Source organism: Falsiroseomonas sp., assembly GCF_051859025.1.
GTDB lineage: Bacteria > Pseudomonadota > Alphaproteobacteria > Acetobacterales > Acetobacteraceae > Falsiroseomonas.
Genome location: NZ_JBHYGL010000001.1, coordinates 600,630 through 654,341, shown reverse-complemented (window position 1 = coordinate 654,341; position 53,712 = coordinate 600,630). Strand labels below are relative to the sequence as shown.

At 69.5% G+C, this 53,712-nt stretch carries 56 protein-coding genes (1 of these 56 cut by a window edge); 29 read left to right on the top strand and 27 right to left on the bottom strand.

Features of this window, described 5'->3' with window-relative positions; genetic code table 11:
- Nucleotides 1-429, bottom strand: partial view of a cupin domain-containing protein gene (locus tag ACTIE5_RS03245; protein ID WP_439548256.1) — the 5' portion only. Its footprint begins 3 nt before the window's first position; the window shows 429 of its 432 coding nt (coding positions 1-429); the start codon lies at nt 427-429; the stop codon falls past the left edge of the window.
- Between the two features lie 97 nt (nt 430-526).
- Here ACTIE5_RS03245 and ACTIE5_RS03240 point away from each other — a divergent pair, with 97 nt between their 5' ends.
- Nucleotides 527-1,108, top strand: coding sequence for an NAD(P)H-dependent oxidoreductase (locus ACTIE5_RS03240; RefSeq protein ID WP_439548255.1), 582 nt, complete (start codon nt 527-529; stop codon nt 1,106-1,108).
- Nucleotide 1,109: 1 nt separating this feature from the next.
- Here the strand turns inward: ACTIE5_RS03240 and ACTIE5_RS03235 are convergent, their stop codons facing one another.
- The 4 genes from ACTIE5_RS03235 to ACTIE5_RS03220 are packed head-to-tail and all read right to left on the bottom strand — an operon-like array spanning nt 1,110 to nt 5,083.
- Nucleotides 1,110-2,438, bottom strand: a complete 1,329-nt coding sequence (locus ACTIE5_RS03235) for a cytosine deaminase (RefSeq protein ID WP_439548254.1) — start codon at nt 2,436-2,438, stop codon at nt 1,110-1,112.
- A complete protein-coding gene (locus ACTIE5_RS03230; RefSeq protein WP_439548253.1) occupies nt 2,438-3,298 on the bottom strand; it encodes an ABC transporter permease in 861 nt (286 codons plus the stop codon). Before ACTIE5_RS03230 ends, ACTIE5_RS03235 begins: the two co-directional genes overlap by 1 nt.
- Nucleotides 3,295-4,050 carry an ABC transporter ATP-binding protein gene (locus ACTIE5_RS03225; RefSeq protein ID WP_439548252.1) on the bottom strand — a complete coding sequence of 252 codons (756 nt, stop codon included), beginning with the start codon at nt 4,048-4,050 and terminating at the stop codon, nt 3,295-3,297. The genes ACTIE5_RS03230 and ACTIE5_RS03225 overlap by 4 nt, the downstream gene beginning before the upstream one ends.
- A gap of 13 nt (nt 4,051-4,063) precedes the next feature.
- Nucleotides 4,064-5,083: an ABC transporter substrate-binding protein gene (locus ACTIE5_RS03220; RefSeq protein WP_439548251.1), complete on the bottom strand. Its 1,020-nt coding sequence runs from the start codon at nt 5,081-5,083 to the stop codon at nt 4,064-4,066.
- Between the two features lie 262 nt (nt 5,084-5,345).
- Here ACTIE5_RS03220 and ACTIE5_RS03215 point away from each other — a divergent pair, with 262 nt between their 5' ends.
- The 10 genes from ACTIE5_RS03215 (at nt 5,346) to ACTIE5_RS03170 (ending at nt 17,134) form a co-directional block, all read left to right on the top strand.
- On the top strand, nt 5,346-6,449 hold the full coding sequence (locus ACTIE5_RS03215; protein ID WP_439548250.1) for an ABC transporter ATP-binding protein: 1,104 nt from the start codon (nt 5,346-5,348) through the stop codon (nt 6,447-6,449).
- Complete coding sequence (locus tag ACTIE5_RS03210; protein ID WP_439548249.1) at nt 6,446-7,501, top strand: extracellular solute-binding protein; 1,056 nt, start codon at nt 6,446-6,448, stop codon at nt 7,499-7,501. The genes ACTIE5_RS03215 and ACTIE5_RS03210 overlap by 4 nt, the downstream gene beginning before the upstream one ends.
- Before the next feature lie 35 nt (nt 7,502-7,536).
- On the top strand, nt 7,537-9,240 hold the full coding sequence (locus ACTIE5_RS03205; RefSeq protein ID WP_439548248.1) for an ABC transporter permease subunit: 1,704 nt from the start codon (nt 7,537-7,539) through the stop codon (nt 9,238-9,240).
- Between the two features lie 168 nt (nt 9,241-9,408).
- Nucleotides 9,409-11,529, top strand: coding sequence for a hydantoinase/oxoprolinase family protein (locus ACTIE5_RS03200; RefSeq protein WP_439548247.1), 2,121 nt, complete (start codon nt 9,409-9,411; stop codon nt 11,527-11,529).
- Nucleotides 11,526-13,085: a hydantoinase B/oxoprolinase family protein gene (locus ACTIE5_RS03195; protein WP_439548246.1), complete on the top strand. Its 1,560-nt coding sequence runs from the start codon at nt 11,526-11,528 to the stop codon at nt 13,083-13,085. The genes ACTIE5_RS03200 and ACTIE5_RS03195 overlap by 4 nt, the downstream gene beginning before the upstream one ends.
- Nucleotides 13,086-13,122: 37 nt before the next feature.
- Nucleotides 13,123-14,088, top strand: a complete 966-nt coding sequence (locus ACTIE5_RS03190; protein WP_439548245.1) for a Bug family tripartite tricarboxylate transporter substrate binding protein — start codon at nt 13,123-13,125, stop codon at nt 14,086-14,088.
- The gene (locus tag ACTIE5_RS03185; RefSeq protein WP_439548244.1) at nt 14,085-14,804 is read left to right on the top strand and encodes a class II aldolase/adducin family protein; all 720 of its coding nucleotides are present in this window, start codon (nt 14,085-14,087) and stop codon (nt 14,802-14,804) included. The genes ACTIE5_RS03190 and ACTIE5_RS03185 overlap by 4 nt, the downstream gene beginning before the upstream one ends.
- Nucleotides 14,801-15,757: a Bug family tripartite tricarboxylate transporter substrate binding protein gene (locus ACTIE5_RS03180; RefSeq protein WP_439548243.1), complete on the top strand. Its 957-nt coding sequence runs from the start codon at nt 14,801-14,803 to the stop codon at nt 15,755-15,757. The genes ACTIE5_RS03185 and ACTIE5_RS03180 overlap by 4 nt, the downstream gene beginning before the upstream one ends.
- A complete protein-coding gene (locus tag ACTIE5_RS03175) occupies nt 15,757-16,089 on the top strand; it encodes a cupin domain-containing protein (RefSeq protein WP_439548242.1) in 333 nt (110 codons plus the stop codon). The genes ACTIE5_RS03180 and ACTIE5_RS03175 overlap by 1 nt, the downstream gene beginning before the upstream one ends.
- The gene (locus ACTIE5_RS03170; RefSeq protein WP_439548241.1) at nt 16,082-17,134 is read left to right on the top strand and encodes a dihydroorotate dehydrogenase; all 1,053 of its coding nucleotides are present in this window, start codon (nt 16,082-16,084) and stop codon (nt 17,132-17,134) included. The genes ACTIE5_RS03175 and ACTIE5_RS03170 overlap by 8 nt, the downstream gene beginning before the upstream one ends.
- Here ACTIE5_RS03170 and ACTIE5_RS03165 read toward each other — a convergent pair.
- Both ACTIE5_RS03165 and ACTIE5_RS03160 read right to left on the bottom strand, forming a co-directional pair.
- The gene (locus ACTIE5_RS03165; RefSeq protein WP_439548240.1) at nt 17,098-17,907 is read right to left on the bottom strand and encodes an IclR family transcriptional regulator; all 810 of its coding nucleotides are present in this window, start codon (nt 17,905-17,907) and stop codon (nt 17,098-17,100) included. The two genes, ACTIE5_RS03170 and ACTIE5_RS03165, sit on opposite strands and share 37 nt — an antisense overlap.
- Nucleotides 17,908-17,950: 43 nt before the next feature.
- On the bottom strand, nt 17,951-19,099 hold the full coding sequence (locus ACTIE5_RS03160) for an aminotransferase class V-fold PLP-dependent enzyme (protein WP_439548239.1): 1,149 nt from the start codon (nt 19,097-19,099) through the stop codon (nt 17,951-17,953).
- 61 nt (nt 19,100-19,160) lie between these two features.
- Between ACTIE5_RS03160 and kynA the strand changes: the two genes are divergently transcribed.
- The 4 genes from kynA to ACTIE5_RS03140 all read left to right on the top strand — a co-directional run bounded on the left by kynA (nt 19,161) and on the right by ACTIE5_RS03140 (nt 24,255).
- The gene (gene kynA, locus ACTIE5_RS03155; RefSeq protein ID WP_439548238.1) at nt 19,161-19,985 is read left to right on the top strand and encodes a tryptophan 2,3-dioxygenase; all 825 of its coding nucleotides are present in this window, start codon (nt 19,161-19,163) and stop codon (nt 19,983-19,985) included.
- A 208-nt stretch (nt 19,986-20,193) separates the two neighbouring features.
- Nucleotides 20,194-21,075 (top strand): agmatinase, encoded by an 882-nt coding sequence (gene speB, locus ACTIE5_RS03150; RefSeq protein WP_439548237.1) that lies wholly within the window; start codon nt 20,194-20,196, stop codon nt 21,073-21,075.
- Between the two features lie 499 nt (nt 21,076-21,574).
- On the top strand, nt 21,575-22,810 hold the full coding sequence (locus ACTIE5_RS03145) for a type III PLP-dependent enzyme (protein WP_439548236.1): 1,236 nt from the start codon (nt 21,575-21,577) through the stop codon (nt 22,808-22,810).
- Between the two features lie 29 nt (nt 22,811-22,839).
- Nucleotides 22,840-24,255, top strand: coding sequence for a homospermidine synthase (locus ACTIE5_RS03140; protein WP_439548235.1), 1,416 nt, complete (start codon nt 22,840-22,842; stop codon nt 24,253-24,255).
- A 22-nt stretch (nt 24,256-24,277) separates the two neighbouring features.
- On the opposite strand, the gene ACTIE5_RS03135 is transcribed toward ACTIE5_RS03140, so the two are convergent.
- Nucleotides 24,278-25,387: an SAM-dependent methyltransferase gene (locus ACTIE5_RS03135; protein ID WP_439548234.1), complete on the bottom strand. Its 1,110-nt coding sequence runs from the start codon at nt 25,385-25,387 to the stop codon at nt 24,278-24,280.
- A gap of 160 nt (nt 25,388-25,547) precedes the next feature.
- Here ACTIE5_RS03135 and ACTIE5_RS03130 point away from each other — a divergent pair, with 160 nt between their 5' ends.
- From ACTIE5_RS03130 to ACTIE5_RS03120, 3 genes are all read left to right on the top strand, one after another.
- Nucleotides 25,548-27,158, top strand: a complete 1,611-nt coding sequence (locus tag ACTIE5_RS03130) for an ABC transporter substrate-binding protein (protein WP_439548233.1) — start codon at nt 25,548-25,550, stop codon at nt 27,156-27,158.
- The gene (locus ACTIE5_RS03125) at nt 27,155-28,063 is read left to right on the top strand and encodes an alpha/beta hydrolase (protein WP_439548232.1); all 909 of its coding nucleotides are present in this window, start codon (nt 27,155-27,157) and stop codon (nt 28,061-28,063) included. The genes ACTIE5_RS03130 and ACTIE5_RS03125 overlap by 4 nt, the downstream gene beginning before the upstream one ends.
- A 92-nt stretch (nt 28,064-28,155) precedes the next feature.
- Nucleotides 28,156-28,905, top strand: coding sequence for a FadR/GntR family transcriptional regulator (locus tag ACTIE5_RS03120; RefSeq protein ID WP_439548231.1), 750 nt, complete (start codon nt 28,156-28,158; stop codon nt 28,903-28,905).
- Nucleotides 28,906-28,927: 22 nt separating this feature from the next.
- Here the strand turns inward: ACTIE5_RS03120 and ACTIE5_RS03115 are convergent, their stop codons facing one another.
- Nucleotides 28,928-29,695: an SDR family oxidoreductase gene (locus tag ACTIE5_RS03115; RefSeq protein WP_439548230.1), complete on the bottom strand. Its 768-nt coding sequence runs from the start codon at nt 29,693-29,695 to the stop codon at nt 28,928-28,930.
- A gap of 46 nt (nt 29,696-29,741) precedes the next feature.
- Here ACTIE5_RS03115 and ACTIE5_RS03110 point away from each other — a divergent pair, with 46 nt between their 5' ends.
- Complete coding sequence (locus ACTIE5_RS03110) at nt 29,742-30,689, top strand: 2-hydroxyacid dehydrogenase (RefSeq protein WP_439548229.1); 948 nt, start codon at nt 29,742-29,744, stop codon at nt 30,687-30,689.
- An 18-nt stretch (nt 30,690-30,707) separates the two neighbouring features.
- Here the strand turns inward: ACTIE5_RS03110 and ACTIE5_RS03105 are convergent, their stop codons facing one another.
- Complete coding sequence (locus tag ACTIE5_RS03105) at nt 30,708-31,145, bottom strand: OsmC family protein (RefSeq protein ID WP_439548228.1); 438 nt, start codon at nt 31,143-31,145, stop codon at nt 30,708-30,710.
- Between the two features lie 139 nt (nt 31,146-31,284).
- Here ACTIE5_RS03105 and ACTIE5_RS03100 point away from each other — a divergent pair, with 139 nt between their 5' ends.
- Nucleotides 31,285-31,959, top strand: coding sequence for an RraA family protein (locus ACTIE5_RS03100; RefSeq protein ID WP_439548227.1), 675 nt, complete (start codon nt 31,285-31,287; stop codon nt 31,957-31,959).
- 55 nt (nt 31,960-32,014) lie between these two features.
- Nucleotides 32,015-33,220 (top strand): Coenzyme F420 hydrogenase/dehydrogenase, beta subunit C-terminal domain, encoded by a 1,206-nt coding sequence (locus tag ACTIE5_RS03095; protein WP_439548226.1) that lies wholly within the window; start codon nt 32,015-32,017, stop codon nt 33,218-33,220.
- On the opposite strand, the gene ACTIE5_RS03090 is transcribed toward ACTIE5_RS03095, so the two are convergent.
- From ACTIE5_RS03090 to ACTIE5_RS03080, 3 genes are read right to left on the bottom strand one after another with little or no spacing between them, the layout of a single operon-like run.
- Entirely contained in the window at nt 33,192-33,575 is a 384-nt protein-coding gene (locus tag ACTIE5_RS03090) for a hypothetical protein (RefSeq protein WP_439548225.1), read from the bottom strand. The genes ACTIE5_RS03095 and ACTIE5_RS03090 overlap by 29 nt on opposite strands.
- A gap of 30 nt (nt 33,576-33,605) precedes the next feature.
- Entirely contained in the window at nt 33,606-33,896 is a 291-nt protein-coding gene (locus ACTIE5_RS03085; RefSeq protein WP_439548224.1) for a hypothetical protein, read from the bottom strand.
- A 2-nt stretch (nt 33,897-33,898) separates the two neighbouring features.
- Nucleotides 33,899-34,213 carry a plasmid stabilization protein gene (locus ACTIE5_RS03080; RefSeq protein WP_439548223.1) on the bottom strand — a complete coding sequence of 105 codons (315 nt, stop codon included), beginning with the start codon at nt 34,211-34,213 and terminating at the stop codon, nt 33,899-33,901.
- A 170-nt stretch (nt 34,214-34,383) separates the two neighbouring features.
- Here ACTIE5_RS03080 and ACTIE5_RS03075 point away from each other — a divergent pair, with 170 nt between their 5' ends.
- Entirely contained in the window at nt 34,384-35,157 is a 774-nt protein-coding gene (locus tag ACTIE5_RS03075; protein ID WP_439548222.1) for an SDR family oxidoreductase, read from the top strand.
- A gap of 268 nt (nt 35,158-35,425) precedes the next feature.
- Here the strand turns inward: ACTIE5_RS03075 and ACTIE5_RS03070 are convergent, their stop codons facing one another.
- The 3 genes from ACTIE5_RS03070 to ACTIE5_RS03060 all read right to left on the bottom strand — a co-directional run bounded on the left by ACTIE5_RS03070 (nt 35,426) and on the right by ACTIE5_RS03060 (nt 38,512).
- Complete coding sequence (locus ACTIE5_RS03070; protein ID WP_439548221.1) at nt 35,426-36,880, bottom strand: aldo/keto reductase; 1,455 nt, start codon at nt 36,878-36,880, stop codon at nt 35,426-35,428.
- Nucleotides 36,881-36,920: 40 nt separating this feature from the next.
- The gene (locus ACTIE5_RS03065; protein WP_439548220.1) at nt 36,921-37,118 is read right to left on the bottom strand and encodes a hypothetical protein; all 198 of its coding nucleotides are present in this window, start codon (nt 37,116-37,118) and stop codon (nt 36,921-36,923) included.
- A gap of 104 nt (nt 37,119-37,222) precedes the next feature.
- Nucleotides 37,223-38,512: an ABC transporter substrate-binding protein gene (locus tag ACTIE5_RS03060; protein WP_439548219.1), complete on the bottom strand. Its 1,290-nt coding sequence runs from the start codon at nt 38,510-38,512 to the stop codon at nt 37,223-37,225.
- Nucleotides 38,513-38,644: 132 nt separating this feature from the next.
- Here ACTIE5_RS03060 and ACTIE5_RS03055 point away from each other — a divergent pair, with 132 nt between their 5' ends.
- Nucleotides 38,645-38,902: a hypothetical protein gene (locus tag ACTIE5_RS03055; protein ID WP_439548218.1), complete on the top strand. Its 258-nt coding sequence runs from the start codon at nt 38,645-38,647 to the stop codon at nt 38,900-38,902.
- On the opposite strand, the gene ACTIE5_RS03050 is transcribed toward ACTIE5_RS03055, so the two are convergent.
- The 3 genes from ACTIE5_RS03050 to ACTIE5_RS03040 are packed head-to-tail and all read right to left on the bottom strand — an operon-like array spanning nt 38,886 to nt 40,652.
- Nucleotides 38,886-39,290, bottom strand: a complete 405-nt coding sequence (locus ACTIE5_RS03050; protein ID WP_439548217.1) for a DUF4440 domain-containing protein — start codon at nt 39,288-39,290, stop codon at nt 38,886-38,888. The genes ACTIE5_RS03055 and ACTIE5_RS03050 overlap by 17 nt on opposite strands.
- Nucleotides 39,271-40,308, bottom strand: a complete 1,038-nt coding sequence (locus tag ACTIE5_RS03045; protein WP_439548216.1) for an aldo/keto reductase — start codon at nt 40,306-40,308, stop codon at nt 39,271-39,273. The genes ACTIE5_RS03050 and ACTIE5_RS03045 overlap by 20 nt, the downstream gene beginning before the upstream one ends.
- Nucleotides 40,305-40,652, bottom strand: a complete 348-nt coding sequence (locus tag ACTIE5_RS03040) for a TIGR04076 family protein (RefSeq protein ID WP_439548215.1) — start codon at nt 40,650-40,652, stop codon at nt 40,305-40,307. The genes ACTIE5_RS03045 and ACTIE5_RS03040 overlap by 4 nt, the downstream gene beginning before the upstream one ends.
- Before the next feature lie 122 nt (nt 40,653-40,774).
- Here ACTIE5_RS03040 and ACTIE5_RS03035 point away from each other — a divergent pair, with 122 nt between their 5' ends.
- The 4 genes from ACTIE5_RS03035 to ACTIE5_RS03020 all read left to right on the top strand — a co-directional run bounded on the left by ACTIE5_RS03035 (nt 40,775) and on the right by ACTIE5_RS03020 (nt 44,241).
- Entirely contained in the window at nt 40,775-41,533 is a 759-nt protein-coding gene (locus tag ACTIE5_RS03035) for an ABC transporter ATP-binding protein (RefSeq protein WP_439548214.1), read from the top strand.
- Nucleotides 41,534-41,625: 92 nt separating this feature from the next.
- On the top strand, nt 41,626-42,345 hold the full coding sequence (locus tag ACTIE5_RS03030; RefSeq protein WP_439548213.1) for an ABC transporter ATP-binding protein: 720 nt from the start codon (nt 41,626-41,628) through the stop codon (nt 42,343-42,345).
- A gap of 1 nt (nt 42,346) precedes the next feature.
- A complete protein-coding gene (locus ACTIE5_RS03025) occupies nt 42,347-43,270 on the top strand; it encodes a branched-chain amino acid ABC transporter permease (protein WP_439548212.1) in 924 nt (307 codons plus the stop codon).
- Nucleotides 43,270-44,241 (top strand): branched-chain amino acid ABC transporter permease, encoded by a 972-nt coding sequence (locus ACTIE5_RS03020; protein ID WP_439548211.1) that lies wholly within the window; start codon nt 43,270-43,272, stop codon nt 44,239-44,241. Before ACTIE5_RS03025 ends, ACTIE5_RS03020 begins: the two co-directional genes overlap by 1 nt.
- On the opposite strand, the gene ACTIE5_RS03015 is transcribed toward ACTIE5_RS03020, so the two are convergent.
- Together ACTIE5_RS03015 and ACTIE5_RS03010 are read right to left on the bottom strand one after the other, a co-directional pair.
- A complete protein-coding gene (locus ACTIE5_RS03015; protein WP_439548210.1) occupies nt 44,222-44,668 on the bottom strand; it encodes a hypothetical protein in 447 nt (148 codons plus the stop codon). The two genes, ACTIE5_RS03020 and ACTIE5_RS03015, sit on opposite strands and share 20 nt — an antisense overlap.
- A 2-nt stretch (nt 44,669-44,670) precedes the next feature.
- A complete protein-coding gene (locus ACTIE5_RS03010; RefSeq protein WP_439548209.1) occupies nt 44,671-45,357 on the bottom strand; it encodes an L-threonylcarbamoyladenylate synthase in 687 nt (228 codons plus the stop codon).
- 168 nt (nt 45,358-45,525) lie between these two features.
- On the opposite strand from ACTIE5_RS03010, the gene ACTIE5_RS03005 reads away from it, so the two are divergent.
- Nucleotides 45,526-46,560 (top strand): D-2-hydroxyacid dehydrogenase, encoded by a 1,035-nt coding sequence (locus ACTIE5_RS03005; protein ID WP_439548208.1) that lies wholly within the window; start codon nt 45,526-45,528, stop codon nt 46,558-46,560.
- A gap of 4 nt (nt 46,561-46,564) precedes the next feature.
- Here ACTIE5_RS03005 and ACTIE5_RS03000 read toward each other — a convergent pair whose 3' ends face one another.
- From ACTIE5_RS03000 to ACTIE5_RS02980, 5 genes are all read right to left on the bottom strand, one after another.
- Complete coding sequence (locus tag ACTIE5_RS03000) at nt 46,565-47,407, bottom strand: TauD/TfdA dioxygenase family protein (protein ID WP_439548207.1); 843 nt, start codon at nt 47,405-47,407, stop codon at nt 46,565-46,567.
- Nucleotides 47,408-47,580: 173 nt separating this feature from the next.
- Nucleotides 47,581-48,390, bottom strand: a complete 810-nt coding sequence (locus tag ACTIE5_RS02995; protein ID WP_439548206.1) for a hypothetical protein — start codon at nt 48,388-48,390, stop codon at nt 47,581-47,583.
- Nucleotides 48,391-48,462: 72 nt separating this feature from the next.
- A complete protein-coding gene (locus ACTIE5_RS02990; protein WP_439548205.1) occupies nt 48,463-49,017 on the bottom strand; it encodes a hypothetical protein in 555 nt (184 codons plus the stop codon).
- A 496-nt stretch (nt 49,018-49,513) separates the two neighbouring features.
- Nucleotides 49,514-50,626 (bottom strand): MFS transporter, encoded by a 1,113-nt coding sequence (locus ACTIE5_RS02985; RefSeq protein WP_439548204.1) that lies wholly within the window; start codon nt 50,624-50,626, stop codon nt 49,514-49,516.
- Between the two features lie 62 nt (nt 50,627-50,688).
- Complete coding sequence (locus ACTIE5_RS02980; protein ID WP_439548203.1) at nt 50,689-51,729, bottom strand: alpha/beta fold hydrolase; 1,041 nt, start codon at nt 51,727-51,729, stop codon at nt 50,689-50,691.
- A 127-nt stretch (nt 51,730-51,856) separates the two neighbouring features.
- Here ACTIE5_RS02980 and ACTIE5_RS02975 point away from each other — a divergent pair, with 127 nt between their 5' ends.
- Complete coding sequence (locus ACTIE5_RS02975; RefSeq protein WP_439548202.1) at nt 51,857-52,822, top strand: tripartite tricarboxylate transporter substrate binding protein; 966 nt, start codon at nt 51,857-51,859, stop codon at nt 52,820-52,822.
- Between the two features lie 9 nt (nt 52,823-52,831).
- Here ACTIE5_RS02975 and ACTIE5_RS02970 read toward each other — a convergent pair.
- Nucleotides 52,832-53,712: calcium-binding protein (locus ACTIE5_RS02970; RefSeq protein ID WP_439548201.1), on the bottom strand; the 881-nt coding region annotated here is incomplete at its 5' end.

The following is a 53,712-nucleotide window of genomic DNA, read 5'->3' as shown; positions in this document are numbered from 1 at the left end:
GCGGCGCCCCGCGATGATGGCGATGTCGTCCGCGCCGAGTTCCACCGGCGTGCCGTTGCGGATCAACTCCGCGAAGCCTTCGTTCGGCGTCATCATCGTCAGGCAATAGAGCTTTTCCTGCGTGTCGTTCACCACGACATGTTCCGTCCCCGGACGCAGCACGAAGCAATCACCGGGGCCGACAGGCATCTCGACACCGTCCGCATAGGCCTTGCCGGAGCCCGCGAGGACGAAAAAGCATTCCTCCGCCGCGCTGTGGGTGTTGGGGGGCGTGCGGCCACCGGGTTCGAAGATCTCCACGACCAGGGTGAAGGTCACGCCATCCGCCACGGGATCGAAGAGACATGCGAAGTAGTTGCTGTCACCGGGCGCGATGCGGAAGCCGCGGAGGTCCGCGGCGCGGCGGGACAGGACGGGGGCGGCCATCATGCAACGTCGTTCCTTGAAAAGCCTACGACTGGGAAAAGCTTGCGACGGGGGCACTGATTGTTGCACATCCCGCGCCGAAAGAACCGGGACAATCACGATGCGCATCCTGCTGGTGCACAGCCACCCACGGGCGGACAGCCTGAACACCGCGCTGCGCGACGCCGCGCGCGAATCGCTGGAAGCGGCCGGGCATGTGGTGGAGGTGCGGGACCTCTATGCGGAGGGGTTCGACCCCGTCCTCAGCGCGGAGGAGCGCGGCGTCTATCACGACGTCCCGGACAATTGCGCCGCGGTCGCGGACCATGTGGAGAGCCTGAGGGCCGCGGATGCGCTGGTGCTGGTGTATCCGACCTGGTGGTACGGCATGCCCGCGATGATCAAGGGCTGGTTCGACCGCGTCTGGGCGCCGGGCGTGGCCTTCAAGATTGGCGAAGGCGCGATCGAGCCGCTGCTGACCAACATCAAGCGGATCGCGGTGGTGACCACCTACGGGTCTCCCACCTGGCTGCTCTGGTACATCGGCCGCATCGACCGGAAGCTGATGGGCCGCGGCATCCGGCGGCTCTGCGCGAAGGACTGCAAGGTGGAGTGGATTACGCTGACCCGGATGGACCAGCGAACGCGCGCGGAATGCGAAAGCTTCGTCGCCCGCACCCGCGCGCATTTCCGGCGCTGGTAGGTCAGAGACCCACGATCGCATCCAGTTCCCGCCAATCCGGCGCCGTTGCCTCCAGCACCTTTCCCGCGCGCAGCACGATGCGATCGGATTGCGGACGGGACAGCAATTCCGTCATGAAGCGGGCGGAGAACAGCACCAGATCGGCGGTGGCGCCGGGGCGGATGCGGCCATGCGTGGTGCTGATCTGCATCGCCTCCGCCGGGGCGGCCGCGGCCGCGCGGTGCCAATCCGTGAAGGGGTGGTCGAGGTGGAGGATGCGCGTCGCCTCCCGGAACACTTCCGCCATGTCGAGGTCGCCATAGGCGTAGAACGGGTCGCGCGTGTTGTCGGATGCGACGGAGACGCGGATGCCGGCGGCGCGCATCTCATGCACAAGGGTGACGCCGCGCCAGCGGGGTGTGCGGCTGGGCACGCGGTCCTGGAGATACATGTTGCACATCGGCAGGACGACGATGTCGATCCCGGCCTCCGCCACGCGGGCGATCGTCTCCTTCGCGAAATCCTCCGGCTGGATGGACAGCGAACAGCAATGGCCGGCCTGGATGCGACCCTTGAAGCCACGCTTCAGCGCGGTCAGCGCGATCTCCCGCAGCGCTCGCGCGCCCGTCTCCCCGCTCTCGTCCACATGAAGGTCGAGGTCGAGGCCACGCGCCTCGGCGAGGGAGAAGAAGTGGTCCAGTTCCTCCTGGAATCCCTCGGGCAGGTCGTCATGGATGCCGCCGGAATGGCGCGTGACCATGCCGAGCACGCCGCCCGCATCCGCCACCATGTCGGCCAGCGCCGCGCCATCATCGCCCCGGAAGCGGTCCAGCGGGCAGATGGAGGTCATCTGCAGAGCGATGCGCCCGGCCCAATCGTCCCGCAGCTTGCGGAAGACGCGCCACGTGCCGGCGCCATGCGGCATGTAGGTGTCGAGGTGGGTGCGGATGGCCACCGTGCCATGCGCATAGGCGCAGCGGAGCGAGAAATCGGCGCGCGCGGCGACGTCATCCGGGCTCCAGGCCTTGGTGCGGTCGGCCATGACGGCGTTGATGGCGCCGGCGAAGGTGCCGTCCGCATTGCGCGACCGCGGCCAGATATGGCCCTTGTCGAGATGCGTGTGGGCATCGACGAAGCCCGGCCAGACTTGGCCGCCGCGAAGGTCGATGCCCTCCGCACCCCCCTGCCCCTGCGGCACTACGGCCGCGATGCGCCCGTCCTCGATGCGGATGTCGACGCGGCAGAGGTCATCGGCTTCCACCGCGCCGACGGGTTCGGCCAGCAGGGAGGCAGGCACGCGGGCATCCAGCAGCCAGAAGCGGCTGCCGGCATCAAGCAGGGAGGTCTTCACTACTTGCGTTCCTTCATCGCGCTTTCGTGCCAGTGGCGCAGCGAGAGATGGGAGATGAGGCTGAGCGCCAGGAAGATGGCGATGCCGGTGACGGAGATGAGCACCAGGGAGGCGAACATCCGCGGGATCTTCAACTGGTAGCCCGCTTCCAGGATGCGATAGGCGAGGCCCGATTCCCGCCCACCCGTGCCCGCCACGAATTCCGCGACGATGGCGCCGATCAGCGCGAGCCCGCCCGAGATGCGCAGCCCCGCGAGGAAATAGGGCATCGCGGTGGGCAGGCGGAGGTAGCGCAGCACCTGCCAGCGATTGGCGCGATACAGCCGGAACAGATCCACCAGATTGTGGTCAGCGCTGTTCAGGCCGAGCGTGGTGTTCGACAGGATCGGGAAGAAGGCGACGATCCACGCGCAGATCAGCAGCGCGATCCGGATGTCATCCACCCAGATGAAGATCAGCGGCGCGATGGCGACGATGGGCGTGACCTGCAGGATCACGGCATAGGGGAACAGCGACAATTCGATGATGCGGGATTGCGCGAACAGCACCGCCAGCGCCAGCCCCAGCACCGCCGCCACCGTCAGCGCGGCGAAGGTGATCTGCAGCGTGATCAGCAGCGACCCCGACAGCGTGCCCCAATCCGTCATCAGCGTGCGGCCGATCTCGATGGGCCCAGGCAGGATGTAGGAGGGGATCTCCTTCGCCCGCACCGCCCATTCCCAGCCGCCCAGTGCCAGCAGCCCGATCAGCAGCGGCATGAGGATGCGGAGCCAGCCATCCGGCGTCAGGCCCAGAACCTTGCGTTCCGCGATCTCCTCGACCGCCGTCGCCGCTTCGTTGGAGGAGAGGACGACGCTCATTCGCCCATCGCCCGGGACAGGGCCGCGGAGATGTCGCGGCAATGGGCGGCGTAGATGGCGGAGGTGCGGAACACCTCGCCTCGGGGATAGGGGGCATCCACGGAGAGGTCCTCCACCACGCGACCGGGCCGCGCGGCCATGACGACGATGCGGCGGGAGAGGTAGACGCTCTCGAACACCGAATGGGTAACGAAGATGGCGGTGAAGCGCTCCGCCTCCCACAGCGTGAGAAGGTCGTTGTTGAGCTTGTGGCGCGTGATCTCATCGAGTGCAGCGAAGGGTTCGTCCATCAGCAGCAGGCGCGGCTTGGTGACGAGGGCGCGGGCGATGGAGACGCGCATCTTCATGCCGCCGGACAGGGCGCGGGGGTAGGATTTCTCGAACCCCGCCAGGCCCACCGATGCCAGCGCCGCGGCGGCACGCGCCTCGGCCTCCGGCTTCGCCACGCCGGCCAGGCGCAGCGGCAGCATCACGTTCTTCAGCGCGTTGGACCAGGGGGCGAGGGTCGGCTCCTGGAAAACGAAGCCGACATCGCCGGTGGCGTGGCCGCCCGACGCCATCTCGATCCGGCCCGCACTCGGCGGGATGAGGCCCGCCATCATGCGCAGCACGGTGGATTTGCCGCAGCCCGAAGGGCCGAGCAGGGAGACGAAATCCCCCTGCCCGATGGCCATGTCCACGCCCCTGACCGCGAGCGTCCCGTTGGCGTAGCGCTTGGTGACGCCCGCCAGCGAGACGACGGGCGCCCCCACGCCAACATCCATGTCAGGCAAGACCGACGCGCTTGTTGACGAAGTCCAGGCTGTAGGCGCGCTGGAAATCCATGCCGGCGGGGTAGAGGCCGACATCCCGCATCCCCTCATAGAATGACTGCCAGCGCGCATCGGTCATGGCGCCGCAGCCCAGCGTCAGCGCATCGCCGGACATGACGATGCCGTTGCTGTTCATCACCTGGATCGCATAGGCGATCTTGGCGTCGTCCATGTCGGGGTTGTCGCGCTTGATGAGGGCATTGGCCGCGGCGATGTTCTGGCCCGTGATGTACTGGGTCCAGCCTTCCATCGTGGCATTGACGAAGCGCTGCACCAGGTCCCGGCGTTCCGTCGCCATGCGGCGGCTGACGTCGATGGTGGTGTTGTAGTTGTTGTAGCCGGCATCGGCGATCAGGAAGACCTTCGGCCGCGCGCCAGCCTGGATGGCGGCGAAGGGTTCCGACGACACGAAGCCCTGCTGGATCGCCATGCGGTCTGCCAGGAAGGGGCCGACATTGAACGTGTAGGGACGGATCTGTTCATCCGTGAAGCCGAAGCGCCGGCGCAGGAAGGGCCAGTAGGTGACACGGCCTGAAGCGCCGATCAGGACCGGGCGGCCACGCATGTCCTCGAAGGAATTGATGCCGTTGCCCTCATGCGTCATCAGGATCTGCGGATCCTTCTGCATGATGGCGCCGATCGTCAGGAAGGGCAGGTTTTCCCGCACATAGTTCAGCGCCTGGAAGCCGTTGGACATGATGAAGTCCACACGGCCGGCCAGCAGAAGCTGGGACGGGTTCTGCTGCGGCCCGCCCATGCGGATCTCGCACTCGATGCCGTGCCGGCGATAGATGCCCGAGGCGACGGCGTGATAGTACCCGCCATGTTCAGCCTGGGCGCGCCAGTTGGTCTGGAAAGACACGCGGTCCAGCGTCTGCGCCAGGGGCACGCGGGCCCCGGCGACCGCGGCCAGGGTGAAGGCCGTGCCTCCCGTGAGCAGCGCCCGCCGCTCCATCCGATACCTCGTCCGCATCCGCCGATCCCTTTCTTCCGCATCCCGGTTGCCGCCGACTCGCGGCGGTTCGCCCCCCTAGAAGGGTGCATGGCCGGAAGTCAGCAAGGCCCATGCCAGGGCCCATGAAGCGCGGGCAGGCATAGACCAAGCGGGCACCGATGCGAAAGCGGGCAGTCGCGGAAAATTTAGGCAACCAATACAGGGCAGCCGACCTGCGCCCCCGTCTTTCCGCGCCGCACGGGCATGGCGCCGGCGCCCCGCCTTTGCCTACAGTCCCGCCGTGCCAGAAAACGCCCCCCACCTCCGCCTCGACCGCCTCACGAAGCGCTATGGAAGCCAGGCCGCCGTCGATGGCGTCTCGCTTGCCGTCGAACGGGGCGAGTGCATCGCCCTTCTAGGTCCCTCCGGCTGCGGCAAGACGACCACGCTGCGCCTGGTGGCCGGCTTCATCATGCCGGATGAGGGGCGCATCCAGCTCGACGGCAAGTCGATCGAGCGGTCGCCCCCGCATCGCCGCCAGATCGGCATGGTGTTCCAGAACTACGCGCTGTTCCCGCACATGACGGCGGCGGACAATGTGGGCTTCGGGCTGGAGATGCGCGACGTCTCTCGCGCCGAACGCGACAAGCGGGTGGCGGAGGCGCTTTCCATGGTGGGCCTGGCGCATCTGGCGGACCGCTACCCCGCGCGCATGTCGGGCGGCCAGCAGCAGCGCGTGGCCCTGGCAAGGGCATTGGTGATCCGCCCCGACCTGCTGCTGCTGGACGAGCCGCTGTCGAACCTCGATGCCGGGCTGCGCGTGGAGATGCGGGAGGAGATCGCACGGCTACGCGCCGCCGCCGGGATCACCACCCTGTTCGTGACGCATGACCAGGAGGAAGCGCTGGCGCTGGCCGACCGCGTTGCCGTCATGGATCGGGGCCGCATCGTCGAATGCGCCTCGCCGGCGGAGCTCACGGAACGGCCGCAGCATCTCTTCACCGCGGGTTTCCTCGGCGCCCGCACCGTGCTGGCTGGCCGTGCTGCCGATGGGCATTTCGTGCTGGAGGACGGCACCGCACTGCCCCTGCCGGAGGATGCGCCCGAACGGCCGAGCCACCTGGTGCTGCGCGCCGCGCGCCTCTGGCTGCTGCCGGCGCGGGAGGCCGAACTGCCGCGCGGGCCCCTGCCCTACAACCGCCTGGCGCTGCCGGCGGTGGTCACGGCGGCGACGCGCCTTGATGACAGCATCCATTACGAGGTTGCGGTCGGCAGCCGGCAGATCAGGGTCCACCGCCCCTCCGCCGAGCCCGCCATCGCACCAGGCACCGACGTCACCCTCGCCGCGCCGCCGGAAGCGGTGTCGTGGATCGAGGATTTTTCCACTGAAGGAAGCGTTCAATGAATCGTCGCACGGTTATTGGCGCCTCGATCGCTGCCGGCGCCGCAGCAGTAGGTGGTGCTTACTTTTTCTTCCGTACTCCCGCGCCGATCATTCGTCGCGGGGACGAACTGACAGTGGGTATCTGGGGAGGCGCGCAAGAGCGAATTACGCGTCAGTTCTGCGCTAGACCTCTTGAGCAGCGATACGGCGTCAAGATCAACTATGTGCTTGGCGGCACCCCTGAACGGCGAGCGCGAGCCTATGCCGAGCGGGGCCGTCCATCTTTCGACCTGCTCTACCTGAACATCTTCGAAAGCAGGCAGGCCGTGAAGGATGGCGTGACACTTCCCGCCACCGCGAGTGACAACATCCCTAACTTTGCCAATCTTTATGACATCGCCAAGCTCGGTGGCTACGGCGTCGCCTTCAACCCCGTCACCATCGTCTATGACCGCCGCAAGGTGGCCGCGCCCATGACCTCCTGGCGCGACTTCTGGCGTGACGATTTGAAGGGCAAGGTGATCTGGCCGACCTATCCGGGCGCGCAGGGCACCTCCGCCCTGCTGATGGCCGCCAAGGTCTGGGGCGGCAGCGAGAGCAACATCGACCCCGCCTTCACCAACATCGCGCGCCTGCGCCCCTTTGCCGCCATCCAGGGCAGCCAGGACCAGCTGTACGGCATGTTCGACCAGGATGTGGGCGCGGCCAGCGTCGAATTCGGCAGCTTCACCCGGAAGTATGCGGAAACGCGCAACCCCAACATCGTCATCGCCGACCCCACCGAGGGCCAGGCCATCGCGACCAACGTCGCCTGCATCACCACCGGCACGCGCAACCAGGCGCTGGCCGAGGCCTTCGTAAACCTGCACCTGTCGCCGGAATGCCAGGCCGCCTATGCGGAGGAGATCTACTACTCCCCCACCATCAAGAACATCAGCTTCGCCCCCGAACTCGCGGCCAAGCTGATCCTGGGCGAGGCCGCGGTGAACAAGCTGGTGGATTTCAACTGGGATCTGGTCATCGCGAACCAGCCCCGCTGGTCCAGCCGCTTCACGCGTGAGATCGCGGGCTGACGCTGGACTGCTGACACGGGCACACGGGACGGCGCATGAATTCCTCTCCGCGGGCCGGCTGGCTCGCCCTGCCCTACGGGCTGTGGCTGCTGGCCGCCTTCGCCGCGCCGCTCGGTGCCGTGGCGCTGCTTTCCGTGCAGGAGAGCAGCGAGATGTTCGCGCCGCTCTCCCTTGCGCCATCGGGCGCGCAATACGCGGAACTGCTGGGGGACCGCTTCTATGTGCGGGTCTTCCTCAACACGATCTGGCTCGGGCTCGGCGTGGCAGCGGCCTCAGCCGTGCTGGCCTATCCGCTGGCGCTGTGGCTGACGCGCCTGCCGCCGCGCTGGAAGCCGCTGGGCTTCGCGGTGGTGCTGGTGCCGCTGCTGACCAATGTGGTGGTGCGATCCCTCGGCATCATCCTGCTGCTGGCGCCGAGGGGCATCGTGTCGGGCATCGGGCAGGCGCTGGGGCTGCCGCCGACGAACCTGCTCTTCGGCTGGTTCGCTGTCGGGCTTTCCCTGACGCAGGTCTTCCTGCCTTACATGGTCCTGGCTTTGTACGACGTGCTGGATGGCCAGGATAAGCGGCTGGAGGAAGCGGCGGCGGGGCTCGGCGCCGGGCCGGCGATGCGGTTCCTGCGGGTGATCCTGCCGCTGTCGCTCCCGGGGCTGCGCGCGGGCCTCACCGTGACCTTCCTGATGGCATCGACTGCCTATGTCTCCGCCACGCTGGTCGGCGGGCGGAAGGTGTGGGTTTCCGGCATGGTGGTGCTGAAGGAGGGGATGGAGATCCTGAACTACCCCCTCGCCGCCGCACTCGCGATGATGATGCTCGGCGCCTCGGTCGTCGTCACGATCCTGATCGGGCGGAGCATCGGGATGCTGACGCCCTGGGTGACGGGCCGCGCGCCGCGATTGAGGCTGTCCATGCCGCCGGGGGTTCGCCGGCCGCTGGTGATGGTGGCGGAGGCCGCGGCGCCCATCCTCTCCCGCTTCCTGCTGGTGCTGGCCATCGGCGTGCTGATCTTCCCGCTGCTGCTGGTGGCCGTGGCCTCCGTGAATGACACGCCGCAGGCGACGGTCGCGCAATTCGTCGGCTTCACCTGGAAGTGGTACGGGATGGTGCTGCAGAATGAGCGCTATCTCTCGGACGCCTGGGTCAGCGTGCAGCTAGCGCTGTCCTGCGTCGCCATCTCCCTCGCCATCGCCTTGCCCGCCTCCTTCGCCCTCGTGCGGGCGGGCTTCAAGGGGCGGGAGGTGCTGGGCGCCGCCCTGATGCTGCCGCTCGCGCTGCCGGGCATCGCCATCGGCCTTGGCATGTTGCGGCTGCTGCAATGGTTCACGGCGCTGCCGCCCTTCATGGGCGTGCTGGCGGTGCATGTGGTGCTGGTGGCACCCTTCATGCTGGCGCTGCTGCGCGCTTCCGTCGCGGGGCTCGACCGGACGCTGGAGGAAGCGGCAAGCGGCCTCGGCGCGCCGCCCGCGCGCGTCTTCCGCAAGGTGATCCTGCCGCAGCTTGGCCCGGGCATCGCAGTGGCCTGCGTCATCGGCTTCCTGCTGAGCTTCGGGGAGGTGACGGTGACGGCCTTCCTGACCACGGCGCGCCTCCAGACCCTGCCGGTGCGCATCTATGCAGAGAGCACCTTCAGCCTGGAGAACACGGTGAACGCCATCAGCACCATCTTCATCCTGATGACGGTGGCGATGCTGGTGCTGGTGAACCGCTTCATGCCGCTGGACCGCGTCTGGAAGCGGTAGCCCTTCCCCTTCGCGACCGTCCTGAAACCCCTCCGTCGCCCGGCGCCGGAGGGGTTTTTGGTTTGAGGTTGACGCCGGCCCGGGCATGACGGCATGCTTTCCACAAGAAGGACGCTGTCCTGCCATGCGAGACGATTATCCCGCAAAGCAGTCGGGGAAGGAAACCAGGTGCCAGACGATGTGACGGGCGCGCCGCGCGCCCTGGCGGCCACGACCGCCGCCACCGGCTATTCGCTGGCCGTCGATATCGGCGGCACCTTCACCGATGTGGTGCTGCGCCACGCCGATGGCCGCGCGACCACCGACAAGACCCTGACTACCCATCGCAACCTGCTGGAGGGGTTCTTCCGCGCGGTGGATTTGGCGCTGGACAAGGCGGGCATCGGCCCAGAGGCCGTGACGGAGGTGACGGTCCACGCCACCACCCTGGTGACCAATGCCGTGATCGAGCGCCGCGGGCCACCGACCGCCCTGCTGGCCACGAAGGGCTTTCGGGATATCCTGAGCATCCGCAACGAACATCGCTACGACATGTTCGACCCGCAGATCGAATTCCCCGATCCGCTGGTGCCGGACAGCCTGGTCTACACGCTGGATGAACGCATGCTGGCGACCGGCGCGGTGGAGAAGCCGGTCGATGCGGCGGAAGCCTCGGCGCTGGCGCATCGCATGGCCGCCGATGGCGTGAAGGCCGTGGGCATCTGCCTGCTCAACGCCTATCGCAACGGGGCCAATGAACGCGCGGCGCGGGCGGCGATCCTGGCGGCGGTGCCCTCCATGGAGGTCACCCTGTCCTCCGAGGTCTCGCCCCAGATCCGCGAGTATCCGCGCGCCTCCACCACGGTGATGAACGCCTACACCCAGCCCATCGTCGCGCCCTACCTGGCGGCATTGTCGGCGGAGTTGGTGCGGCGGGGCTTCCCGAACCGGCCGCTCATCATGCTGTCCAATGGCGGCGTGGTCGGCACCTCCATCGCCGGGGCCTTCCCGGTGCGGATGATCGAAAGCGGGCCCGCGGCCGGCGCGCTCGCGGCCAGCTACTTCGCCGATGTGCTTCACCTGCCGCGGCTGCTGTCCTTCGACATGGGCGGCACCACGGCCAAGGCCTGCATGATCGATGCCGGCAAGCCGCTGGTGGCCGGGGAGTTCGAGGTCGATCGCCGCTACCGCTTCAAGCCCGGCAGCGGCTTCCCCATCACCATCCCCGCCGTGGACATGATCGAGATCGGCGCCGGCGGTGGCTCCATCGCGCGCGTCGACAATCTCGGCCTGCTGAAGGTCGGGCCGCGCAGCGCTGGGTCGGAACCGGGGCCCGTCTGCTACGGCCGTGGGGGCACGGAGCCCACGGTGACGGATAGCGACGTGGTGCTGGGCCTGCTGGATGCGGACCGCTTCCTCGGCGGCGACATGAAGCTGGACAAGGCGGGTGCCGCAGCCGCGCTGGGGCGGCTTGGCGAACGCCTCGGCACCGATGCGGTCGCAACAGCGCGCGGGGTGTTCGAGGTAGTCTGCGAACAGATGGCCGGCGCGGCGCGCGCGCATGCGACCGATCGCGGCATCGATTGGCGCGGCCTGCCGATGCTGGCCTTCGGCGGCGCGGGCCCCGTCCATGCCTGCCGCGTGGCGGAACTGCTGGAATGCCGGCACCTGGTCTTCCCGCCGATGGCGAGCGTGCTCTCCGCCTTCGGCACGCTCGTCTCCCCGGTGCGGCTTGACCTGGTGCGATCCGCCTTGTCGCCGCTGGCCACGCTGGACTGGGAAGGCGTCCGCGCCCTGGTCGGCGGCATGGCGGATGAGGGTCGCGCGGCGCTGGCGGAAGCGGGCGTGGATGCGGCGGATGCGACGCTCGAGCTCGGCGTGGATTGCCGGTATCGCGGCCAACAGAACGAAGTCACCACCGAGGTGCCGCTCGCGGTGCTGGATGGCGCCGATGCCGCGGCGCTGCGCGAAGCCTTCGAGCAAGCCTACGAAGCCCTCTACGGCATCCGCCTGCCCGATGTCCCGATCGAGGTCGTGACCTGGCGCCTGGCCGCGCGCGGCCCCCTGCCCGTCGCCAGCCCCTCCCCCATGCCAGGCGGCACGCCGGCCAACCCGCGCACCCATCGCCAGGTCGCGGTGGAGCCCGGGGTGCCGATGGTGCCGGTCTATGACCGCGGAGCCATCGCCGTCGGCCAGAAGATCGAAGGCCCTGTCATCATCGAGGAACGGGAGACCACGCTGGTGGTGCTGCGCGGCTGGACGGCCAGCGTGCACCCCACCGGCGCCGTGGTCGCGGAGCGCGTGCAATGAGTACCTCCCTGGACGGCATCGCTCTCGAAATTCAGTGGTCCAACCTGATCGCCACCGTCACGGAGCAGGCGCGCGCGCTGCAGCGCATCGCTTTCAGCCCCATCGTGCGGGAGGCGGGGGACCTCGCCACCGCGCTGTTCGACCGGCGCGGGCGGATGGTGGCGCAGGCCGTCACCGGTACGCCCGGCCACATCAACAGCCTGGCCGCCGCCGGCCAGCACTTTGTCCGTGCCTTCCCGCCCGATGCGCTCTCCCCCGGCGATGTGCTGATCACCAATGATCCCTGGCTTTCCGCGGGGCATTTCTTCGACATCACGGTGATGACGCCTGTGTTTCGGGGCGGCTCCTGCATCGGCTTCTTCGGCAGCACCATCCACCACACCGATATCGGCGGCTACGGCGTCGGCGCTGGCGCGCGGGACGTGCATGAGGAAGGGCTCTGGATTCCGCTGGCGAAGCTCTATGAGAAGGGCGTCGCCAACGCCCTGCTCTTCGACATCATCCGCCGCAATGTCCGCACCCCCGACCATGTCGCGGGCGACCTGGCCGCGCAGGTGGCGGCGGGGCGCGTGGGGGCGGAGCGCCTGAACGCGCTGTGCGACCGCACCGGCTTCGATAACATCGAGGCGCTGTCGGACGCCATCATCGGACGATCGGAGGAGGCGACGCGGGAGAGCATCCGCAAGCTGACGCCCGGCACCTTCCATGGCGAGAGCATCTTCGATGTCCCCGGCGGGCTGAAGGTGACGCTGAAGGCGGCGGTGACGGTGGATACCGATGCCGGCGAACTCGTCATCGACTTCACGGGGTCTTCGCCGGAAGCGCCGATCGGCATCAACGTCGTGCTGAACTACACCGCGGCCTATGCGAATTTCGCCGTGCGCGCCTGCCTCGATCCCGATCTGCCCAACAATTTCGGCAGCCTCTTCCCGGTGAAGGTCCGCGCGCCGGAGGGTAGCATCGTGAACTGCCGCTACCCCGCGCCGGTGAATGCGCGGCACGTGGTCGGCATGTATGTTCCCTTCCCCGTGCTGAAGGCGCTGCACCAGGTGATGCCGGATCGCGTGCTGGCGGAGGGTTCGGGCGCCGTCTGGACCATCCAGATCCAGGGCCGGGATGATGAGGGCCAGCCCTTCACCTCCTCGATGTTCAACTACTCCGGCGGCACGGGCGCGCGGCGGGAGAAGCCCGGCCTTTCTGCCACCTGCTACCCTACGGGCGTCGCGGCGGTGCCGGTGGAGGTGCTGGAAGCGGCGATGCCCATTGTCTTTACGCGCAAGGAGCTTCGCCGCGGATCGGGTGGCGCGGGGCGTATGCCCGGCGGGGATGGCCAGATCATCGGCTACCGGATGCGGACCAACGATCCGTGGCTGCTGAACGTGGTCGCCAGCCGCACCGACCTCGGCCCGGAAGGGCTGGAAGGCGGTGGCGATGGGCTCCCCGGACGCTTCCTGGTGAACGGCAAGCCGGTGAACGAGGCGCGCAAGATGGCGATGGCGGCCACCGACGAAGTGCTGATGGAAACGCCCGGCGGCGGCGGCTACGGTAAGGCATAACGGTCCCGAAAAGGGGCCAGATGAGGAAACGACAGGAATGATCGCAAGGCGCGCGCTGCTCGGCAGCGCATCGGTGCTGGCCATGCCCGCGGTGGTGCGGGCGCAGGCGCTGTTCACACGGCCCGTCCGCTTCGTCCTCGGCTTCGCGGCCGGCGGCGCGGGGGACATCACCGTGCGGATGCTGGTGCCGCACATGCAGGCGGAAATCGGCCAGCCCATCGTGGTGGACAACCGGCCTGGCGCCGGCGGGATCATCAGCGCGGAAGCCGTCGCGCGCGCCGCGCCGGATGGCCACACCATGTACCTGCTGACCACCAGCAACATGGCCGCCCCCGCCTTCTACCGCACCATGCCCTTCGACGTGACGCGCGACTTCGCGCCGGTCGGCCGCATGGTCTGGTACGACCACGTCATCGCCGTGAATCCGCAGCTGCCCGTCAACACGCTGGCGGAGCTGATTGCCTACGCGAAGGCGCGGCCCAATGCGCTGAACATCGGCTCCATCGCCGTCGGCAACGCGCAGCACCTGGGGGTGGAACTGTTCCGCGCCATGGCCGGCGCGCCGATGACCACCGTGACCTACCGGTCCTCGCCGGAACTCATCACCGCGCTGTCGACCGGAGAGATCCAGGTGGCCGGCGAATTGCTGGCGCCGACGCTCCCGCAGGTGCAGGCGGGGCGCGTGAAGCTCCTGGCGGTGACGGCGCCGACGCGCTTCCCCACGCTGCCGAACGTGCTCACCAGCGCAGAGTCCGGGCTGCCCGACTACATCGTCCGTTCCTGGAACGCGATCGTCTTCCCCGCCAACACGCCCCGCCCACAGATCGAGGCGATGAACCGCGCCATCCGCCGCGCCCTCGCCGTGCCGGAGATCCGCGCGCGCCTCATCGAACTCGGTGGCCTGCCGGAAGCGAGCAGCCCGGAGGAACTGGGCGCAATGATCCCGAACGAGGTCGCCGCCTGGGGCCGCATGGCGCAGCTCGCGGGGGTAGAGAAGCAGTGAGTGAGGCGGAGGCGCTGCTCAAGCAGGATTTGCTGCATGCCTACCACATCCTGGATGCCGATGGTCAGGCCAGCGGCATCGCCGGGCACCTGACGGCCAGGCTTCCGGGTGCGGATCGCTTCTGGTCGCACCAATGGGGCGTGGGCTTCGACGAGGTGCGGGCGGAGGGCCTGATCGAGGCCGACTTCGACCTGAAGACCACGGGCGGCAGCGGCCGCGTGAACCCGACTCTCCATATCCACACGCGCATCTATCGAGCGCGGCCGGATGTGACGTGCATCATCCACACTCATGGCAAGTCGGGCGTCGCGCTGGGCTGCGCCGGGATGACGCTGGAGACCATCACCCAGACCGGCGCCGTCTTCCATGATGACATCGCGCTGTTCGATGAGTTCCACGGCATCGTGCTCGATACCAATGAAGGCGATGCCATCGCCGCGGCGCTCGGCCCGAAGCGTGGCCTGCTGCTGAAGAACCATGGCGCGCTGGTGGTAGGCAACTCCGTGGCGGAGGCCTGCATCGGCATGACGGTGCTGGAATGGGCGGCCGATGTGCAGTTGCGCGCTGCTGCTGCGGGGCCGCTGCAGAAGCTGGACGATGCCGCCGCGGCGCAGTCGAAGAAATTCCTGCTGGATGCCGCGAATCTTGGGCTCCGCTGGGATTTCCTGAAGAGAAAAATCGCCCGAAGCCGGCCATTCCTGGGAGAGACGCCATGAAGCGCCTTCTGCTTGCGGCCCTGCTGGCCTGCACCGCGCTGCCCGCCATGGCGCAGCAATTCCCCAACCGACCCATCCGCTGGATCGTCGGCTTCGCCCCCGGCGGCGTCGGCGACACCACCGCGCGCATCGTCGGCCAGAAGCTCAGCGAGACGCTGGGCCAGCCCGTGGTGATCGAGAACCGCCCCTCCGCCGGCGGGATCGTGGCGAGCGAGACGGTGGCGCGCGCGGCCCCCGATGGCCATACGCTGCTGCTGGTGACGGCGACGGCCGCGACGGCGCCGCATCTGTTCCGGCAACTGCCCTACCACCCCATCGACGACTTCGCCTTCGTCACCCAGATCGCGAGCTTCCCGCACGCCATCGTCGTCGCCGCCAACTCCCCCTACCGCAACATCCAGGACCTGATTGCCGGTGCGCGGGCCAATCCCGGGCGGATCAATCTCGGCTCCGTCAGCGTCGGCACCGCGCTGCATCTTTCGCTGGAGCTGCTGCGGTCGATGGGCAGCATCCCGGCGGAGATCGTCACCTATCGCTCCACCGGCGAATTGCTCAACGCCACCGTCTCCGGCGATGTGCAGGCGGCGATGGAGGTCGCGGCGACGACGCTCGGCCAGATCAGCGGCGGGCGGATGCGGGCGCTGGCAGTGACATCGCCGCGGCGCATGTCGATCCTGCCTGACGTGCCGACTGTCGCGGAATCCGGGCTGCCGGACTACAACGTCATCACCTGGAACGGCATGGCCGCGCCGCGCGGCACGCCGCGCCCGATCATCGACCGTCTGAATGCCGAGGTCGCGCGCGCGATGGCGATGCCCGATGTGCGCGACCGCCTGCTGCCGATCGGCGTGGAGCCCTCGCCAGGCACGCCGGAGGCGCTGCATGCGCTGCTCACCGCCGAAACCGCCCTCTGGGGCCGAGTCATCGAAGCCGCACGGATCGAGAAGCAGTGATGAACATCCCGAAGATCGACTGGAACAGCATCCCCTGGACCACGGTCCGCCCCGGCGTGGAGCGCAAGGGCTTCACGGGCGCGGGCGCGACCGTCGCGCTGCATCGCCTGCATCCCGGGCATGAACCGAAGCCGCACAACCACCCGAACGAACAGATCGTCTACATCATGGCCGGCACCATCGATTTTCATATCGAGGGCGAGGTCCATCGCCTCGGCCCGGGGGGCCTGCTGGTGGTGCCGCCGAACGCCATGCATCATGGCGTCGTCGTGGGGGATGAGATGGTGCTGAACCTCGATGTCTTCACGCCGGCCAGGCCGGAATATGCCTGACCTTTCCATCCGCGTCGGCGGCGTCACGCTCAACAACCCCGTCATCATCGGCTCCGGCGACCACACGATGACGGAGGGCGCGCTGGTGGCGGCGCGCGCCACCGGGGCGGGCGCCGTCGTCGCCAAGTCGATCAATGAGAGCGAGGCCGCGAAGCGACAGCTGGATGGCAGCGACCATGTGCTGCTGGACAGCCGCTGGAACCCCATCCCCTGGGATTTCGCCCCGCCGCCGGATGCCATGCTGCTCGGCCGGTCCGGCCTGCACCAGGCGCCCAGCGAGGACTGGATCGACATCGTCGCCGCGCAGGACAGGGAAGCCGCGAAGACGGGACAATACGTCATCGGGTCCATCATCCTCGCCAACCTCGACACGGCCTGCGACCTGGCGCGCCGCTACCAGGCCGCGGGCATCCGCGTGCTGGAACTGAACATCGGCGCGCCGCATGGCGATGAGGCGGTGCCCGGCGCCATCATCCAGGAACGCGCGGCGAAGCGGGTGCGGGAGATCACGGCCAGACTCCGCGCCGCGATCTCCATCCCGCTCTGGATCAAGCTGACGGGACAGAGCGAGGATGTCGGCGCCCTCGCCTTGGCCGCGAAGGAAGGCGGCGCGGATGCGACCATCGTCATGGGTCGCTTCATGGCCCTGGTGCCCGATATCGAGACGCGCTCGCCGATGCTCGGCACCGCGGGCGCCATCGGTGGCCCGTGGTCGCTCGCGCTGACCTGCCGCTGGCTGGCGGAGGCGCGGAAGAAGGTGGGCGCGGATTACTCGCTGCTGGGCACCAATGGCGCGCGGGACGGGCTGGACGTGGTGCGCTTCCTGCTGGCCGGCGCCCGCGCAGTGGAGATGACCAGCGCCATTATGGCCGGCGGCTTCGGTGTCGCGCGCCGGGCGGTGGCGGAAATCGACGCCTATCTGGTGCGCACCGGCGGCAGCGTCGAGGACCTCATCGGCCTCGCCGCCGAACGGCGCGTCGCCTATGGCGTGCAGGCCGACCGGCCGGGCTACTGGCGGGACTTCGTTCCACCCGAAGCCAGGTAGCGGTTCGAACCGAGGCGGGCGCTGACGGCGCCCGCGGCTTCGTGCAGCGCCTGCAGCATCGCGGGCGGCGCCGGGTCCTGCACGAACTGCACGGATCCGACGATGCCGAGCGATCCGACCAGCACCTCCCCGGCCGCGAACAAGGGGGCGGCGAGGACGTTGATGCCGGTCAGCGCCTCCCCCGGCGCGGTTTCCCAAAGCCGGTCGCGGACCAGGGCCATGCGGTCGCGCAGAATGGCGGGGTCCGTGATGCTGTCGGGTGTCAGGCGCTCCAGCGGGCTGGCCAGGATGCGGGCGCGCAGATCCTCCGGCCCGAAGGCCAGCATGATGCGCCCCTGCGCTGAGCAATGCGCGGCGGGTCGGTTGCCGGGCTGGACGGTGATGGAGACCTTGTTCGGCGCCTCCAGCGAGTGGACCACCAGCGGGTCACCGCCCGTCGGCACGGCCAGCAGCACGGATTGCCCCACGGCATCGCGCAGGCGGTGCATGGCGGGTTCGGCCACGCGCTTCAGGTCGAACTGCTCCCCCGCCGCCTGGCCGATCTGGTACATGCGCCAGGTCAGATGGTAGCGCTCGGTCGTCTCCTCCTGCGCCACCAGCCCGGCCTGGCGGAGGGTGACGAGGTGGCGGTGGACGCGGCCCTTGGGTTCGGCGAGGTCCCGCGCCAGGTCGGAGACGCGCATCGGCCCGCCGGCCAGGGCCATGGCTTCGAGCACCCGCACCGCCATCAGGACGGAACGGACGGCGGCTGTACCCTCGGTGTCATCGCTCATGCCCCGCCATCATGGGGAGCGGCACCGGCAGCGCCAACCCCCCTCAGGGCAGGCGTCGGAGGCGGTCCAGCAGCGCGTCCACATCCTCCGCGGCGTGATACAGGCCGAAGCCGAAGCGCAGCCGCCGCCCGCGGCGGTCCGTGATGATCTCGGCGGCGGCCAGGCGCGCCTGCCACGCCTCTGCGTCATCCAGGTCGAAGGCGAGGAAATTGCCGCGCCGTCGTTCCGTGACGGGCACGGCAAGGCGGGCGGGATCGAGGCCCGTGCCGGCCAGACCCTCGACGAAGCGGGCCTGGAGCGCATGGGCATGGGCGCTGATGGCGGCGGTGTCGATCCCCTGCCCGTCCAGCCATTCCATCGCGGCGTTGAGGCGGTAGAGGCCGGAGGGGTCGAAGGTCGCCCCCATCATCCGCCAGCCATCGCTGGCATAGGGCACGCTGCCATCGCTGGCCGCCAGCGCGCCGAAGGCGGCGTACCATCCCGTGGCGCGCGGGCGGGGCAGCCAGCCCGGCGGGCAGTGCATGAAGCAGGCGCCCTCCCCGGCCATGGCGTATTTGTAGCCGCCGGCAAGGTAGAAGGCGCGGCCGGCCACCGCGGAGATATCGACCGGGCGCGCCATGAAGCCGTGATAGCCATCGATCACCAGCACGGCGTCCCCGGCGGCCTCCGCCAACTCCCGAAAATCCTCCTGCGCATAGCCGGAGTGGAAGAAGACCTCGCTGGTCCAGACCAGGTCGAAGCCGGCCCGCGCCGCTTCAGCCAGGCGGGGCAGGCAGTCCGGGCCGGGGTCGGAGGCGATGCGGGTGACGTGAACGAGACCCTCCTCCTCCAGCCGCGCCAACTGCCGGGACAGGGAGTGGAATTCGCCATCGGTGGTCAGGATGCGGGCGGGGCGGTGGGTGGGCAGGCCCGACAGGATGCGGATGACGAATTCATGCGTGTTGGGCGCGAAGACGATGGTGGCGGGATCGGGTGCGCCGATGTGCCGGGCGACATGGCGCTGCGCGTCCTGCCAGGCCTGGCCCAGCACGACGCTCCATTTGTCGTCCTGGTGGTCCGCCGCGACGTCCCAGGCCGCCAGCTGCGCCGCGCGGGTGGCGTCCGGCCAGGGGTGGTGGCTATGCGCTGCCACATGCAGCCGGCCGGGGCGGGCGCCGAGGAAGCGGGTGAAATGTGGGCGCAGGTCCAGCATATTCGGTTCCCTTCCGGCGATAGTTTAAGCTTAAACTATCCGCCTGCAAGGAGACACCGTCATGGTCGAAGGCGTCGAGACCGATTTCGCGAAGCGGATGAGTTATGGCGACTACCTCCGCCTCGACCAGCTGCTGACGGCGCAGGCGCCGCTCTCGGGCCAGCATGACGAGCTGCTGTTCATCACCATCCACCAGGTGCAGGAGCTATGGATGAAGCTGCTGAACCATGAGATGGATCTGGCGATCCAGAACATGCGGCGCGACGAATTGCGCCCCTGCTTCAAGGCGCTGGCGCGGGTGTCCCGCATCCAGAGCCAGTTGATCGGCGCCTGGGACGTGCTGTCCACCATGACGCCGCATGACTATTTGGCCTTCCGCGCCAGCCTCGGCAGTTCCTCCGGCTTCCAGTCCTGGCAGTACCGGATGATCGAGTTCCGCATGGGCGCCAAGGACGAGTTCATGCTGCGCCCGCATCGCCACCGGCCCGACATCATCGGCCCGTTGGAGGCGGCGTTCCGCGGCCCCTCCATCTATGACGAGGCCCTGCGCCTGCTGGCGCGGCGCGGGCTGCCGGTGCCGGCTTCGGTGCTGGAGCGCGACCTGACGAAGCGGCATGAGGTGGATGAGGGCGTCACCGCCGCCTGGGCCGTGGTCTATGAGAACCCCGAGGCGCATTTCGACCTGTATGAGCTGGCCGAGGAACTCGTGGACCTCGAGGACGCGTTCCAGACCTGGCGCTTCCGCCACATGAAGACGGTGGAGCGCATCATCGGCCACCGCATGGGCACGGGCGGCTCGGCGGGGGTCTCCTACCTCAAGGGCGTGCTCGACAAGGGGTTCTTCCCGGAGCTGTGGTCGGTGCGGACGCGGCTGAAGGCGCGGTGACCTCAATTTTTTAGGGCATTTAGCCTCTTTAGCACTTTTAGCACCGTTTTCGCGGGCCGCGCCGCCACCGCAGGGGCGCGGTTCGGCCCTTGATGACAAGAACATAAGCGGAACTTACGCCCGTTGCCAGCGATTTCGGCGTGGGTGGCGGGATGGCGCCCCGGGCTGGTATCGGGGCAGGGCCCGCGCAACAGCAGGAATTCGCCGCATGGCCGGAACGCCGACCTTCGCCACCCCGCCGGGTTTCCTGGGCGTTCAGCGCCGGGACCATGCCGGCGGCATCGCCGTGGCGGGAATCCCGCTGGATATCGGCACCACCAACCGCGCCGGGGCCCGGGATGCCCCGCGGGCGATCCGGGCGGCGTCCCGGATGCTGGTGGATGGCGCGCATCCCGGGTCCTGGGTGGACCCCGCGACGCTGCCGATCGCCGATATCGGGGATTTCGCCATTGCGCTCGGGGATATCCCGGCCAGCCTGGCGCTGATCGAGCAGCAGGCCAGCGCGATCGACCACCTGGTGGCGCTGGGCGGGGAACATGGCATCACGCTGCCCCTGCTGCGCGCGCTGCGGAAGCGGGTGGGCAGCCCGCTGGCGCTGGTGCATTGCGACGCGCATGTGGACACCTGGCCGGACAATTTCGGCCAGGCATACGCCCATGGATCGGTGTTCTGGCACGCGATCCGGGAAGGGCTGATCGACCCCGCCCGGACCATCCAGATCGGCATCCGCAGCCCCGTGCAGCGGGAGGTCTGGGATTGGACGCTGGCTCAGGGCGTCACCATCCTCACCGCCCAGGAGTTTTTCGAGATCGGCCCGGCGGCGGCGGCCGCGCGGGTGCGGGAGGTGGTGGGCACCGCCCCCGCCTACCTGTCCTTCGACATCGATGTGCTGGACCCCGCCTTCGCCCCCGGCACGGGCACGCCGGAGATCGGAGGCCTGGCGAGCTGGCAGGCGCAGGCGCTGCTGCGGCGGCTGGGCGGCGTGGATTTCCGCGGGATGGATGTGGTGGAGGTGCTGCCCGCCCATGATGTGGCGGAGATCACCGCGCTGGCGGCGGCGACGGTGGCCTGGGAGTATCTTTGCCGCTGAAAACCTTCCGGCCCTTCCAACGGAATGCAGGATGTCCCGCGCGAGATTCTGAACAGACGCCAGAAAATCCTCTTGCATGTCGACGGGGGCGCCGCTATTTATCCGGCCACTGACCGACGCCATCGCACGTGCCGCGAGCCCCCTTCCCTGTCGGAAGCCTGGGCACAGCAACGACGGGACGCGTCCTTTGTTCGACCCGGGCTCGCGCCCGGGTAGGTTCGAGGGAACCGCCTGAGTCGCCTGATCGCCGCATGCATGGCCTTTCGCCATCGACATTGCGCCTGAGCCGCACCGCGGCGCGACCGACTGCCTGAGGGCAGGACGGCGCGCCGGCGACGGCTCCTCCGCCGCGTTTCGTCCACGCTTTCAGGCGTGGCGTGCCGGGGCGGAGCCTTGGGCCGGCTGGCGTTTCCCTCCTTCCCGCCGCCGCACCGCCCCGCCTCGGGTTGCGGGTGCGGCGGCGGGCTTCTTCACCCGGCACCACAGGAGGGCCACCGCCATGACCGAGTTCCGCTTCCGCGGCGCCGTCGCGCCGCTCCGCCGCCAGTATCCTGCTGCGGGTGCCTCCGCGGCCCCTGCCCTGCCGCGCACCGTCGATGGCGTGGTCGCGGCCCTGCGGCCGGAGGAGCCGCTGCACTGCCTGCGCCCGGCGCAGGTGGCGGCGACGGCGGGCGCCTTCCTGGCGGGTTTCCCGGGCACGACCATGTACGCCGTGAAGTGCAACCCGGAACCCGGGATGCTGCGCGCGCTGTGGGCGGGCGGGATGCGCCACTTCGACTGCGCCTCGGCCGCGGAGGTGCGGCTGGTGCGCAGCATGTTCCCCGATGCCGTCATCCACTTCATGCACCCCGTGAAGGCGCGCTCCGCCATCCGCGAAGCCTATGCCCAGCATGGCGTGCGCGACTTCGTCGTGGACAGCGAGGCGGAGTTGGCGAAGGTGATGGCCGAGACGGGCGGCGCCCGTGACCTCGGCATCATCATCCGGCTCGCCCTGCCGAAGGGTCAGGCGATGATGGACCTGTCGGGCAAATTCGGGGCGGAGCCGGCGGCGGCGGTGGCGCTGCTGCGGGCGGCGCGGAAGCTGGCGGTGAAGCTCGGCCTGTCCTTCCATGTGGGCTCGCAATGCCTGGAGCCGGCGGCCTATGCGCGGGCCGTCGCCCTGGCGGCGGCGGTGATCCGGGAGGCCGGCGTGGCGGTGGAGGTGCTGGATGTGGGCGGCGGCTTCCCCGTCGCCTATCCGGACATCATCCCGCCGCCGCTGTCGGCCTTCATGGCGGCAATCCGCGACGCCTTCGCGGAAGCCGCCCTGCCGGGGGTGGAACTGTGGGCGGAGCCGGGGCGCGCGCTGGTGGCGGGCGGTGCCTCCGTGGTCCTGCAGGTCCAGGCGCGACGGGGGGGCGAGTTGTTCGTCAATGACGGCGTCTATGGCGCGCTGTCCGATGCGGGCGGGCCGGGCTTCCGCTTCCCGGTGCGCCTGCTGCGTGCCAGCGAGGCCGAGACCGTGCCCTTCGCCTTCCAGGGCCCCACCTGCGACAGCGCCGACCGGATGGCAGGGCCCTTCCTGCTGCCGGCGGATGTGGCGGAGGGGGATTGGATCGAGGTCGGGCAACTCGGCGCCTATGGCGGCTGCCTGCGCACCGCCTTCAACGGCTTCGACCGTGCCGGCATGGTCGATGTCATCGATGCACCCTTGCTTGAAACGCCGGGTTACTTCATGGCGGCTCAAGCCGCCTGAGCCGGCCCGCCCGAAGGAGCGACTGAACGATGAAGCATGTGGATTTCGCCGGCCGGCTGGTGATGCTGGGCTTCGGGTCGATCGGCCAGGGCGTCCTGCCGCTGATCCTCCGTCATATCGGCATCACCGCCGACCGAATCACCATCGTGACCGCGGAGGAACGCGGGCAGGAGGTGGCGGCGGAATACGGCGTGCGCTTCATCATCGAGGCAGCGACGCGGGAGAACTACCGCGACCTGCTGTCGCCGCTGCTGACGAAGGGCGACTTCCTGCTGAACCTCAGCGTGGATGTCGCCTCCGTCGCGCTGATGAAACTGTGCCAGGAGCTGGATTGTCTATACCTGGACACGGTGGTGGAGCCCTGGGCCGGCGGCTACACGGATACCAGCCTGACGCCCTCCCAGCGCTCCAACTACTCGATGCGGGAGGAAGCGGTGGCGCTGCGCGCGGCGTTCCAGGGCGGGCCGACCTCCGTCACCGCCCATGGCGCGAATCCGGGACTGGTCAGCCATTTCGTGAAGCAGGCGCTGCTGGATGTCGCGCGCGACACGGGGCGCACGGTCACCGTGCCGGCGCCGGCGGACCGCACGGGCTGGGCGACGCTGGCGCGCGACCTCGGCGTGAAGGTGATCCACATCGCGGAGCGCGACACGCAGGTGTCGCTCACGCCGAAGCGGCCCGGCGAATTCGTGAACACCTGGTCGGTGGACGGCTTCGTGGGCGAAGGCAGCCAGCCCGCGGAACTCGGCTGGGGCAGCCATGAGAAGGCGCTGCCGCCGGATGGCCACCGCCACGGCTTCGGCTGCGATGCCGCGATCTACCTGATGCGGCCTGGCGCTTCGACGCGGGTTCGGTCCTGGACGCCGCTGGAGGGGCCGATGCATGGCTTCCTCATCACGCATAACGAAAGCATCTCGATCGCGGACTACTACACGCTGCGGGACCAGGCGGGGGCCGTGACCTACCGGCCGACGGCGCATTACGCCTACCACCCCTGCGACGACGCGGTGCTGTCCATCCACGAACTCGCCGGCAAGAACTGGGAGATGCAGCCGGAGAAGCGGCTGATGACGGATGAGATCGTGCACGGGATGGATGAACTCGGCGTGCTGCTGATGGGCCATGCCAAGGGCGCTTATTGGTACGGGTCCCGCCTGACGATCGAGGAAGCGCGGCGCGTCGTGCCGCACAACAACGCGACCTCGTTGCAGGTGACGGCGGCGGTGCTGGCCGGCGTGATCTACGCCATGGAGAATCCGCGCCTCGGCGTGGTCGAATCCGATGAGATCGACCATGAGCGCGCGCTGGCGATCTGCGCGCCCTACCTGGGCGACGTGGTCGGCGCCTATTCCGACTGGACGCCGCTGCTGGATCGCGGGCGGCTGTTCCCGGAGGATGTGGACACCAGCGACCCCTGGCAATTCAAGAACTTCCGGGTCGTCTGACCCGCGATGCGCGGGGGGTTCCCTACCCCCCCGCGCGCACGATCAGCCCGACGGAGGTCACGGGGAAGCCATCCACCGTCAGCCGCAGATGCGGCGCGGCGGGGAAGGCCAGGGCCGGGTGGGGCTGGAAGTCGTAGGGCGGGACATCGATGAACCGGTCCAGCAGGCCCGTTCCAGCATCGGTGTCGAGCGCCAGCAATTCATGGCCATCCGCCGCCAGGCGGCGGGCCAACTCCTGGAAATGCCGGGGCTGGAACAGGACGGTGGGCCAATTGTCCACCGTCTCCCCTTCCGTCTCCAGGTTCATTTCCGTGGTGTGGGCGGCGATGCCGCCGGGCTTCAGGCAGCGCACGGAATTGCGGACGAATTCCAGCCCCTGCTCGATGCTGCCGACATGTTCGAAGGAACACATCGACCAGCAGAAATCGAACTGGCCGTAGAGGTCCTCCGGGATGGCGTTCATGTCCACCGGGCGGAAGCGGCAATTGGCCAGGAATCGTTCCCGCCGCACCAGATTCGGGCGCAGCAGTCCTTCCAGCGACGCCGCGTGCTGGTCGGTCTGCGCCCAATTGTCGGCGCGCATATCCTCCCCGGCCAGGTCGGTGGCGAGGACCTTGATGTGCCGGCCGGCGAGGTAGGAGGGGGTGAGTTCGGTGCCGACGGCGAAGCCCAGCCCCTGCGCGCCGCTGCGCAGCTGCCCGCCTTCCCACAGCGCCTGCAGGACGAAGCCGTATTCCCAGATCTTGCGGCTGTAGAAGGGCACGATCTGCAACTGGCCGCACCAGAAGCGCAGCCATTCCGATTCGATATCCGCCTGGGTGCAGAGCTTGCTGGTCAGCCCGATGCGCGTCGCCGTGCCGGGAAGCGTGGCGCCGGGGCCGGCCTTGCCCTCGGCGTAGAAACGCTCCGCCAGGGCCAGGCCCATGAGCTTGGTGTTCCAGCGCAGCGCCGCCAGTTCCTTCAACGCCATGGAAAGCGGATCCCGCGCCGGGGTGCCATCCGGCGCCAGGCGGGAATGCAGGCCGAGGCGCTTCAGCACCTGGTCCGCCACCGCATCCACCAGCGGCGTCGTGGCACGGTCCAACGTGCGTGACGCCCAGGCCGCGGCCTTGTCCCTGGACCCTTCCTTCATCGTCCTGCCACCACGCTGCCCGCCATCCTTCAGCCAAACCGCCCGGCATGATCGGCCAAGCGTCGTCACCCCAGGGATAACGGCTTTGCAGCCCCGCGTCTGCGTCGGGTTGCGCCGGGCGGTGGGGGGGCCATGATCCGCGGCCACGGGAAGCGGAGGGATGCCGATGCGGCGGGTGTTGTTGGCGGGGCTTTCGGCCCTGTGCCTGGCGGGTGGGGCGGCCTCCGCCCAGACGCTGCGCATCGCGATGGCGGCGGAACCGACCTCCGCCGATCCGCAGCACTACGCGGCCGCGCCTAATTCCACGCTGCACGACCACATCTTCGAAAGCCTGGTGGAGCTGGATTCGCGCCTGAAGGCCGGGCCTTCGCTGGCCACCGGCTGGACGCGGCGGGATGACCGGTCCTGGGTGTTCGACCTGCGGACCGGCGTGCGCTTCCACAATGGCGCGGCCTTCACGGCGGCGGATGTCCACTTCTCCTTCTGCCGGATCGTGAACAACGAGAGCGAGCTGGCATCCTCCTTCTCCTCCACCATCCGGCGCCTGGCGCGGGTGGAGACGGAGACGCCGCACCGCATCGTGATCACGACGCGGGAGCCGGAGCCGCTGCTGCCGTCCGATCTGTCGAGCGTGCGGATCATCAGCGCGGGCGGCGTGGCCCCCAGGGCCGTGACCTATGATGGCGCGCAGGGCTGCGGCGGGCGGGAGGGGCCGTGGCCGACGCTCGCGCAATTCAACGATGGCAGCGCGGCCATCGGCACGGGGCCCTTCAAGCTGCGCAGCTTCGGGCGCGGCGGCGTCACGGAACTGGTGCGGAACGAGGATTACTGGGGGCCGAAGCCGCATTGGGCGGAGGTGCGGCTGCAGCCCGTGACGGCGGCGGGGCCGCGGCTGGCGGGGCTGCTGGCCGGCGACCATGATGTGGTGGAGGCGCCGTCGACCGCCGATATCCCGCGGCTGCGGGGCAATGCGGCGATGCGCCTGGCGGTGGCGCCGACCACGCGGCTGATCTTCCTCCAGTTGGACCAGCGGGAGGTCGCGCCCTTCGTGAATGGGGGCGTGGGCCCGAATCCGCTGCGGGATGTGCGGGTGCGGCAGGCGCTGTCGCTCGCCATCGATCGGAATGCCATCACCCAGCGGGTGATGGACGGGCTGGCGGTGCCGGCTTCGCAGTTCCTGCCGGATGGCATGGTGGGCACCATCCCCGGCCTGCCCGTGCTGCCCTACGACCCCGCCCGCGCCCGCGCGCTGCTGGCGGAGGCCGGCTACCCCAACGGCTTCACCCTGACGCTGCACGCCACCAACAACCGCTACGTGAATGACAGCCGCATCGCCCAGGCACTCGGCCAGTATTTCACGCGCATCGGCGTGCGGGCGGAGGTGGATGCCATGCCGTCCAACGTGTTCTTCGGCCGCCGGGCCCGGCGCGACTTCTCGGTCCCCATGGGCGGCTGGTCCGCCAGCGCGGAGGAAACGCTGCTGTTCTTCCGCATCTGGGTGGCGAGCCTGGACCGCGACCGCGGCATCGGCACCAGCAACTACAGCGGCTGGTCCGACCCCGCCTTCGACGCGGATGCGATCCCGGCGCTGACGACGATGGAGGACGGCGCGCGCGGGCGGCTGCTGCAATCCGCGTCCCGCCGCGCGCTGGAACAGATGCCGGTGCTGCCGATCCATTTCGAGAGCGCGGTCTGGGCCTTCCGCCGGGGCCTGCGCTTCGAGGGCCGGATGGACCAGACCACCCTGGCGCAGGAGATCATGCCGGAATGAAGACCCCCCTCGCCCAGGCCCCCCTCGCCCAGGCCCCCCTCGCCCAGGCGCTGTCCGAGGCCGGGCGCGCCGCCATCCCCTGGACGGATGGCGCCTGCGACCTGGCCAGGCCGCTGACGCTGCACACCTACCGCGCGCCCGGCTTCACGCCGGACAGCCCGGTGGTGCTGGTGAGCCACGGGATGCTGCGCAACGGCGATGACTATCGCGATTTCTGGGTGGAGGCCGCGGACCGGCACGGCCTGCTGATCGTCGCCACCACCTTCGGCGATGCCGCCTGGCCCGGCGCCGGGCCCTACAATAACGGCCTGGTGCTGGACGATGCGGGCGCGCTGCGGCCGCGCGGGGCCTGGGGCTACGGCATCCCGTTGCGGGTGTTCCAGGCCTTGCAGGCCGCCGGCATCACGCGGCGCGCAAAGGCGCATTTCTTCGGCCATTCCGCCGGCGGGCAGTTCGGGCACCGGCTGATGTCCACCCAGCCGCATGAATTGCTGGAGCAGGCGACCGTCGGCAACCCCGGCTGGTACACGCTGCCGACACTGGAAAAGCCGTTTCCGGAGGGGATGGGCGGAATCGGGCTGGGCGATGCGGAGGTCGAGGCCCTGCTGCGCTTCCCCATGACCATCCTGGCCGGCGACCGGGATACGGAGGTCGGGCCCTCCCTCCCCTCCAACCCCGAGGCGCTGGCCCAGGGGCCTCACCGATTCGCCCGGGCACACAACTACCTCGCGGCCGGGCGGGCGGAGGCGACGCGGCGCGGCGTCGACTGTGCCTGGAAGCTGGTTCCCGTGGCGGGCATCGGCCATGACGGGCGGGCGATGTCCCGCGTCTGCGCGGCGCTGTGGTTCGAGGGGCGGCTGATCTCGGCCGAGGAGGCGGGGGTGGCGGCGGTGGGAGCGGCCTGAGGCGCCCCGAATTGACGGGCCGGGCCCGGCGACGTAGCGTCGTCAGGTCATATGATGACTGATCCCTCCTGCCCCGCCCGGGGTGTTCCCGCATGAGTGGCCGCCATATCGGCATGGCGCCGCTCCGTTCGCCCGCCAACCTCACCGGCGCGCTGGTGCATCGCCTGGCGGAGGAAATCCGCAGCGGCCGCCTGGCGCCGGGCGCCCGCCTGCCGACCGAGCAGGACCTGATGCGGGAAGCCGGCGTCAGCCGCACCGTGGTGCGGGAAGCCGTAGCCGCGCTGCGGGCGGAAGGCCTGGTCTTCACCCGCCAGGGGGTGGGCGCCTTCGTCAGCGACCGGCCCGGGGAGGGCATCTTCCGCCTGACGCCGAGCGAGGCGGAGGGCTTGCAGCAGGTCATCCAGGTGCTGGAACTGCGCCTGGCCTTGGAGGTGGAGGCCGCCGGCCTGGCCGCGTTGCGCCGGGACCAAACCGGGCTGGCCGCGATCCGGGAAGCCGAGGCCGCCTTCGATGCCGCCATGGCATCGGGCAGCGACGGGGCGGAGGCCGATTTCGCCCTGCACCGCGCCATCTTCGCCGCCACGGCCAACCCGCATTTCCTGCGGCTGCTGGAAGTGCTCGGCCGGCACGCGATTCCCCGCCGGGCGCTCGGCCTGGTGGAGCGGAGCGACGGGGAGCGGCGCGCCTATCTGGAACAGGTGCGGCGGGAGCACAGGCTGGTGGCGGAAGCCATCGCGGCGGGCGATTCGGCCGCGGCGCGGGACGCCATGCGCGGGCATCTGGAAGCCGCGCGGGAACGCTATCGGCGCCTGGCGCAGCAGGCGGGGGCGGCGGCGCAGTAGCACGCGCCGCCCTCACCGCGCGTCACACCACCGCCGTCATGCCGCCATCGACGTACAGCAGGTGGCCGTTGACGAAGTCCGACGCGGCGGAGGACAGGAACACGGCGGCGCCAACCAGTTCCTCCACGCGGCCCCAGCGGCCGGCCGGCACGCGCTTGCACAGCCAGTCCGTGAAGGCCTCGTCCTCCACCAGCACCTTCGTGAGTTCGGTGGCGAAGTAGCCGGGCGCGATGGCGTTCACCTGCACACCGCCCTTGGCCCATTCGGCGCAGAGCGAGCGCGTCATCGTCCGCACCGCGCCCTTGCTGGCGGCATAGGGCGTGATGGTGGCGCGGCCGAGTTCGGATTGCACGCTGGCGATATTCACGATCTTGCCGTGGCCGCGCTTCAGCATGCGGCGAGCGCAGGCCTGGGCCATGAAGAACACCGCCTCCACATTCACGGCCTGGACCTCCCGGAAGGTCTCGGGCGTTACCTCGGTGGCGGGGAAGCGGCGGTTGATGCCGGCGTTGTTCACCAGCACCTCGATGGGGCCGACACGGGCTTCCAGCTCCTCCACCGCGGCATCCAGGGCGTGCGGGTCCGTCACGTCGAAGCCGGCCTCCGTCACGTCGATACCCTCGGCGGCCAGGGTCTTCGCGGCCTCCCCCAGCGCCTTCGGGTCGCGGCCGTTGAGGATGATGGAGCCGCCGGCCTGGCCGAGGCCGCGGGCGAGCGCGAAGCCGATCCCGCGGCTCGACCCCGTGATGAGAATCCGGCGACCCTTGAGGTCGAACAAGCCTTGCGTCATCGACGCCTCCTGCCATTGATGGCCGGGGACGTTGCGGGGAAATACGATGTCGGACAAGCCTGGGCTGCTGCTGGTTGGCGAGCTTCCCGAATGGGACGTGGCGGCGCTGGAGCAGGACTTTCACCTGTTCCATTACTGGCGGGCGGCAGACAAGGCGGCGATGCTGGCCGATGCGCGTGACAGCACCGTCGCCATCGTGACGAAGGGCGAGATCGGTGCGGACGCGGCGCTGATGGATGCGCTGCCACTGACGAAAATCATCGCCTGCTACGGCGTCGGCGTGGATGCCATCGACCTCGATGCCGCGCGGGCGCGGGGCATTCCCGTCACCAACACGCCGGATGTGCTGACGGAGGAGGTGGCCGATTTCGCCATCCTGCTGATGCTCGGCGCCGCGCGGCGCGTCCGCCATGGCGATGCCTGGGTGCGCAGCGGGGATTGGGCCAGGCTCGGGCCGATGCCGCTCAACACGCGGGTTTCCGGCAAGCGGCTCGGCATCGTGGGCCTCGGCCGCATCGGCAGCGCCATCGCGCGGCGGGCGGAGGGCTTCGGGATGCCGATCTCCTACAGCGCGCGGGCGAGGAAGGAGGGCGTCGCCCATGACTGGTACCCGACGCCCGCCGCGATGGCGCCGCATGTCGATGTGTTCTGCATCGCAGCCGCCGGCGGTGCCGGCACCCGCGGCCTGGTGGATCGCGCGGCGATCGAGGCGCTGAACCCCGGCGTGATCTTCGTCAATGTATCCCGCGGCACGGTGGTGGATGAGGCCGCGCTGCTGGACGCCTTGCGCGCCGGGCGGATCGGCGCGGCGGGGCTCGACGTGTTTCTCAACGAGCCGAACATCGACCCCGAATTCCTCACCTTCCCGAACGTGCTCCTGCAGCCCCATGCCGCCAGCGGCAGCTTCGAGACGCGGAAGGATATGGGCCGCCTGATGCGGGACAATGTCGCGGCGGCGATGGCGGGAAGGCCGCTGCCCACGCGGATCGCGTGAGGGCGGCCTCCCCGGCGCTCACGCGGGCTCGAACACCGTCTCCAGCGTGATGTCGGCCTTCAGCAGCTTGGAGACGGGGCAGCCGGCCTTGGCTTCCTCGGCCAGCGCCTTGAAGGTCGCCTCATCCGTGCCGGGGACCTTGGCGCGGAGGCTCAGCGCGACGCGGGTGATCCGAAAGCCCTCGCCCTCCTGCTCCATCGTGACCTTGGCGGTGGTGTCGAGGCTTTCCGCCGCCAGCCCGTCCTTCGCCAGGCGGAAGGCCAGCGCCATGGTGAAGCAGCCGGCATGGGCGGCGCCGATCAACTCCTCCGGGTTCGTGCCGCTTCCGTCGCCGAAACGGGCGTTGAAGCCGTAGGGCGCTTCATTCAGCACGCCGCTGGCGGAGGAGATGTGGCCGGTGCCGTCCTTGCCGCCGCCGGTCCAGTGGGCGGATGCGCTGCGCATGACGCTGGCCATGGGGGATGCTCCTGTCGTGGTTCCAGGGGCTTCATCGCGCGGCGGCGGCGAAAGGCGGCATGACAAGGCCGCGCGCGGGCACCTTGCCGGGCCGGGGGCACGCCTGTAGGGCGAAGCCATCCCAGCCCTGGAGATCCCCATGCCCGCCGGTTTCCGCATCCTGCCCCGCGCCCGCGCCGTCGCCCCCGCCATCGTGGAGCGGTTCCGCCCCCTGCCCGTCGCCAATGTGAGCGACAGCATGGCGCGGATGTTCGCGGCCGGGCCGCGCATCCGGCCGATGCACAAGGGCGGCGTCATGGCCGGGCCGGCCTTCACCGTGAAGACCCGGCCGGGCGACAACCTCATGGTCCACAAGGCCATCGACATCGCCAACCCCGGCGACGTGGTCGTGGTGGATGCGGGCGGCGACCTGACCAACGCCATCATCGGGGAGCTGATGCTGGCGCAGATGGTCAGGCGCGGCCTGGCCGGCATCGTCATCAACGGCGCCATCCGCGACAGCCTGGCCCTGGCGCAGCAGGATTTCCCTGTGTTTGCCGCCGGCGTCACGCATCGCGGCCCCTACAAGGACGGCCCGGGCGAGATCAACGTCGCCATCGCCATCGACGGCATGGTGATCGAGCCCGGCGACATGATCCTGGGCGATGATGACGGCTTCGTAGCCATTGGCTTCGACGACGCGGAAAAGGTGCTGGCCGCGACGGAAGCCAAGCAGGCCGCCGAGCAGAAGCAGATGGCGCAGATCGAGGCCGGGACCATCGACCGGTCCTGGGTCGACGCCACCCTGAAGCGCCTGGGCTGCGAGGGCGTGTAGCAACTGCCCCGCGCTTCCCCTAGCCTTCGCTCGAATGGCTGGGGGAAGCGCAGGGATGGGGTTGCAGACACCCGTGATCGGGCCGGCCGTGCCGCGCGGCCTCTGCACGGATTGCGGCATCTCCCGCAGCAGCGATCCGAAGGCCTGCGGCCGCGCCTGCCAGTTCATCAAGCCGGACTACCCCGCGCTGGAGGCGCAGGTGCATGGGCGCGCGCGCGATGCGGCGCGGCCTGATGAACTGCATTTCGGCCCACATCGGCGGATGGTGAGGGCCAGGCTCGCCAACCCCGCGCCGGGCGCGCAATGGACCGGCATCACCACGCGCATCGCCGAACGCCTGCTGGAGACCGGTGCGGTGGATGCCGTGCTGTGCATGGCGCCGGACCCTGCGGACAAGTGGAAGCCCATGCCCGTGCTGGTCACGAAGGCCGAGGACATGGCGCTCTGCCGCGGCATGCGCATGGGCTACGCGCCGCTGCTGGCCCTGCTGGAACCCGCCCGCGCCGCCGGCCACAAGCGGATCGCCCTGATCGGCATTCCCTGCCAGGTCTATGCGCTGCGGGCGCTGGAACGGGAACTCGGCTTCGAACGGCTGTTCGTCATCGGCACGCCCTGCTCCGACAACACCACCACGGACAATTTCCACCAGTTCCTGGCCCTGCTGGACGAGGCGCCGGAGACCATCACCTACCTGGAATTCCGCGCCGACTTCCATGTGGAGTTGCGCTTCGCCGATGGCCGCACGCGGGAAATCCCCTTTCTTCAATTGCCCATCAGCCAACTGCCCGGCGACTTCTTCCCGCTGACCTGCCGGACCTGCGTGGACTACACCAACGTGCTGGCCGACATCACCGTCGGCTACATGGGCGGCCAGGGGGAACAGTGGCTGCTGGTGCGGAACGAGCGCGGTGAGGAATTGCTGGCGCTGCTGGGGAATGAGGTCGTGACCAGCACGCCCGGCAGCGCGGGCAAGCGCGGCGGCGCGGTGAAGGGTTTTCTCGCGAACACCGAACGCGCCGCCGGCGGCCTGCCGCTGCGGCGGATGCCGGATTGGCTACGGCCGATCGTGGGCTGGCTGATGCCGCGCATCGGTCCGCGCGGGCTGGAATTCGCCCGCGCGCGGGTCGAGATGAAGGCGGTGGAGACCGTTCTCCATCTTCGCCGCGCCGAACCGCGGCGGATGAAGTCGATGATCCCCGCCCATGTCTGGGCGCTGGTGGCGCGCTACGGCGTCACGCCCAGGGACACCGAACGCCGCTGACCGCCATCGGGCGGATGATCCCCGGCGAGGCCGGGGAGATGTCCGGTACCTCCATCGGGCCGGCCGGCCCCGGCACCTCGGGGCCCGGCGAGGGGTCCGGGATGGGCGCGCCGCGACCCGGCCCAGGGAAGCCGGGCGGCGGTTCCGGCGGGGGCTGGAGCGGCTCGGCCGGCGGCGTTGCCGGGCCGGGTTCCACCTGCGGCAGGCCAGGCAATTGCGGGATCGGCGGCGGTGCCTCCGGCGGGGCGGCCGGCTGGGGTTCCAGCGGCGGCAGGCCCGGCAGATCGCCCGGAACCGGGTCCGGCGAGGGGGTGGGGTCGGAAAGGACGGGGGCGATCCGGCTGGGATGGGTCATGCAATCCCAACGCGGAAGCCGCCCCCGCGTTCACCGGGGCCGGGGTGAAGGATCGCCGCCCGGGGTGCCCGGTGGCGGGATCACCGGCGTCGTCCCCGGCCGGGGCACGGGCGCCGGGGCCTGGATGCCGGGATCGACATTGCCGGGCGGGTGCAGGACACCGCGGGGAATGCGCGGCTGGACGGGCCCCTCGATCACGTCATTGCCGCGGGGGCCGTCGCCGCGGGATGGCGGTTGCGCGGGGCGCTCCGTCCGCGGCGGGGTCTGCGCAGCGACCGCCACGGGCAGGACGACCAGCGCGGCCAGCAGGAAGGGGCGCATGGTCAATGCAGCTTCGCCGCGGCGTTGCGCCGCCTGGTCTCGGCGCCCTTGCGGGCGGAGGCGCTGCGCTGTTCCGGCGTGCGGGCGGCGGCCGCCGCACCACCCTTCTTGCCGCCCCGCTTCGCCGAAACATGGGTGTCCGGCACACCGCGGCCGGAACCCGAGAGGTTGCCGCCGCCGGTCTGCTTGTTGACGGTCGCCCAGGCACGCGCCTCGGCTTCCTCCGGCGGGACGCCCCGGGCCTCGTAGCCTTCCTCGATATGCTCGGCCATGCGCTTCTGCTTGCCGGTGTATTTCGACTTATCGCCGCGGGGCATGGAAGACTTCCTTCTGCGACCTGCCGCCTCAACCCCGCTTCGTGCCGAGGGTTCCGGCCACGAAGACCAGCCGCACCAGCGCGTGGGCCAGGCCTGCCTTGCTGCCCGCCTTGCTGCCTGGGCCCACCCGCGCGACCCTGCCGCCCAACTCAAGGGACGGGACTCCAGGCATGGATCTGCGGATCAAGGACGATTTGGCTCTGGTCGTGGGGGGCAGCGACGGGATCGGCCTGGCCACCGCCAAGGCGCTGGCGGAGGATGGGGCGCGCGTCACCATCGCCTCCCGCGACGCCACCGCGCTGGCGGAGGTCGCGACGGGCCTGGGCATGGATCACATCGCCTGCGACGCGACGCAGGCCGAATCGGTGGATGCGCTGGTCTCCACCTGGGAAGTGCGGCACGACAGGCTCGATATCCTGGTGATGGCCGTCGGCGGCAGCCACCGATCGCCCTTCGAGAAGCTGACGGATGACCAGTGGCGGCAGAACTGGGAGTTCAACATCCTGGCCACCGTCCGCGTGGTGCGCGGCCTGCTGCCCGCCCTGCGCCGCGCCGGGGGCGCCCGCGTGGTGCTGTTCGGCGCCGCCGGCGCCCGCATGCCCTATGCCGAGCAGATCGTCTCCAACGTCCACAAGGCCGGGCACATCGCGCTGGTGAAGACGCTGGCCGCCGAACTCATCCCGGAAGGCATCCGCGTCAACGCGGTCTCCCCCGGCCGCACCATCACCCGGCTGTGGCGCAACCGGGCGGCCACGATGGCCAAGGCGGAAGGCACGACGGAAGAAGCCATCCTGGCCCGCTTCGCGGAAGACATCCCCCTCGGCCGCTTCGGCGCCGCCGAGGAAATCGCCGACGTCGCGGCCTTCCTCGCCTCGCCGCGCAGCAGCTACGTGGTCGGCCAATCCGTCGCGGCCGATGGGGGGATCGGGCGCGGGCTGCTGTGAGGACGTAAGGGCGCGCCTTGTGGGTCCTGGAGAAGGGCCTCCGGCCCCTCTCCAGACCTCACCCCGCCAGGGGCCAGCGGGCCCCTGGACCCCAGGCTTTGCATCGATGGGTGATGGGAGGGGCACGACGCGCCCGCTTGTTCGACGGTCCTTCGGCGCCCCTCCCATCACCCATCGATTGAAGGGGGATCAAAGGGGCCGCTGCCCCTTTGCGGGGAAGGGGTACGGGGAAGGGGCGGAGCCCATTCCCCGTGCAACCGGTGCCGCCCTACCCCACCACGGCTTCCGCCTCGATCTCCACCGCATACGGCCCGACGAGGTGTGCGACTTCGAGCAGGGTGTTCGCCGGGCGAGCGGTTGCGAAGACGCGGCCGTGGACGCGGCCGACGGCCTCCCAGTCATTGGCGTCGCGCAGCCAGATTCGTGTCTGGATGACGTCGTCCATGGTGCCGCCGAGGGTTTCGATGGCGGCGGCGATCTTGTCCAGGATGTAGATGGCCTGGCCGCCGGCGTCGCCGGGGCAGACGGTGCTGCCATCGGTGTGGGTGGCGGTGGTGCCGCTGACGAGGATGCGGTTGCCAACGCGCACGGCGCGGCTGTAGCCGCAGGAGGCTTCCCAGATGCTGCCGCTGTCCACGCGAAGCCGCCCGGGGCGGAATTCCGTCGCGTTGTAGATCTTCGGCAGGCTGTCGAGGTGATGGCTGAGGTCGCCGGAGGCCGTCAGGTAGGGCGGCTTGCGGTATTCGTCGCCGCAATCGCCGGGGATGGGCTGCGTTTCGCCGAAGGCATGGCGGAGGCGCGCCAAATCGTCCTCATCCAATGCGAAGGAGAACAGGCGCAGATTGTCGGCGCGGTGCTCGGCTTCGGTCAGCCGGGCGCCGAGGATGACGGCGCCGACGGCCGGGTGTTGCAGGGACCAGCGGGTGGCGACGTTGCTGAGCGAGACGCTGTGCTTCTTCGCGATGGCGTCGGCTTCGCGCAGCAGGCGCTGGAAGGCGGGCCAGCCGCCCATCGCCTCGATGAAGCGGCGGTACTTCATCTTGGACCAGTCGGTAATGTCGGCTTCCGCGGGTTCCTCCGCGCCGAGCCAGCGTTCGGAGAGGAAGCCTCCGCCGAGGGTGCCGTAGGCCAGGATCTTCACGCCATGCGCCAGGCAGAAATCGGACATGGCGCCGGCGGCGCGGCGATCGAGCAGGGAAAAGCTGACCTGGTTGGTGGCGATGGGGATGCCGTTCTTCACGGCGACGCGAAGGTGGTCGGTATCGAAGTTCGTGACGCCGATATGCTTCAGCGACCCGTCGGCACGCATCGCCGCCATTTCCTTGAGGGCGTCGAGCCAGGCGGGGTGGCGGAAGGACCACCAGTGGAACTGCATGAGGTCCGGCACGCCGCCGAGGCGTTGGATGCTGCGACCGACGCCCTCCCGCACGACCTCCCTCGTCATCGGCCCCGGGGTCGGCACCCATTTCGTGAAGACGGAGGCCTGGCCGCCGAGGGCGCGAAATCGGGAAAAAATCTCCTCGGCGCCGCCGTAGTGGTCGGCCATGTCGAAGCTGTCGAAGCCCGCATCGGCGTATTCGGCCATGGCGGCCGCAGCGGCGGCGTAGTCCAGCGTCCGGCCATCCCGTTCCTGGTCCGCGACCTGCCAGAGGCCGGTAACGACGCGGCTGGCGGGCAGGCCGGGGGCGAGGAGCGTGCGCGGGGGGCGGGGCCGGTGGGGCATGGTCAGGGTCCTTGAGATTCCGCGCGCGCCGTGTCGCCGGTCAGCGGTCGCGGAGAGAACGGAGCAGGCCGCCGATCGCCCCGGCCGACGCCTCCGCCAGGGCATCGCGGGGCGCCTTGGCGATGATGGGCGCGGCGTCGCCGACGATCAGAACCGTTTCCGTGACGGGCAAATTCTCCTGCCGCCGCGGTTCCGGCTGGTGTCTGGGCATCGAGCCGGTGGTCGGGATCCGGGTCATGGCGCGCTCCGCTGTCGGGGTGGTCGGGCTGCGCGGAGAGTGGGGAGGGCGGCGGAAAGAAGCGGTTGACGCCGGCCCCAAGGGGACCGGCGTCGGGGGTGGCTTCAGCGCGGCGGCAGCTGGCGCTGCACGGCCTGCACTTCCTCCACCGTCATCTGGCCGACGGTCGTGATCTCCCCGTTCTGGATGCGCCACTTGCGGAAGGGGCCGGTGATGTCGCCATTCGCGTCGAATTCCACCGGGCCGATGACGCCGATGTAGCGGATGGCCTGGCCGGCGCGGATCAGTTCGAGGCCGCGCGCGAAGCCCTCCGGCCCCGCATGGATTTCCGTGCCGCCGGGCGCCGTCACCTGGCGGATCGCTTCGCGGATGGCGGCGGCTTCGAAGCGGCCGGCCTTGGCGATGGCCAGGCCGAGGATGGCGGCGGCATCGAAGGCACGGTCGGCCGCGGGGGCGCCGGCGCCGAAGCCGCCGGACATCGGCGGGTAGGCGCGGGCGAAGTATTCGGTGGATGGCGTGGAGACGGTGCCGGAGGAGGTGCCGAAGGCGTTGTTCAGGAAGCGCGGACCGACATCGCGGATGAAGTCGGCGCTGTTCATGCCGTCATTCAGCAGGAAGGTCGCGGGGCCGCCCTGCTGGATCCAAGTGCGCGCGATGGTCGTGCCGTCGCCGGGGTAGCTGACGAGATACAGCGCCGGCGGATCGCCGCGCAGCGCGTTGGTGACTTCCGGTGCGTAGCTCGCCTGGCCCTGGTTGTAGGGCGTGGTGGAGATGATGGTGCCGCCGAGCGCGACATAGGCGCGGCGGAACTCGTTCACCATGTTCACGCCGAAATCGTTATTGACGTGGATGATCGCCAGGCGCCGCAGCCCCTGGTCCATGGCGTATCGCGCGGCGGCTGTGCCCTGCAGCGCGTCCGAGGTGATGGTGCGGAAGAACCAGCCGCGGGTCTGGCCCTCCACCGCCATGCGCGTCAACGTCGGCGAGGACGAAGCGGGCGAGATCTGCACCACGCCCGCCGGACCCGTCACGGAGGTGACGATGGGGATGGAAACCGAGGAGATGATGCCGCCGATGATCGCGGGCGTGCGCCGCAAATCCACCAGCTGCCGCGCCTGGTCCACGGCGACGCTGCCCTGGGATTGCGCATCGCGCAAATCGAAGCCGAGGCGGCAGCCCGCGATGCCGGTGGCACCGGCCGCGGCGTTCAGCTCGTTGAAGGCGAGCTCGACGGATTTCGCGGCGGCCTGGCCGAAGCGGCCGGCGGGGCCGGTGAGCGAGACGACCATGCCCACATTGTGGGTGCAGGCAGGCGCCTGCGCCGCCGCAGGCAGCGCCCCGAAAGCGGCGGCGGCGACGGCGGCGGCGAATGCCGCGCGACGGGCAAAGGACATGATCGGAAGGCCCCCCGGCAGATGGATGATTATCCACCGGAATGCCCGAGTCAGGCCGGGTTTGTCCAGGCTCACCGGCCAGGCGCGCGCCGATTCACGCGCCGCGCTATGCAGCACCTTTGGAGAAGCCGCATGGCGAAGCGCCTCGATCCCTCATGGGTCGTACTGGACAGCATCGAGAACGAGCAGCATGACCGCTGCGTGGACGTCTTCCTGCGCCCCGACGGCAGCTTCGGGTTCGAGGCCTTCCGGCGGGATGCGGAGGATGCCGGCGCCTGGACGCCGGTCAGCTACTTCTCCGGCCTCCGCCACGCCACACGCGCCGCGACGCTGGAGGAGGCGGCGCGGCGGATCGCCTGGCTGGGGCAGGTGCTCAGGCCGGAGGCGTGACCCAGGTTTCCTGCACGAACAGCCAGCGTGGCGGCGTGACGCTGGTGTCGAACAGGGCGCTGGCGCGGCGGGCGGTTTCCTGCGTGCCGAACCACTGGCGCTCGACATAATGCATCAGCGCGCGGCCGGGGGCCTCGTGGATGGTCTCGATCTCCTCCACCGCGATGCGGAAGCCGGGGCCGCGGACGGCGCGGGCGGACTGAAGAAAGTCGAGGATGCCGGCGCGGTCGAAGCGGGCGCCGGACGGCAGCACCATCTGGAAGCCTTCCGCGAAGGCGGCCTCGAACCGCGTGAAGTCGCCCTGCCCCGGCGCGCCGAGCCAGGATTCGAAGACCTGGTGCAGCGCGACGATCTCCGCCGCGCAGGCCTCATTCCTTGTTGAGGTCATACTTCATGATCCTGCCATGCGGACCCTCGCGGTCCCGTTCCAGCGTGTAGGTATCGCCGCCCGGGCCGGGGCAGCTTGCGAGCAGCGCGTCGATCGCGGCGCGGTCCTCGGCATCCAGCGCGAAGCGGAAGACGGCCAAATTGTCTGGCAGGTGTTCGGCATAGCGCGCGCCGACGATGGCGCCGGCGACATGGGGCTGGTCCAGCACCCAGCGCGTGGCGACGGCGGTGATGGAGACACCATGCTTGCGGGCGATTCCGTCCAGCAGGCGGAGCAGTTCCTGGAAGGAATCCCAGCCGCCGAATTCCTCGATGATCAGGCGGTATTTCACCAGGCTGCGGTTCGCCAGGGGTTCCGCCGGCGCGGGTTGGCCGAGCCAGCGCGACGACAGGAACCCACCGGCGACGGTGCCGTAGCATAGGAAGCGCAGCCCGCTGCCGGCGGCGAGGCCCGAGAGCAGCCCGGCCGGGCGCCGGTCCAGCAGCGAATACTGCACCTGCATGGAGACCAGGGGCACGCCGGCCTCGATCATCGCCGCCGTGCTGGGCGTGTCGAAATTCGTGCCGCCGATATTGTGTATCTTGCCGCGAAGCTGGAGTTCGCGGAGGTGCAGCGCGGTCTCCACCTGGCCGGGAACCTCGTAGTTCCACCAGTGGAACTGCACCAGATCCAGCCGCTCCGCCTTCAGGCGCATCAGCGAACGGTCGATGATGCGCTCGACATAGTCGAAATCGACGCGCGGGAGATCGGACCAGTCCGGCACGAATTTCGTGTGGACCTGGAGGCGGGCGCGGTCGCTGGGCGGAAGGGTGGCGCGGAACTCCCCGATCATCGCCTCCACCCCCGTGTAGATGTCGGCGCAATCGAAGGTGGTGACGCCGGCGTCGAGGAAGGCGCGCATGTCGGCGATGGCGCGGGGCTGTTCGACATCGCCATGGCCGCCGGCCAGCTGCCAGCCACCGCGCAGAAGCCGCGCGATGGAATAGCCCGGGGAAAGCTCGGTGCGTTCGACGGTCACTGGGGAAAATCCTTCATCGGAACCGCCGTCGTCTCCGCATGGCGAAAGCGGCGTTTCGCGGTGCGGGTGATGCGGAGGCGGGAGGGGCAGTTGGGATCGGGGCAGGCCACTTCCGCATCCGTGCTCATCCAATCCGCGGGATGGGTCATGCGCTGCTTGGCGGCCAGCAGCGGCAGGACGGCGGCAATCGAGTAGATCGACATCCCCTGGCCTGGCGGCAGGTGCAGCATCTCCCCCTTCAGCTCGAAATGGTCGCCGGGGACAGCGCCGCACCAGAGCTTCGCGCCGGGCGGTGCCACCACCTCCACGCGGAGGTCCCAGAGATCGAATCCGTCCTCGTCCATGCTGCCCATCCCGGTTCCCCTCGATATCGGTCGAAGCCCCCGGGCAGGGCAAGCGGGTTGGCCCTTGACCCGGCGGCGCCGCGAAGGTTGATGCGCGGTAATGGCGGGGAGAGAGCCGCGCAATGCTCGTGGCGCAGGGGCTGACGAAGGGGTTCGGCGGGCCGCCGGTGGTGGAGGATGTTTCCTTCACCCTGGCGAGAGGCGCCATCACGGGGCTGATCGGGCCGAATGGCGCGGGCAAGACGACGCTGTTCAACCTGCTGGCCGGCAGCCTGCGCCCGGATTCCGGCACCCTGACGCTGGAGGGCACGCGGATCGACGGGCGGCGGCCGGATGAGGTCTTCGGCCTCGGCATGGCGCGCACCTTCCAGATCCCCCGCCCCTTCCCCGCCATGACGGTGCTGGAGAATGTGATGCTCGCCCCCCCCGGGCAGCAGGGGGAGCGGTTCTGGACAAATTGGCTGCGCCCTGGCGCGGTGGCCGCGGAGGAGCGGCGCGTGCGGGAGCGCGCGCTGCACTGGCTGGATTTCGTCGGCCTGACGCGCCTGGCGCAGGAACCCGCCCGCGTGCTGTCGGGCGGCCAGAGAAAGCTGCTGGAACTGGCGCGGGTGCTGGTGGCGGAGCCGCGGCTGATCCTGCTGGACGAGCCTGGCGCCGGCGTCGCGCCGCCGCTGCTGGCGACGATCATGGAGAAGATCGCGGCCCTGAACGCGCAGGGGACGAGCTTCCTGATAATCGAGCACAACATGGAACTGGTGATGTCGCTGTGTCGCCCGGTGCTGGTGCTGGCGCAGGGGAAGAAGCTGATGGAGGGGGAGCCGGAGGCCGTCAGGGCGGATCGGCGCGTCGTCGAAGCCTATCTCGGTGCGGGCATCGCATGATGCCCGCTCTTTCATTGTGGGGCATCGCATGATGCCCGCTCTTACATTGCGGGGCATCGCATGATGCCCGCTCTTTCATTGTGGGGGATCGCATGAGCCCGGCGCTGGAATTCTGCGCCGTCGAGGGTGGCTACGAGCCGGGGCTGCCGATCCTGCGCGGCGCGTCGCTGACGGTGCAGCAGGGGGAGATCGTGGCGCTGCTGGGCCCCAATGGCGCGGGAAAATCCACGCTGGTGAAGGCGGCGGCGGGGCTGGTGCCGATCTGGTCGGGCAGCGTGATGCTGGACGGCCGGGACATCACGAAGACGCCGGCGCATCGCATGGTGCGGGAGGGCCTGGGCTTCGTACCGCAGACGGAAAACGTCTTCGCCAACCTCTCCGTGCTGGAGAATCTGCAACTGGCCGCGGCGCTGGTGCCGAAGGCACGGCGCGGGTCGATCGACGCGATGTTCCAACTGTTCCCGGACCTGGCCCGACAGCGCGGGCTGCCGGCGGGCCGGCTTTCGGGCGGGCAGCGGCAGATGGTGGCGGTGGCGCGGGCGCTCGTCGCCTCCCCCACCGTGCTGATGCTGGACGAACCCTCCGCGGGGCTGTCGCCGCTGCTGGTGGGAGTGGTGTTCGAAAGGCTGAAGGCGGTGCGGGACACCGGCGTGACCATCCTGCTGGTGGAGCAGAATGTGAAGGCGGCGCTGGCCATCGCGGACCGCGCGGCGGTCCTCGTGGAGGGGCGGGAGAGGCTCGTCGGCGCCGCTTCCGACCTGGCGGATGATGGGCGGCTGGCGGGGCTCTATCTTGGCGGCGGGGTGCACTGAGATGCTGCAACTCATCGCCGATGGGCTGGTCGTGGGCTCCGTCATCTCGCTCGGCGCCGTCGGGCTGACGCTGACCTATTCCATCCTGCGCTTCGCCAATTTCGGCCAGGGCGAGTTCCTGACCTGGGGCGCCTATCTCGCCGTCTCGGCCCTGTCGCTGACGCTGGCCGTGACGGGCGCGGGGGTAATGGAGCCGATCGAGCCCTTCTCCTTCGGCTGGCAATTGCCGGTGGCGATGGTGGCGTCCGCCGCGCTGACGGCCATGCTGGCGCTGGTGCTGGACTGGGCGCTGTTCGCCAGGCTGCGCCGCACCGGCAGCGCCATCACGCTGGTGATCGCGAGCTTCGGCGCGGCGCTCGCGCTGCGGAACCTGCTGCAATTCCTCTATGGCACGCTGCCGGAATACTACACGCGGGAGATCCAGATCGCGATCCGGCTGGTTCCGAGGGACACGCTCGGCGGCCTGCGCGTGACGCCGGACCAGATGCTGGTGCTGGGCGTCACCGCCGCCGCCGTCATCGGGCTGCATCTGCTGCTGACGCGGACGACGCTCGGCCGGGCGATGCGCGCCACGGCGCAGAACCCGGCGCTGGCGCGGGTGGCGGGGGTGGATGTGGAAGGCGTGGTGCGTGCCACCTGGGTCATCGGCGCGGGGCTGGCGGCCGTCGCGGGCGTGATGGCGGGGCTGGTCGGGCAGATCCGCCCGGGGCTCGGCTTCGAATTGCTGCTGCCGCTGTTCGCCGCGGCGATCCTGGGCGGGATCGGCAGCGTCTGGGGGGCGGTGGCGGGCGGGCTGATCGTGGGGCTGGCGGAGAGCTTCTCCGTGCCGCTGTTCGGCGCGGAATACCGGCTGGCGACGGCCTTCCTGGTGCTGATCGCGATCCTGCTGCTGCGACCGCGCGGATTGTTCGGGGAGAAGGCGTGATGGATGCGCTGTCGCTGCTCTCCTACCTCGCCTTCTTCAGTGTCTTCGCGGGCATCTTCGCCGTCATGGCGCTCGGCCTGAACCTGCAATGGGGGTTCACCGGCCTGTTCAATGTGGGTGTCGCGGGGTTCGTCGCGATCGGGGCCTATACCTCCGCCCTGCTGACGGGGCCGGAGGATGCGGCGCGCTTCGGCGGCTTCGGGCTGCCGATCCTGGTGGGGTGGCTGGGCGCCATGGCCCTGTCCGGCATCGCCGCCTTCATCGTCGGCGTCGCGGCCCTGCGGCTGCGGGAGGACTACCTGGCCATCACAACCTTCGGCATCGCGGTGACGATCCAGCTGGTGGCGCTGAACGCCACGGCGATCACGGGCGGGCCCTTCGGCATCCAGTCCATCCCGAAGCCGCTGGCGGGGTGGCTCGGCACCGGGCTGGCCTGGAACCTCGGCTACCTGGCGCTGGTGCTGGCGGTGCTGGCGGCGGTCTGGTGGGGGCTGGAGAGGCTGGTGGCCTCCCCCTGGGGGCGGGTGCTGCGTTCCATTCGCGAGGATGAGGCGGCGGCGGCCTCGCTCGGTAAGCGGGCGGCGGCGTTCCGGCTGCAGAGCTTCGTCATGGGCTGCATGGTGATGGGGCTGGGCGGCGCGCTCTACGCGCATTTCGTCGGCTACATCGCGCCGGAGGATTTTCTCCCGATCCTCACCTTTCAGATCTGGGCGATGCTGATCGTCGGCGGGTCCGGCAACAATGCGGGCGCGGTGCTGGGCGCGGTGCTGGTCTGGGCGATCTGGACCGTCAGCGGCGGTGCGCTGCGGGAAATGCTGCCGGTGGCGGAGCAGGCGCGCGGCGCGGCGCTGCAGGTGGTGCTGATCGGCGTGCTGATCGCGGTGATCCTGGTGGTGCGGCCGCGCGGCTTGCTGGGCGAACGCGCGACGGTGTCGCGGCACGCGGCGAAGGTCAGCCCGCCGCCTTCCTGAAGGCGCGCAGCGGAAGGTCCTGGCCGACCGCCGCCAGGTCATTCACCAGCATCACGGCGGCCGGGCCTTCCTGGTCCGGCACCCGCGCCGCCATGGCGGCCAGCCACACCACGCGGCCCGGGACCGTCGCGGCGAAGGGGATGGGGGCGGGCTGGTCCATCAGCGCATCCTCCCGCGCCAGGATCGCGCGGTCATCGCAGGCGCCCGCGATCTCCGCGCGGGCGATGGCGGACAGGGCCAGGATTTCGGCGCCGGCCTCGCCGGGCGGCAGGGCCTGGCCCAGGACATCGAGGCAGGCGTGCAGGAAATCCCGCAACGCATTGTCCGGGTCCCGCGCCACCACCGCATCGACCGCGTCCAGCAGCGCCAGCGGATCCGCGCCGAGGAAGGCCAGGCGCTGCGCGGTGGCGGAGACCCAGGCGCGCATCGTCAGGCCTGGGTCGGGTCGTTCAGCGTGATGCCGAACTGCCGCGCCAGGATGTCCGAGATGACATCGAAGCAGGACCCCTTCCGCGTGGCCGTCACCGTGCGGATATCGATGAGCGTCGAGGATTGCCGGTAGAAGTGCCACTTCCGCAGGCCGTAATCGATGACGACATCGGCGATGCCGAGCACCTCGGGCTCGATGTCCTCCACCCGGAACTTGGTGCCGGACAGGCTGAGATTGGCCGAGGATCCGAACAGCGGCACGCCGTGACGGAGCGAGAGGCGGCCGATCGCTTCCTCGAAGGCGCCGGCATTCAGCAGCATCAGCACGGTGCCGTCCTTGGTGCTGCGGCCCAGCATCTCCGGCGACAGGGCGCGCAGCAGCGGGTGGTCCATCCGGCCCGGGGCGATCAGGCCGAGGGGCAGGCCGTGATCCTGGGTGATGGCATCCACGATGGCCCGCTGGCGCGTATCCAGCAGGTGGATCTCCCGGTGGATGGCCTGGTCGCCCACCATGGCGTTGAGCTTGGAGGGCGCGCGGCGCTTGGTATCGAAGATCCTACGCAGCGCGGCGTCGCCGCTGCCGATCAGCGAATAGCCGACATCCATCGGCAGGATGGCGATGCCGCCCTTCCGGATGGCGTCGAAGGCTCGGCGGGCATCGGCCTCGATGTCCAGCATGTGGTCCATGGCAGTTCCCCCGTTGCGGCGGCGCAAGGCTGCCACGGGGGCGCGTGGCGGCCAACCACCCCGACCCTCTCCCGCCGTCGAGGGAAAGGGGGAGACTGGTTTGGCGCCCGCGCCTTGCCGCCCTTCCCCACCCTCCGCATGATCGCCACAACCACGGAGACGGCGATCATGCAGCGCGAGACCATCCTCATCACCTCCCCCCTCGAAGCCGAGCATGTCGCGCGGATCGCCGCCTTCGCGCCGGACCGGGTGGAGGTAATGTATGAGCCCGGCCTGCTGGCGACCACGCGCTACCGCAATGACCACAAGGGCGAGCCCCTGACGCGCACGCCCGAACAGCAGGCGCGGTGGGAGGCACTGCTGCCGCGCACGACCATCGCCTTCGACCTGCCATCGGCCGCGGAACTCGCCGTGATGCCGAAGCTGCGCTGGATTCAGACCACCAGCACGGGCGTCGGCCAGGCGGTGGCGAAGCTCGGGCTGATCGACAGCCCGATCATCGTGACGACGGCGCGCGGCGTGCATGCGCAGCCGCTGGCGGAATTCGTCTTCATGGCGCTGCTCGCGCATTTCCGGCAGCTTGACTATCTGCGCGCGGAGCAGCGCGCACATCGCTGGCTGCGCGTCTGCGGGCAGGAGATCGCGGGGCGGGTGCTGGTGATCCTCGGCGCGGGGGACCTGGCGCGGGGCAGCGCGCGGATCGCCAAGGCGCTCGACATGCATGTCATCGCCATCGCGCGGAACCCCGCGCAATCCCGCGACCATGGCGCGCTGTTCGATGAGGTGCTGCCGGTATCGGCCCTGCACCAGGCGCTGGGCCGCGCCGACGCCGCCGTGCTGACCGTGCCGCACACGCCGGAGACGGAGCGCATGATCGATGCCGCCGCCATCGCCGCCATGAAGCCCGGCATCGCGCTGGTGAACATCGCGCGCGGCCAGGTGGTGGATGAGATCGCGATGATCGATGCGCTGCGCCGCGGCCATATCGGCTTCGCCGCGCTGGATGTGACGGAGGTGGAGCCCCTGCCCGCGGAAAGCCCGCTCTGGGACATGCCGAATGTGCTCATCAGCCCGCATTCCGCCAGCACGGTGGATGGGGAGAATGGGCGGATCACCGACATCTTCCTGCACAACCTCTGCCTGTGGCTGGAAGGTCGGCCGGAGGCGATGCGGAACCTGCTGGACAAGCCGCGGCTTTATTGAGCGGTCACGCCAGCAGCGGCACCTCGCCCTCAAGCGTCGTGCGGTGCATGCGGCGGGTGTAGCGGGTGCTGTCGAAGGGCGTGGCGCAGTGCTGCGTCACGCGGTTGTCCCACAGCACGGCGTCGCCAGCCCGCCAGAGGTGGCGATAGATGCGGGACGGGTCCTGGGCATGGGCCACCAGGCGGGCGATCAGCGCGGTGCCTTCCTCCGCCGCCATGCCCTCGATCTCCACCGCCCAGCGGCCGATGTAGAGGGCGACGCGGCCGCTGGTGGGATGGCGCCGCGCGATGGGGTGCCAGACATCGGGGCGGTCGCGCCGCTGCTGGTCCGTCAGCGGCGGCAGATGCGGGTAGTGCACGTGGTGCAGCGCGGCGCGGCTGAATCGGGCGCGGCGGCCGCGTAGCTTTGCCCTCAACGGCTCCTCCAGCGCATCCCAGGCCGCGACCATGTCGGCGAAGAGCGTGTCGCCGCGTTCGGGTGGCACCTGAATCGCCTGCAGGAATGAACCGGCGTTGGGGACGGCCTTGTCCTCCCCATCGCTGTGGAAGCCCATGCCGGCATCGCGCATGCCCACCGCCTTGCCATCCTCGGTCGCATTGCCGACGACGAAAATCTCGGGATGGCCATCCAGGTTGTATTGCGGCGGCTGCATGATGTGCAGCGGGCCAAGGCGCCTGGTGAAGGCGATCTGCTGCGCGGGCGTCGCCGTGATGCCGCGGAATGCCAGGATGGAGTGGCGCCCCCAGGCCTGCTCCACCGCTACGAAATCGGCATCACTGAGTTCGAGGGATGCGGGCGCGCCCAGCACCTCCGCCCCGAAGGGCTGCATCGGCCTGATGGAGAGCATCGCGTTTCCTCCTGCCCAGGCCTTCACTGTATCGAGCCCCGCAGGCCCATGCCATGCTGCCGCGCGAGGAAAACGGGAGCGGGCGATGAAGACGATCCTTCGCGGGGCGATGGCGCTGATGCTGGCAGCGACGCCGGTGTTGACAACACCGGGGGCGGCACAGCGGCTGACCATCAAGCCGTGGGTTGCGTCCATTCAGATGGAAGGGTGGGAAAGCACTGCCCCTCACAAAGCGCCGCGAACTGATCGACCACATGACCCACGTAGCGGTGCAGTTCACGCAGAGCAGGCACGACCTCCAGGCTCGCGAGCGGCGTGTCCTTCGGGAATACCACGGTGAAGGTCGCTGGCACTTCGCAGCCGATCGCCATGTTCTTGGTCCGAGGAAGGATCACCATCTGAAAGCCGTCGTGCGGGATCGCGGACCTCCACTCAGGGATCGGGGTTGAAGACCCACGGAAGTCCAGGACGGCAGGTGGAATGCAGGCAGCGGCAATCACCGGGATCAACGCCTGGTGCTTGTCCCGGAGATCGAGGTCATGGAGACCGCGAAGGGCGACATTTCCTCCCGTGTAGGGTTGCAGCTGACGCACCAATTCCACGACGTGCGGAGCAGCGCGTGACATTCCCTTCTGCTTGATCTGGCCCTGCAACTCACCAGCGTTGCTGGCAAAAGGAAAGTGCACATTGCGCGTGCTTTGCCCGTTGAGCCTGACAAGGTCGGTGGCCAGTAGATCCAAAGATGCCCGCAGGTTATGCACGGCGTCCCCGATGATCGCCGCCAGCTCTGTGGGCACAGGTTGCCGAAGCCGTGCTACCCAAGCGTAGGAATCGAACTCCACCCACATCACAGGTTGCTCGACGACGATGGCAGCCGGTCTTCTTGCCAGGTAGGCGGCGATGGCGCTGTCCAACTCATCGATATGTATGGCGGCCCGCGTGATCTTGAGGCGAGCACCCTCAAATGGTGCGAGCGATCTCATCGCAGATGCGACATGTCTGTTCGCCAGCATGCAAGCGGCATGAGCTCACATCGGCTAGCAGTTTTCCCTTGCCTATCGACGAACATCGCCTTCCTCTATCTGCGGCTTCGTAGAAGCCAGCGGAGGTAGATCGAAATACTCGCGCGCTGATGTCATGCCCACGAGCCGGCGCTTGGTGCCATCGTCGCGCTCCATCTGGATGAATTGGCCGTCCCGCTTGAGCGACCACCCGGCGCGCAGCGCTGCGGCCTCAACCTCCATCCAACCGGCATCGTATTCTGCCTGCGTGACAACGCTCTTTGCGGTCAGCACAGGGCTAGCCCGTGCCGCAGCTGTATCGGTCGCAGCAGCCCGACCAACCTGATAATGGATTGCGCCTTGCAGGCGGCCGTCCACGGTGTTCAGGGACTTCTTCAGCACAGCTCCGATAACAAACACCGCGCCAACGACCATCATCGAACCACCGAGGAACACGAAGGCCAGTTGCTCAGCGATAAGGCCTAGGTTCAGTATCCGGTCGGGAAGGCCGGCGAATGAGCCGCCAGACGGCACCGAGGCGTTGCCCAGCAGGCCATACAGCGCCAGCGCCGCGCCGATGATCAGCGCCGAAACGCCTAGAGTGAACATGTGCACTTCCCTTGGAGACCGGCGTTCGAGCACGCCAATCCAAGCACCGTTGCGCTTTGACGACAATGTCACCGATCAGAGCGCGGATCAGGCGGAAATGACTCTAAATTTATCAATGATCTCAATGGCCTGTCAGGCCTGAGTCAGGTTTTCTCTACCAGGGTAGATGCCCTCGAAATGCTAGCACCAAGGGGCGGATGCATCGTCGCCCTACCTTTTCCCGCGCGTGCGAAATGCAGGGAGAAAGTGTCCGCCTGGGTGAACAGCTGCGAACGCTGATCCAGGAGCAACCGCATGGCATGGAGACCCCGAAAGCCAATCGAACTCAAGATCGTCACGGGCACCCTCCAGACCACGAGGGCCAACCCCAACGAGCCCAAGCACGCCAACTGGCCTCATCCCGCTGTACCAAATGACCAATTTCTGGGCCTCCCGCCGCGGCGTGACCTACGGGGCGACGGGCTACGACTACACGCGGATCACGCAGGCCCGCATCTCACGCTGAACGGCGCCCGGTGACGGCCAGCACCGCGCCCAGCAGGCCGAAGCCCGCGGCCAGCGGCGCGAAACCGGCGAAGCCGAAGGTGGCGATGACCAGCCCGCCGAGGCTCGCCGCGCCCAGCCAGCCGAAGGCCGCGCTGGTCACGTTCAGGCCGAGCACCGTACCCCGCACCTCATCCGGCACATTCGCCAGCGCGGCCATCAGGCTGGGGCGGGAGATGGCGGCGCAGAAGACGAAGACGAAGCCCAGTGCCACGGACCCCGCCAGCCCGCTGGTCCAGAGGAACAGCGGCACCGCCATGCCAGACGCCGCCAGCATCGCCCCCGCATAGGTCACGCGCCGGTCCGGCAACCGGTCCGCCAGCTGCCCGCCGACGATGGTGCCGAGGATGTTGCCCAGGGCGAAGATCGCCAGCGGAATCGCGAGAGTCGCGAGCGGCACGCCATAGGTCGCTTGCAGGAAGGTCGCGAAGAACACCACGGCCAGGCCGTAGCAGCTGCGCTCCGCCACCCCCATCGCCAGCAGCCGCAGCACCAGCGGCGACAGCGCGGCGCGGTAGCTGACGCTGGGCTTGCGCCCGCCCGCCGGCACCGGCGCCGGGCCTCGCGTGGTGGCGAACAGGCCGAGTGCCGCCAGCAGCGTCACCGCCGCCACGCACCAGTTGACGCCGCGCCAGCCGATGAAGGCGCCAATCCACGCCGCCACCGGCACCCCCACCAGCAGCGCCATGGACTGCCCCGCGATCACCCATCCCAGCGCCCGGCCCCTCTGCCGGTCCGGGACGCGGGAGGAGACCTCAGCCATCAGTGCGCCGGTGCAGGTGCCGGCGGAAGCGCCCGCCAGCGTCGCGCAGATCGCGACCCCCGCGAAGCTGCCGGACACCGCGACGCCCATCGTGCCCAGCGCGAGGCCGGCCGGCCCGAGCACCAGGAAGGGCCGGCGCCCGAAGCGGTCCGACAGCGCGCCCGCCATCAGGGAAGCACTGCCCCAGGCGATGGAGGTGAAGGCCATGACATTGGCCGTCAGCGTCAGGCTCGCCCCCAGGTCGCGCGCCATGTCCAGCAGGAAGGGCGCGCGCGTCGTGCCGCTGGCGGAGGCCGCGAACATGGCCAGGCATGCCGCGGCGATCAGCGCCCAAGGGAGGCCCCCCGGAAGGCGCTGGGGAGTGGTCAGCGGTACAACCCCTGCGCCGCCAGCCAGTCCTGGATCAGCCCTGCCACCGCATCCCCGTTGCGGTCCATCATGACCATGTGGCTGTTGCCGCGGATGCCGCGGGACGGCAGATCCACATCCTCCACGCTGCCGCCCGCTTCCCGCACCAGGGCGGAGAAGCGGCGCGCATTGGTGCGGATGACGGACCAGCGCGGGTCGGCATCGACATAGTCGCCATAGACCAGCAGCTGGGGAATGCCGCGGAGCTTTGCCGCTTCCGCCGCCACGCCCGTGCCGGCGGGTTCCACCAGCACCAGCGCTCGGAACAGGTCCGGCCGCCGCTGCGCCACCTGCCAGGCGAAGGCACCGCCCTGGCTGTGGGCGATGACGACCGAAGGCCCGGTACGCTCCAGCAGCGCGATATAGGCGGCGATCACATCCGCATCCGTATCCAGGTAGCGCGGCACCACCTGGCGCATGAAGTTCAGGTAGCTGGCCTGGTCGGTCGGGAACTGGTTGCCCGGCAGCGTGGTGCCGCGGGCGTGGGACCCCGCGCCATCGCCGATGCGGAACCGCTCCCACGGGTTGGCGGTGGGCAGGTGCAGCGGGGGCGAATAGATCTCAGGCGACATGGCGGCGCCGCTGCGGCCGCGCTCCACCGCATCGGTCACATAGGTGGTCCAGCCGCGGCGGAGGAAGAAATGCTCCCAGCCCTCCCGCCCGTCCGGCGTCGTCTCATAGGTCACGCCGGTCAGGTAGGCGCCGTGCCACAGCATGAGGGGCGCCGTGCCGCGCGTGGGGGCGGGGACCATGAAGCGGGCATACATCTGGCCCACGACATGCACGCCATTGGGGTCGATGCGCAAAGGCGCGCCGCCGACGGTCGGCAGGTATTCGCGCACCGGGCGGCCGGACAGCTCCACCAGGCGGCCGCCGATGTGGAAGGAGCCGAAACGCTCCAGCGTGATCGGGCCACCAGCCGGGGTTTGGGCCTGGGCCAGCCCCGGCGCCAGCAGCGCGGCACAAAGTGCCAGCGCGCGCCATCCCGTGATGCTCATGCGATTTCCTTCCCCATCATGTGACGTGCAGCATCCACCCGGCGGCGCGTGGAGGGAAGCCAGGGGGAGTGGCGCGCGGGCGCCACCGGCGCGACACTGCGCGCCAGACCGAGGAGGAAACCGCCCCATGAGGCTCCATCGCCGCGCCCTGATCGCGCTTGCCGCCCTGCCCTTGCCCGCCTTGGCACAAGGCACGCCCTGGCCGCAGCGGCCCGTGCGCATCGTCGTCCCCTATCCGCCCGGCGGCAGCAACGACGCCGTGGCGCGGCCGCTGGCGGAGATCATGCAGCGCCGGCTGGGCCAGCCCTTCGTCATCGACAACAAGCCCGGTGCCGGCAGCACCATCGGATCGGCGGAGGTCGCACGAGCGCCGGCGGATGGGCATACGCTGATGGTCACATCCTCCACCTTCGCCACCAGCGCGGCGGTGCAGCGCACGCCCTATGACGCTGCCCAGGATTTCGAGATGGTGGCCCTGCTGGCCACCGCGCCGCTGGTCGTGATCGCGACACCGGGCTTCCCCGCGAACACGCTGGCGGAAGCCGCGGCCTATATCCGCGCCAACCCGGGCAAGGTGGATTACGGATCCTCCGGCCCCGGCAGCATCAACCAGTTGGCGACGGAGCTGTTCGCGCGGGAAGCGGGTGGGCTGCAGATGTCCCACGTGCCCTATCGCGGCATGGGCCCGGCGACGACGGACCTGGTGGCGGGCACCATCCAGTTGATCTTCACGACCATGCCCTCCGCCGCCGGGGTGATCCAGGGCGGGCGGGTGAAGGTGCTGGGCTGGACGTCGGAACAGCGCCCCGCCAACGGCCCCGCCGGCCCGACGCCGCGGGAAAGCGGCCTGCCGAACTACGAGGCCGGGATCTGGTGGGGCTTGCTTGCGCGGCGCGGCCTGCCGGCGGAAGTACGCGCCCTGGTCAACGCCACGGCGAATGAGGCGCTGGCCGATCCGCGCCTGGCGAACTACCTGGCGACGGAGGGTGCGCGCCCCGGCAGCGGCGACGCGGCCTCCGCCGACCGCTTCCTGCAGGCGGACCTGGCACGCTGGAAGGCGGTGGCGACGGCCGCGAATATCCGCGTGGAATAGGACGCCGCGCTACAGGACGAAGTCCGAGGCCGTCAGGTTCAGCAGGCCGGTGAAGCGGATCACCATCTCCGCCGGCCCGCCCGATCCGTCATCGAAGCCGGCATAGGTATCCGTCCCGTCCTGCCAGATGCGGGCCTGGGCGGTGCCGGTGCCGGCAAAGGCGGCGGTACCGATCCAGAGGAAGGCCTGGTTGCCGGGCGCGGTACTCGGATCGATCGCATCCACCTGCACGCGGTCCTGCCCCTGGACGAAATCCAGGATGATGTCGGGCGAGGCCGCCTGGCTGCTGTCGAGCGTCGCGAAGATGAAGCGATCCAGCCCCGCGCCGCCTTCCAGCGTATCGGCGCCCAGACCGCCGGTCAGCGAATCATTGCCGCCGCCGCCCTGCAGCCGATTGGCACCGGCATTGCCGGTGATGACGTTCGCGTCGCCATTCCCCCCGCCATTGATATCGGCAGTGCCTGTCAGGAACAGGCGCTCCACATCCGCCCCCAGCGTGAAGCTGGCGGAGGCGTTGACGATATCGAGGCCTCCGGCGGCGATCTCCGTCACCACATCATCCGCATTGTCCACGGTGTAGACATCGTTCCCGGCGCCGCCCTCCATCGTATCCGCGCCCAGCCAGCCATTCAGCGTGTCGTTGCCGTCCTCGCCCCGCAGCAGGTTGTTCCCGGCATTGCCGGTGATGACGTTGGCGAGTTCGTTCCCGGTGCCGTCGATGTTGCCGGCGCCGGTCAGCACCAGGCGCTCCACCTCCGCCCCCAGCGTGAAGGTGACCGAGGCGCTGATGGCATCCAGGCCCCCGGCGGCGAGTTCCGTCACCACATCGTCCGCGTTGTCCACGGTGTAGACATCGTTCCCGGCGCCGCCCTCCATCGTATCCGCGCCCA

Coding starts and splice junctions, on each gene's coding strand:
- ACTIE5_RS03240 (WP_439548255.1), top strand. CDS start 527: ATGCGCATCCTGCTGGTGCACAGCCACCCACGGGCGGACAGCCTGAAC.
- ACTIE5_RS03230 (WP_439548253.1), bottom strand. CDS start 3,298: ATGAGCGTCGTCCTCTCCTCCAACGAAGCGGCGACGGCGGTCGAGGAG.
- ACTIE5_RS03220 (WP_439548251.1), bottom strand. CDS start 5,083: ATGCGGACGAGGTATCGGATGGAGCGGCGGGCGCTGCTCACGGGAGGC.
- ACTIE5_RS03210 (WP_439548249.1), top strand. CDS start 6,446: ATGAATCGTCGCACGGTTATTGGCGCCTCGATCGCTGCCGGCGCCGCA.
- ACTIE5_RS03205 (WP_439548248.1), top strand. CDS start 7,537: ATGAATTCCTCTCCGCGGGCCGGCTGGCTCGCCCTGCCCTACGGGCTG.
- ACTIE5_RS03195 (WP_439548246.1), top strand. CDS start 11,526: ATGAGTACCTCCCTGGACGGCATCGCTCTCGAAATTCAGTGGTCCAAC.
- ACTIE5_RS03190 (WP_439548245.1), top strand. CDS start 13,123: ATGATCGCAAGGCGCGCGCTGCTCGGCAGCGCATCGGTGCTGGCCATG.
- ACTIE5_RS03180 (WP_439548243.1), top strand. CDS start 14,801: ATGAAGCGCCTTCTGCTTGCGGCCCTGCTGGCCTGCACCGCGCTGCCC.
- ACTIE5_RS03175 (WP_439548242.1), top strand. CDS start 15,757: ATGAACATCCCGAAGATCGACTGGAACAGCATCCCCTGGACCACGGTC.
- ACTIE5_RS03170 (WP_439548241.1), top strand. CDS start 16,082: ATGCCTGACCTTTCCATCCGCGTCGGCGGCGTCACGCTCAACAACCCC.
- ACTIE5_RS03165 (WP_439548240.1), bottom strand. CDS start 17,907: ATGAGCGATGACACCGAGGGTACAGCCGCCGTCCGTTCCGTCCTGATG.
- ACTIE5_RS03160 (WP_439548239.1), bottom strand. CDS start 19,099: ATGCTGGACCTGCGCCCACATTTCACCCGCTTCCTCGGCGCCCGCCCC.
- kynA (WP_439548238.1), top strand. CDS start 19,161: ATGGTCGAAGGCGTCGAGACCGATTTCGCGAAGCGGATGAGTTATGGC.
- speB (WP_439548237.1), top strand. CDS start 20,194: ATGGCCGGAACGCCGACCTTCGCCACCCCGCCGGGTTTCCTGGGCGTT.
- ACTIE5_RS03145 (WP_439548236.1), top strand. CDS start 21,575: ATGACCGAGTTCCGCTTCCGCGGCGCCGTCGCGCCGCTCCGCCGCCAG.
- ACTIE5_RS03140 (WP_439548235.1), top strand. CDS start 22,840: ATGAAGCATGTGGATTTCGCCGGCCGGCTGGTGATGCTGGGCTTCGGG.
- ACTIE5_RS03135 (WP_439548234.1), bottom strand. CDS start 25,387: ATGAAGGAAGGGTCCAGGGACAAGGCCGCGGCCTGGGCGTCACGCACG.
- ACTIE5_RS03130 (WP_439548233.1), top strand. CDS start 25,548: ATGCCGATGCGGCGGGTGTTGTTGGCGGGGCTTTCGGCCCTGTGCCTG.
- ACTIE5_RS03125 (WP_439548232.1), top strand. CDS start 27,155: ATGAAGACCCCCCTCGCCCAGGCCCCCCTCGCCCAGGCCCCCCTCGCC.
- ACTIE5_RS03120 (WP_439548231.1), top strand. CDS start 28,156: ATGAGTGGCCGCCATATCGGCATGGCGCCGCTCCGTTCGCCCGCCAAC.
- ACTIE5_RS03115 (WP_439548230.1), bottom strand. CDS start 29,695: ATGACGCAAGGCTTGTTCGACCTCAAGGGTCGCCGGATTCTCATCACG.
- ACTIE5_RS03110 (WP_439548229.1), top strand. CDS start 29,742: ATGTCGGACAAGCCTGGGCTGCTGCTGGTTGGCGAGCTTCCCGAATGG.
- ACTIE5_RS03105 (WP_439548228.1), bottom strand. CDS start 31,145: ATGGCCAGCGTCATGCGCAGCGCATCCGCCCACTGGACCGGCGGCGGC.
- ACTIE5_RS03100 (WP_439548227.1), top strand. CDS start 31,285: ATGCCCGCCGGTTTCCGCATCCTGCCCCGCGCCCGCGCCGTCGCCCCC.
- ACTIE5_RS03095 (WP_439548226.1), top strand. CDS start 32,015: ATGGGGTTGCAGACACCCGTGATCGGGCCGGCCGTGCCGCGCGGCCTC.
- ACTIE5_RS03090 (WP_439548225.1), bottom strand. CDS start 33,575: ATGACCCATCCCAGCCGGATCGCCCCCGTCCTTTCCGACCCCACCCCC.
- ACTIE5_RS03085 (WP_439548224.1), bottom strand. CDS start 33,896: ATGCGCCCCTTCCTGCTGGCCGCGCTGGTCGTCCTGCCCGTGGCGGTC.
- ACTIE5_RS03080 (WP_439548223.1), bottom strand. CDS start 34,213: ATGCCCCGCGGCGATAAGTCGAAATACACCGGCAAGCAGAAGCGCATG.
- ACTIE5_RS03075 (WP_439548222.1), top strand. CDS start 34,384: ATGGATCTGCGGATCAAGGACGATTTGGCTCTGGTCGTGGGGGGCAGC.
- ACTIE5_RS03070 (WP_439548221.1), bottom strand. CDS start 36,880: ATGCCCCACCGGCCCCGCCCCCCGCGCACGCTCCTCGCCCCCGGCCTG.
- ACTIE5_RS03065 (WP_439548220.1), bottom strand. CDS start 37,118: ATGACCCGGATCCCGACCACCGGCTCGATGCCCAGACACCAGCCGGAA.
- ACTIE5_RS03060 (WP_439548219.1), bottom strand. CDS start 38,512: ATGTCCTTTGCCCGTCGCGCGGCATTCGCCGCCGCCGTCGCCGCCGCC.
- ACTIE5_RS03055 (WP_439548218.1), top strand. CDS start 38,645: ATGGCGAAGCGCCTCGATCCCTCATGGGTCGTACTGGACAGCATCGAG.
- ACTIE5_RS03050 (WP_439548217.1), bottom strand. CDS start 39,290: ATGACCTCAACAAGGAATGAGGCCTGCGCGGCGGAGATCGTCGCGCTG.
- ACTIE5_RS03040 (WP_439548215.1), bottom strand. CDS start 40,652: ATGGACGAGGACGGATTCGATCTCTGGGACCTCCGCGTGGAGGTGGTG.
- ACTIE5_RS03035 (WP_439548214.1), top strand. CDS start 40,775: ATGCTCGTGGCGCAGGGGCTGACGAAGGGGTTCGGCGGGCCGCCGGTG.
- ACTIE5_RS03030 (WP_439548213.1), top strand. CDS start 41,626: ATGAGCCCGGCGCTGGAATTCTGCGCCGTCGAGGGTGGCTACGAGCCG.
- ACTIE5_RS03025 (WP_439548212.1), top strand. CDS start 42,347: ATGCTGCAACTCATCGCCGATGGGCTGGTCGTGGGCTCCGTCATCTCG.
- ACTIE5_RS03020 (WP_439548211.1), top strand. CDS start 43,270: ATGGATGCGCTGTCGCTGCTCTCCTACCTCGCCTTCTTCAGTGTCTTC.
- ACTIE5_RS03015 (WP_439548210.1), bottom strand. CDS start 44,668: ATGCGCGCCTGGGTCTCCGCCACCGCGCAGCGCCTGGCCTTCCTCGGC.
- ACTIE5_RS03010 (WP_439548209.1), bottom strand. CDS start 45,357: ATGGACCACATGCTGGACATCGAGGCCGATGCCCGCCGAGCCTTCGAC.
- ACTIE5_RS03005 (WP_439548208.1), top strand. CDS start 45,526: ATGCAGCGCGAGACCATCCTCATCACCTCCCCCCTCGAAGCCGAGCAT.
- ACTIE5_RS03000 (WP_439548207.1), bottom strand. CDS start 47,407: ATGCTCTCCATCAGGCCGATGCAGCCCTTCGGGGCGGAGGTGCTGGGC.
- ACTIE5_RS02995 (WP_439548206.1), bottom strand. CDS start 48,390: ATGAGATCGCTCGCACCATTTGAGGGTGCTCGCCTCAAGATCACGCGG.
- ACTIE5_RS02990 (WP_439548205.1), bottom strand. CDS start 49,017: ATGTTCACTCTAGGCGTTTCGGCGCTGATCATCGGCGCGGCGCTGGCG.
- ACTIE5_RS02985 (WP_439548204.1), bottom strand. CDS start 50,626: ATGTTCGCGGCCTCCGCCAGCGGCACGACGCGCGCGCCCTTCCTGCTG.
- ACTIE5_RS02980 (WP_439548203.1), bottom strand. CDS start 51,729: ATGAGCATCACGGGATGGCGCGCGCTGGCACTTTGTGCCGCGCTGCTG.
- ACTIE5_RS02975 (WP_439548202.1), top strand. CDS start 51,857: ATGAGGCTCCATCGCCGCGCCCTGATCGCGCTTGCCGCCCTGCCCTTG.